The sequence below is a fragment of the Frigoribacterium sp. 9N genome (assembly GCF_902506305.1).
Classification (GTDB): domain Bacteria; phylum Actinomycetota; class Actinomycetes; order Actinomycetales; family Microbacteriaceae; genus Frigoribacterium.
In genome coordinates, this window is sequence record NZ_LR733392.1 from 478,290 (window position 1) to 521,095 (window position 42,806).

Consider the following 42,806-nt stretch of genomic DNA (forward strand, 5'->3'; position numbering starts at 1 on the left):
GGGTGGGGCTGGCCGTCGGCGCGGGGGAGTCCGTCGTGCAGGCCGACAGCACGAGGATCGCGGCCCCCGAGACCGATCCCGTCAAGAACGCTCGCCGACTGATGCCCATGGTGCGTCCATTCTCGCAGTCGGCGCGCACCGGCGCGCGCCGGGATCGTCCCGTGGCGTCCTGCGCACCGGCACCGCGCCTCCGGGTCGCGTCCTGCGTTCGGGCGCCGCGCCTCCCGGTCGCGTCCTGCGTTAGGGGGCCGCGCCTCCGGGTCGACGACCCGTCGGGGCGGGCCTCAGGCGTCGACGGTCTCGAGGAAGGTGCGCAGCAGGTCGGTCACCTGGTCGACGGGGAGCAGCGACGAGGCGTGGTCCTGGCCGACGAGCGAGTAGAAGACGGCTGCCGGCATCCGGCGGGCGGCCTCCTGGGACTCGCGATGGCGGTCGACGTCCCGCGTGCCGGCCAGCAGGAGGGTGGGGACCTCGACCGAGTCGAGCTGGGGGACCGTCAGGCCGCCACCCGTCTCGGCCGCGGTGAAGAAGGCGGCCAGGGCGATCGGATCGTCCTGCATGAAGGCCAGACGGGTCTCGGGATCGATCGGACGGCCGATCGTCTCGCCCCAGCGGTCGACGAAGCGGGCCATGCCACCCGTCGTCAGGGCGTCGTGCCAGTCGGGCGTGAAGGTCGCGCCGATGTTGCCGTTCATCGGGGCCCAGCTGCCACCGATCGTGGTCAGCGTCCGGAGGCGCCGGGGCTCGTGCGCCGCGACGGACAGCCCGATGCGGGCGCCGAACGAGTAACCGACGTAGTGCGCGGGCTCGAGGCCCGTCGCGTCGAGCACGGCGCCGACGTCACCACGGTGCAGGTCCATCGCGTACGACTCGGGGTCGTGGGGCTTGCCACTCTTGCCGTGGCCGCGCATGTCGAGCGCGACCACCGTGAAGTCGCGCTGCAGGTCCCGAAGGTAGCCGAGCCCCCGCCAGGTGCCGCGCGAGAGGCCCGAGCCGTGCACGAGCAAGAGCGGCGGCCCGTCCCCGTCGACCTCGTAGGCGATCTCGGTGCCGTCGACGGGGTTCGGGGTGGTCGCACGCATCCCGACAGTCTGGCAGCGCCGCACAGCTCGTGACGGTTGTGGTCGTAGTGCTCGCTGTGCTCGCTGTGCTCGCTGCGCGCGTCTCGCGCGTCGCGCCCGTTGCGCGTCCCGCTCGCTGCGCGGGTCCCGCTCGCTGCGCGCGTCTCGCGCGTCGTGCCCGCTGCACGTCCCGCTCGTCGTGCCCGCTGCGCCTCCCGCTCGTCGTGCCGTTCTGGTCGCGTGACGGTCGACTCGGGTCGGCTCGCGGTCGGGTCGACCGAGGTGCCGAGTGGCGCGCGATGTCGGCAACTCCTCCCTCGTGCCGCCCGTGCCTCCCGTGGGCGGCGCCCTCGGCCGCCTGCGCGTCACAGGCCCGGAGTTACCGACTCGGCCGGTGCCGCACGAGCAGGTCCTCCTCGGCGCGGTGCGGCACGGCGGGGCCCGGCGCCGTGGCGGACCGGGGTGGGCGGCCCGGTCTTCCGGCGGTCGAGGGGAGGAGGGTGGACGCATGGTCGAGGCTTGGACGGCGGCACAGATCCGTGAGGCGGAGCGCCCACACCTGGAGGCGGGCGAACCCTTGATGAGGCGGGCGGCCGACGGTCTCGCGGACGTCGTGCGCGACGTGTTGCGCGCCTCCTCGTCCTCCCGGGACGGTCGTGCGGGCCGCATCCTGCTGCTCGTCGGAAGCGGCAACAACGGCGGTGACGCGCTCTACGCCGGGGAGTCGCTCGCCCGCGAGCTCGTGCCACAGGGCGGCGCGGTGACGGTCGTGCCCGTGGGGTCACGGGTGCACGAGGCCGCCCTGGCCGCGGCGCTCGCGGCAGGGGCCGTGCTCGACGACGTCGAAGCCTGGTGCGATGCTGCGGTCGTGGCGGGGGTTCTGCCCGCGTACGACGTGCTGCTCGACGGACTGGTCGGGACGGGCTCGAACGGTGCGGGGCTCCGGGGGGATTCGCTGCGCGTGGTGGAGGCGGTGCTGCCGGTGGTCACTGGTGCGACATGGGGTGCGGGTGCAGAGGCGGCTGTGGCATCCGTGACGGGGAGGGGCGCAGGGACGTCCCCGGGCGGAGGTTCGGCTGCGGACGGCGACGTCACGGAGCCCGCACCACGAGTGATCGCGGTCGACGTTCCGAGCGGCATCGGGGTGGACGACGGGGCCCTCCCCGATCCGCCACACGTGCTGCCCGCGGACGTCACCGTCACGTTCGGCGGCCACAAGGTCGGGCTCGTCGTGGGCCCGGGGGCGGAGCGAGCCGGACGCGTCGTGCTCGTCGACATCGGCATCGGTCCGGACCTCGCGCGCATGCCCCCGGCGGTCACGACTCCCTGATCCCCTCCCGGCCCGAGCCCCCGCCTCGCCTCGTGCCGCCCCTGTCCCGTCCGTCTACTGCCCCCTTCCGTCTCGTCCCGTCGTGTCCTGTCCCGTTCCGCTTGCTGTCACCGCAAAGGGTCTGTCCCGGTCGGCAACTCCGGGCTGTCGGCTTCCCGAGCCGGAACCCTCGCGCCTCCGTCGCGACGCCGACGCCCGATGCAGGAGTTGCCGACATCGCACCAGTACGGTCGGCAACTCCTGCCCCAGGGCATCGCCGCCCGGCCGGAACTCTCGCACGACATCAGGTCTGGGCAGGAGACAGGAGTTGCCGACGGCAGGCCGGTCCCGACCGCGGATAAGGTCACACCAGTCCGGCGTCGTCTCGTCCCCAGGGGCCCGCCGCCGCCGTGCGTCCCCGGTGCGAGTCGCGCGGAGGTGACGGCTACCGCGATTCCGACACGCTCGTGGACATGACCACGATCGCCGAACTGGTCTCGTCCGCCGGAGGCCTGCTCCACAAGCGCGACCTCGTCGCCCACGGCGCGACCGACCGTCACCTCACCGTCGCCGTGCGATCCCGCAGCGTCATCCGGCCCCGGCGGGGGTGGTACTCCACGTGGTCGCCCCATGACCCCCGGTACGTCGCGGTGGCGGTCGGTGGCCGGCTCACGGGAGCCTCCGCCCTCCACCTGCTCGGGGCGTGGTCGTGGTCGTCGCGCCGACCGCCCGTCACCGTGTCGGTTCCGGTGACGGCCTCGCGCCTCCGGAGGCGCCGAGGGGTCCGTGTCGTCTGGGACCCCGTCGACCTGAGTGGCCGAGGATCGACCTGGGCGGTCGATCCTCGCGACGCCCTGGCCCGGGCGGTCGTGGAGGCGCGATCCTTCGAGGACGCGGTGATCCTCGTCGACTGGGCGAGGGAGGCCGGCATCGTCCAGGACGATGACGACGCCGCCGAGGTGTTGTCCCGCAAGAGCATGGACGCTGCCGGCCTCGTCGCATGGAGTGAAGGAGGCGCGGAGAGCATCCTCGAGAGCGCCGCCGGAACGAGACTCCGACGCGCGGGACGCCACGTCGTGCGTCAGATCCCCGTCTCGGGGACGAACAAGATCATCGACATGGTGGTCGACGGCATCATCGGCTTCGAGACGGATGGACGAGCACACCATGAACGGCGTTTCGACGAGGACCGGGTCAAGGACGCCGACATCGCCCGTGAGGGGCGGGTGCCGTTTCGGGCGAGCGCCATGATGGTGAAGAACAGGTGGCAGTCGACGGCCGAGGCGATCGATGCGCTGATCTTCACGGCGGGTGGCCCCCGTCGCGCCGAGGATGTCGGCAACTCCTCGTTGCCCCGAGTGCTCGGACCCCGGGGTCGCAGATCGTGGCGGCTGGCGATTCCGCCACGACGCGCCGGTCAGGAGTTCCTGATCGGGGGGACCTAACGGCGTAGCTCGGGGCCCGTCCCGCTGGCCTTCATCGCGCCGCACGGCCGGGCCAAGCCGGTCGCGAGGCACAGCCCGCCGCCCGGCCTGGCCAAGCCGCCGGCCTGGCCAAGCCGCCCGGCGGCTCGGTGCAGCCACCCCGCCCGCGCGGCCAGTGCAACTCAGCTCCGCGGCGACTGCTTCGACGAGGGGACGACCGACAGCGGAGTGGTGATCGTCTCGAGCGACTTGCGAGCCGCGTCGACACCGAAGATGAGCGCGATGACGCCGCCGACCAGCATGACGCCGGCGCCCAGGAAGTACCCGCCCGTGAGGGGACCCCGGTCGCTCCCGTCGCCGATGAGGGCGCCGTAGAGGCTCGGAGCGACGGCGCCGACGATCTGTCCGAGGGCGAAGAAGTAGCCGATGACCTGACTCCGTAGCTCGAGCGGGAAGATCTCGCTCACCGTCAGGTAGGCCGACGACGCGCCTGCCGAGGCGAAGAAGAACGAGACGCTCCAGAACGCGGTCTGAGTCGCGGCGTTCAGCACGTCCGCCTGGAACAGGATCGCCGACACGGCGAGCACCGCCGCCGACACGGCGTACGTCAGGAAGATCATCTGACGTCGACCCCAGCTGTCGAACAGCGGCCCCAGCACCAGCGGCCCGAGCAGGTTTCCCACGGCGAAGATCAGGAAGAAGTACTGCGTGCTGCTGGGGCTCGTGCCGTAGAAGTTCTGCAGCACGAGTGCGTAGGTGAAGAAGATCGCGTTGTAGAGAAAAGACTGCGTGATCATCATCGCGGCGCCGACGAAGGTTCGCTTCGGGTAGTCGTGTACCAGGGTGCGGATGATGGTGCCGAACCCGATCCGCCCCGCCGCGACCACCTCGATGGCCTGGTCGTCCGACACGGCGGTGAGGTGGTCGGTGCCCTTGTCCTTCTCGACGCGGGCCTCGATGTCGTCGACCGTCGCCTCGGCCTCCTTCTCGCGTCCGTGCGTCATCAGCCACCGCGGGCTCTCCGGGATGTGGCGGCGCAGGTAGATGATTGCGAGGCCGAGCACCGGCCCGATGAAGAACCCGATGCGCCAGCCCACGTTCTCGGCGAACAGGTCGGGGTCGAGCAAGAAGATGTTGGCCGTCGCGCCCAGGGCCGCGCCGCCCCAGTACGTCCCGTTGATCGCGATGTCGACGCGTCCGCGGTACTTCGACGGGATGAGTTCGTCGATCGCCGAGTTGATGGCGGCGTACTCTCCGCCGATGCCCGCACCGGCGAAGAACCGGAACACGGCCAGGAAGACGAAGTTCGGCGACAGTCCTGCGATGGCGCTCGCCACGAGGTAGATCGCCAGGGTCAGGATGAACAGCTTCTTGCGGCCGAGGCTGTCGGCCATCCGCCCGAAGATGAGGGCCCCGAAGACCTGGCCGACGAGGTAGATCGTGCCCAGCAGCCCGACCTCGGCGGCGGTGAGCCCGAGGTCCGCCTGGAACCCGGCCGACGCCACGATCTGGATCTCGAGCCCGTCGAGCACCCAGGAGAACCCCAGGCCCACGACGATCGACCAGTGGAACCTCGTCCACGGCAGACGGTCCATCCGGGCCGGGACGAGGCTGCGCGTGCCTCCGACCGGGCCGCCGTTCGACGCGGTGGTGGATGAGCTTGTCATGGGTCGGCCTCCCGGGGATGCATGACGTCGGGTGCGCAGCCTGCAAGTCTGCATCATCTGCACGTGCCCGGACGTTACTCGCGCTCGGAGCCCGTGTCCGCGTCGGCCCGCACGTCGAGGAAGCAGGTACCCGAGGAGGCGCGTGTCGGCAACGCAGGACTGCCGAGGAGGCGCGGGCCCAGGAGGCAGCGACCCGGAGGTGGGGCGCAGCCCGAGACAGGAGTTGCCCGCACCCGCACCCGCACCCGCACCCGCAGCCCCACCCGCACCTGCAGGGAAGACGAGGCGCGTGACGGCAACGCATGACCGCCGAGGAGGCGCGTGTCGGCAACGCAGGACTGCCGAGGAGGCGCGCGCCGAGAAGACAGGGACCCGCAGGGAGGGCGCACCCCGGGACAGGAATTGCCTGCACCTGCACCCGCACCCGCACCCGGAGGGGTGGAGGAGGAGCGTGTCGGCAACGCAGGACTCGCGAGGGGGCGCGGGCGGAGAAGACGGGGACCCGGAGGCAGGGCGCACCCCGAGACAGGAGTTGCCCGCACCCGCACCCGCACCCACACCGAATCCGCAGGGGTTGAGGAGGCGCGGGTGGTGCAGGCCGCACCGCCGGCCATGGGGCAGACGGGGGACGGGATCACGCGGCGCGGGCCGTCGGTTGCGCGATGGTCCACGACCTCACGGACGGCTGACACGACGACGAGCTGCCGACGGCCGGCGCTTCCCCGAGGGGGAGGCCGTGACCATCGGCAGCTCGCCAGCGAGGATGTGCGGAGCGCCGACGCACGTCTCGCCACGCGCCACGCGCCACGCGACGAGCTCACGCCCAACGCGCGCCACGCGACGCGCTCACGCCCAACGCGCGCCACGCGACGCGCGCTGCGCCACGCGCGCCACGCGACGCGCGACGCGCGACGCGCGCAGGCTAGTGCGCGACGACCGGCTCGGCGCCCTCGACGACCGGCGGGCGCCGGACGAAGAACGACCCCACGACGGCGAACACCGAGATGATCGCGCCGACCAGGAACGCGGCGCGCACGCCGGCTCCCGTGGCGGCGGCTCCGGCACCGGATTGGCTGGCCGCCGCGGTGGCGGCCAGGGTCATCACGGTGACGAACACGGCGGTGCCGGCGGCGCCGGCCAGCTGCTGCACCGTGCCGACGATCGCGCTGCCGTGCGAGTACAGGTTCGACGGCAGCGACCCGAGGCCCGAGGTGAACAGCGGCGTGAACATGAAGGCCAGGCCGATGCTGAGGGCGACGTGGGCGGCGAGGACCATCGGGATCGGGGTGGACTCGGACACCGTGGACATGAACCACAGCACCGCGCTGACCAGGGTGGTGCCGGGCACGAGCAGCACGGTCGGACCGTACTTGTCGAACAGGCGTCCCACGACGGGCGACAGCAGGCCCTGGACGAGGCCGCCGGGCAGCAGCAGCAGCCCGGTGGCGAGCGGGTCGAGGCCGTGCACGTTCTGCAGGTAGATCGGCAGGACGATCAGGGTGCCGAAGAGGGCGATCATGCCGACGCCGAGCACCGACGCCGAGATCGTGAAGGTGCGCGACGAGAACGTGCGCAGGTCGAGCAGGGCGCGGTCGTGACGCTGCAGCGAGCGCTGACGCAGCACGAACGCGACGAGCGCGACGACGCCGACGGCCAGCGGCACCCAGGCGGGGACGGCGGCCTCGGCCCCTTCGCCGATCGAGCTGAGCCCGAAGACGATGCCACCGAAGGCGAAGGCAGACAGGATCACCGAGGTGACGTCGAGGGGCACCTTCTTCGGCGTGGTGACGTTCTTGACGCGGGCGGCACCGAGCGCGAGCGCCACGAGGGCGATCGGCAGCACGAGGATGAACATGAAGCGCCACTCGAGCACGCTCAGGATGACGCCCGAGATCGTCGGGCCGATGGCCGGTGCGACCGAGATGACGATCGAGATGTTGCCCATCGTGCGGCCGCGCGTGGCCGGCGGCACGAGGGTGAGCACGGTGGTCATCAGCAGCGGCATCATGATCGCCGTGCCCGAGGCCTGCACGACGCGGCCGAGCAGCAGCACGCCGAAGCCGGGAGCGATCGCCGAGATGGCCGTCCCGAGGCTGAAGAGGCTCATCGCGGTGATGAACACCGGGCGGGTGTTGAAGCGCTGCAGCAGGAAGCCCGTGATCGGGATGACGACGGCCATGGTGAGCATGAAGCCCGTGGTCAGCCACTGGCCCGCCGTGACGGTGATGTCGAGGTCGCGGGTGAGGCTCGGCAGGGCGACGCCCATGATCGTCTCGTTGAGGATCACGACGAAGGCCGACACGAGCAGCAGCCCGATGACGAGCTTGTTGCGCGCCTCGGTGCCGGCCTGGTCGCCGTCGGCGCCCGTCGTCGCGGTGTCGGCGGCTCGGCTCTCGGTGGCTCGGCTGTCGCCGACGGTCGTCGGGGGAGAGGGGTCGATGCTCAAATGGGGCTCCTCGGAGGTGACGGCGGTGTGCCTGTGCGACCGAACGTACGAGACGGTCCGGTTCTTCCCGATCCGTCCGATCGCGTCGCCGTCACCCCGAGGAGGCGCGGTGCCCGTCGGTCAGACGTCGCGTCGCTTCACGAGCGCGAGCGCCAGACCGAAGAGCACGACGACCCAGCCGACGAGCACCAGCAGGGCGCTCCACGGCTCGAGGACGAGGGCCCCGTCGGGGCTCGGCAGGGCCATGGCCGACTGGCCGGAGACGACGTAGTCGTAGAGCCGGGCGGCGGCGTTCGGCGGGATGATCTCGGCCAGTGTGTAGACCCAGGCGGCGTCGACGAACGCCGTGAAGATCTGCACGATGATCGGCAGCACGAAGACCAGGCCGACCGAGGCCGCGATGGCGCCGGCGCCGTTGCGGATGATCGCCCCGAGCGAGAAGGCGATCATGCCGATGAAGGCGATCGAGGCCGCGGCGCCGACCACGCTGCGCCAGAGGGCACCGTCGCCGAAGTCGACCGTGATGTCGTTCGACGGCAGGATCGCGCTGTTGATCAGCAGGGTCAGGACGAGGGCGACCAGCGACACCACGAAGAGCGTCAGCGCGACGACGACGAGCTTGGCCACGACCGCGGGCAGGCGTTTGGGCACCGTGGCGAAGGTCGACCGGATCATGCCCGTGCCGAATTCACCGGTGATGACGAGAGCGCCCAGGATCGACGCGACGAGCTGGCCGAACACCACGCCGACCGAGACGGACTGCGCGACGATCTGCTGTTGTTGCTCGGTGCTGGCCTCGCCGGCCTGGAACAGGCCCGCGCTCAGGGCGAAGAGGGCACCGAAGCCGACGATGATGACGACCATGATCGCCAGGCACCACCAGGTCGAGCGCAGCGTGCGAAGTTTGACGACCTCGCTGCGCAGCACGCCGCCGAAGGTGAGCTTCGAGGTCGGGCGCACGGGTCGGTCGCGGTGACGGGTGGGGGTCGTGGCGGTCATCGGGTCGCTCCCTGGGGGGTCTGCGTGTCGGGGGCGACGCGGCTGCCTCGCGCCGCGCCTCCTGCGTGGTATTCGACGGAGTCCTGCGTGAGGGTCATGTACGCGTCCTCGAGCGAGCGGACCAGCGGGGTGAGCTCGTGCAGCACGACGCCGGACGAGGCGGCGAGGTCGCCGACCCGCTCGGCGGTGATGCCGCGCAGCTCGACCACGCCGGGTTCGACGGCCGTGACGGCGACGTCCGGCCCCTGCAGCAGCGAGACGAGGTGGTCGGCGTGCGGGCTGCGCACGCGCACGGCGTCGCCCGACGCCTGCGAGATGACGTCCGAGATGGGGGAGTCGGCGAGCACCTTGCCGCGCCCGAGCACGATGAGGTGGTCGGCGGTCTGGGCCATCTCGCTCATGAGGTGCGACGAGAGGAACACGGTGCGGCCCTCGCTCGCGAGGAAGCGGGCCAGGGTGCGCACCCAGACGACGCCTTCGGGGTCGAGGCCGTTGACGGGTTCGTCGAGGATGACGGTGGCCGGGTCGCCGAGCAGCGCGGCGGCGATGCCGAGGCGCTGGCCCATGCCGAGCGAGAACCCGCCGACGCGCTTCTTCGCGACCGACTCGAGGCCGGTCAAGGCGATCACCTCGTCGACGCGCTTCTTGCCGATGCCGTGCGTGGCGCCCATGGCGAGCAGGTGGTCGTGGGCGCTGCGACCGGTGTGCACGGCCTTGGCGTCGAGCAGGACGCCGACCTCGTGCAGGGGGGCCGCGTGGTCGGCGAACCGCTTGCCGTTGACCGTGACGCTGCCGCTGGTGGGGCGGTCGAGCCCGACGATCATGCGCATGGTGGTGGACTTGCCGGCGCCGTTCGGGCCGAGGAACCCGGTGACGAGACCGGGTCGGACCGTGAAGGTGGCGTCGTCGAGCGCGCGCTTGTCTCCGTAGATCTTGGTGAGGTTCCGGGCTTCGATCATCGCGTGCGTCCTGTCGTCGGCATGCTGAGGGGTGTCCGCATCGCCTCAGGCTAGGGGCGCGGTGCGCCCGGGGGTATCCCCCGCCCGGCCGAGACCGGTGGATGCGCGAGTGGTCCGCTCGGTGGACGCCGCGTCCCGGGGTGGACCCGTTACAGTCGTCCCTCGTGATCGCCGACACCCTGCTCGCCGCCCTGCCCGCGTCCACCGGCGGGGGGTTCGTCCTCTTCAACCCGGACGAGCTGCTGCCCGCCCTGGGGCCCTGGGCCCTCGCCGGCATCTCGCTGATGGTCTTCATCGAGTCGGGCGTGCTGTTCCCGTTCCTGCCCGGCGACTCCCTGCTCTTCACCGCCGGCGTGCTGCACGAGGCGCTGGGGCTGCAGGTCTGGGTGATCGCCCTCTGCGCCTTCGTCGCCGCGGTCCTCGGCGACCAGGTGGGCTACTTCCTCGGCAACCGCTTCGGCCGCCGCCTGTTCAAGGACGACGCCCGCATCCTGAAGACGGCCTACCTCGAGCGTGCGGAGGCCTTCTTCGCGAAGTACGGCGGCACGAGCCTGATCCTCGGTCGGTTCGTCCCGATCGTCCGCACCTACGTCCCGCTGGCCGCGGGGACCGCGGGCTACCGGTACCGCAGGTTCCTGCTCTTCAACGTGACCGGCGCCTTCCTCTGGGCCGTGGGCATGACGGTGCTCGGCTCGCTGCTCGGCGGCATCCCGTTCATCCGCGACCACATCGACGTGCTGGCGGTCGTGCTCGTCGTGCTGTCGGTCGTGCCCATCGCCCTGCACGCCCTGCTCGCCTGGCGCCGGTCGCGGCGTGAGGCGGCCCTCACCGAGCTGCGGACCGCGGACGTCGGCGACGACGCGGGCACCGGTCCGGGCTCGGCCGGCCGCCCCGAGTGACCGGTACGCCGCTCGGTTCGGTCGAGGACCTCGTCGCCCGAGCCCTGGCGGTCCACGCCCGGACGCAGGAGGCGCGGCGCGGCTCCTCCGCGGGCCTCGCGTCCCCCGGCGGTCCCGCCCCGACGTCCGTCCGCACCCTGATCGGCGTCGCCGGCGAGCCCGGCGGTGGCAAGAGCACGGTCGCCGCGGCCGTCGTCGAGGGGCTCACGCGGGTCGGGGTGAGGGCCGTGGTCGTGCCGATGGACGGGTTCCACCTCGCGGGCGCCACCCTGGCCCGGCTCGGCCGCCTCGACCGCAAGGGCGCGATCGACACCTTCGACGCCGACGGCTACCTCGCCCTGCTCGAGCGGCTGCGGTCCCGGTCGGGGACGGTGTGGGCACCCGAGTACGTCCGGGGCGTCGAGGAGTCGATCGGCGGCGCGGTCGAGGTCGATCCGTCCGTCGAGGTCGTGGTCAGCGAGGGGAACTACCTGCTGGCCGAGCTCACGCCCTGGCCCGCGGTGCGCGCGACGTTCGACGAGGTGTGGTTCGTCGACACCCCGGCCGAGCGGCGACGGCGCTGGCTCGTCGCCCGTCACGTCCGCTTCGGCATGACGCCCGGAGCCGCTGAGGCCTGGGCCGCGGGTCCCGACGAGGCGAACGCCCGGCTCGTGCGGGCCACCCGCGCCCGGGCCGACGTCGTCGTGGACGCCGGTCGCCTCTGGCCCGACGCCTGACGACCGCCGGTGTCGGGGGTCCACCGTAGGGTTGACGATCATGCGCCTGTTGTTGATCCGCCACGGTCAGACCCCCGACAACGTCGAGGGCGTCCTCGGCACCGTCGCGCCCGGCGTCGGGCTCACCGACCTCGGTCGACGGCAGGCCGAGGCTCTGCCCGCCGCCCTCGCCGACGAGACGATCGGTGCCCTCGCCGTCAGCACGCTCGTGCGGACACAGCTCACCGCGGCTCCTCTGGCCGCCGCCCGGGGCCTCGCGCCGACGGTGCTCGACGGGTTGCGCGAGGTGAAGGCGGGCGACCTCGAAGGCCGACACGACACCGAGGCGGTCACGGCCTACGTCGGCTGCGTCTTCTCCTGGGCGTCGGGCGACCTCGACGTCCGGGTGCCCGGTTCCGAGGACGGGCACGAGTTCTACGCGCGGTACGACGCCGCGTTGGCCGACCTGATCGCCGGGGCCGAGGGCGACGGGCACGAGACGGTCGCGGCCGTCAGTCACGGTGCGGCCATCCGGGCCTGGGTCGGCTCGCGGGCGGTCAACGCCGACGACGAGTTCATCCGTCAGCACCTGCTCGAGAACACGGGGGTCGTCACCCTCGAGGGCAGCATCGAGGCCGGCTGGCGCCTGCAGACCTGGCAGGGCCTGCCCGTCGGGGGGGCCGAGCTGCTCGACCTCGAGGCGGCGGACCCCACCGGCGAGTCCTACTGAAGCTCGACCCGAGGCCCGACCTGAAGCCCGACCCGTCGACCACCCGTCCCGGCCAGGCGCGCACGCGCTCCACGCCGTCGCGGCTAGGCGAGCAGGCGCTCCACGGCCGGGCCGCCGAACTTGCCCTCGGGGTCGATCTCGCGCACGAGGTCGGCGAAATCCGCCAGTCTCGGGTAGGCCGCGACGATCGCCGCGTGCGGCAGGGCCGACAGCTTGCCCCAGTGGGGGCGCGGGGTGAACGGGGCCAGCGCCTCCTCGACCCGGGGGATCAAGGCCGCGACCTCGGCGGGGTGCTTCTTCCAGGTGAAGGCGATGCCCAGGCTGTCCTGAGGTGTCGGGCTCAACCAGAGCGGGTCGCCCGCGACGGTGCGGGTCTCGCAGGTGTGCAGGTGCGGGCGCAGCTCGTCGCCGAGGCGTCGTACGGCGCGGAGGGCGGCCGCACCGTCCTCGAGGGCGACGAAGTGTTCGCTCTGCAGTTCGGAACCCACGGACGGGGTGGCGTCGATGCGGAAATGCGGCAACCGGTCGGCCCACGACCCCACGCTGCCGTCCATGGGCGTCGACTTCGTGCCGGTGACCTCCGCGTGCTCGTCGACGGGGGCGGGGCGGGCGCCCCACAGGTCACGGGGCATCGACACGTCGGCGAGGCCGTCGGGCACGCGCGACTTGACCAGCACCTCGCGGATGCGGTGGTCGAACTCGTGGAAGAAGCTGACGCTGTACCCGGCTCCCATGACGTCCATCAGGTGGTCGTCGACGCTCGACCAGGGCAGGTCGACGTAGGTGTCCTGTCGCATGCGGAACCCGGGCTGGACGTCGAGGGTCACCCTGACCACCACGCCGAGGGCGCCCAGGGCCACGACGCTGCCGTCGAAGCCCGGCTGCCCACGACGCACGGTCCGGAGCGACCCGTCGGGCCCGACGATCTCGAGGGCCGACACCGCGCTGGACAGGCTCCCGAGGCCGAGTCCCGAGCCGTGGGTGCCGGTCGCGATCGCGCCACCCACCGAGATGTGCGGCAGCGAGCCCATGTTCAGCAGGGCGAGTCCGTGTCGGTCGAGGTGCTGCGCGACGACGGCGTAGTTCGTGCCGGCCCCGACGGTGACGCCGTGGCCGTCGTCCGAGATCACCGGGTCGGCGGGCAACGCCGTGGTCGAGACCAACAGCCCCGGTCCGTCGGCCACGTCGCTGAAGGAGTGGCGCGTGCCCAGGGCCCGGATGCGCTTGGCCCCGGCGACGAGCTCGCTCAGCTCGTCGATCGTGGTCGGCTGCACGACCCGGGTCGCCCCGTAGCTGAAGCTGTCGGCCCAGTTGCGCTCGTCGCGTCGGGGTGGCCGGAGGGTCTCGTGCGTCGTCGTCACCGGTCGAGTCTCGCACGCGTCCCCGGCGGGCCCGGCGCCCGGTGTCGCACGCGTCACCGCCGCGCCCGGCGTCCCCGGCGTCCCCGACGCCCCGCGGCTCAGGCGGCGATGCCCTCCTCGTCCTCGCGGACGGCCACGCGCTCGTTCGCGAGCCGGGTGCGGCGCACGCTCCAGAGGTGGGTGAGTCCGGCGAGGGCGAGCCCCGCGGCCAGCCAGAGTGCGAGCGTCAGGCCGGCCCGGCCCCAGCCCTGGCCGGGGAAGTACACGATCGACTGCGTGGCGTGCAGCCAGGCCGAGCCGTTCCAGAAGGCACCCAACGCGCCGAAGAAGGGCGGCACGAGCTGCGACGAGAAGACTCCGCCCGAGCTGGTGAAGTTCAGCATGACGAAGAGCATGGTCAGGGCCGGCGTCGTCCAGTGGCGGAGCAGGGGGTGCAGGCCGATGCCGATCACGACGACGGCGGTCACGTACAACCAGCTGACGAGGGCGACGCCCCAGAGGCCGGTCGTGACGATGCCGTAGACGGGGCCGACCACGACGGTGCCGATCGCCGCGATCACGGCCGCCGTGACGACCCCGGCGAGGAGGCGCGAGCCGAGTCCCAGCCGGGCGCTCGCCGCCGAGATGGCTGCGGCACTCGCGTACGCGCCGACGCTCAGGGCGACGAGCAGGAAGAACAGGCCCTGTCCGGTCGGATCGCCCTCGCCGCTCGGGACGACGTCGTCGACCTTCAAGGGCAGCCCGAGTCGGTAGGCGACCGGACCGAACACCTTCTGCAGGACGCTCGCGGTCGTGTCCGACGCCGCGGACGAGACGTACAGCGTCGCGTCGGTGGCGCCCACCTCGAACGCACCCGAGATCTCGCGGTCGGTGATGAGCCTGCGAGCCGCGTCGGCGTCGGCGACGGTGCGCACGTCGAGGGCGTCCGGGTCGGCGTCGTTGAGCTGTTGGGCGAAGACCTCGCTCTGGGCCGAGCTGCCCACGACGGCGACGGGCACGTGGTGGGGGGTCGGGTGGCCGAAGGCGCCGAGGTAGGCGAGGGCCATGCCGGTGGCCAGGAAGAGCGGGATGAGCACGTGCAGGCCGAGGGACCGCCAGGCCGCGGCGTCGGGACGCGGGCGGCGCGCGGTCGCGGGCCCGGCGTGCTGGTGACCCCGGTGGAGGCGCGGGTCGGGTCGGTCGTCCCGGTCCCGGAGCACGTCGGCGCGGAACGGGTCGTGGTCGGGGCGCGCGCCGTCGTCCGGGCGGTGCAGGGTCAGGTCGGTGGTCGTCACGGGGCTCCTCGTGGTCGGGGGCGCCGTTGCCCGTCGGTCTACAGTTGCATTATGCAACACAAACGACCCCCTCGGTGTTCCCGACCACCCGCCGTTAGGCTGACCCCGTGACGGACCAGCGGGGGCAGCGAGGAATCGACACGGTCTACTCGGAGCTCGAGACCGTGTCCCGACGGGCCGTCGCCCGTGCCCGGCACAAGAGTGCCCCGCTGTCGTTCGTCGAGCACTCGCTCGTCACCTTCATCGCCACCCACCCCGGCTGCCGCGCCACCGACATCGCCGCCGACTTCGGGCTGAACCGCTCGACCGTCTCGCGCCAGCTCGGCGGACTCGTCGAGCTGGGCCTGGTCGAGCCCGGCGCAGGGGCCGCGGTCGAGGGTCGCCGCGGCCAGGCGCTCACGCTGACCGCCCGTGGTCGTGACCTGCTCGCCCGATCGGTCGACGCCAACCGGTCCGCACTGGCCGACCGGCTCGAGGGGTGGACGCCCGCCGAGGTCGACGCGCTCGCTGCGGCGCTCCACCGTCTGAACTCGGCCTTCGTCGACTGACCCGCCTGTCGGCTCGGCGCCGGTGCCGGGTGCCCGATTGTCGGCCCGGCCCCGGCCCGGCCCGGCCCGGCCCGGAACGGCGATGCCCGTCGTGGTGGGCGACGGGTGTCGCCGACCCGCGCCTCTTCGTCGATCGGGGTACAGATCGTGTGACGGATGTGATTGGAGTCATGTCGTGCATCCCCCTGTGAACCCCCGACTGGGGACATGCCGATGACGAGAAACCCTGAGGTGCGGGTTTACCCTTCCCGGTTCCGCCCGTAGGCTGAGCGGGTTCCCCACCCCCGACGACCGTCGATCCGGCGCGTCCAGCGGGCTCAGGACCGACCACAGATAGGTGCTCCTCCGTGACTTCGCCCGTGTCCCTGCCCCGCCGTCAGGGCGTCGCCGCCGCCGTGGCGACGGTGCTGCTCAGCCTCACGCTCGTCGCGTCGGGCGCGGTGCTCGGGGGCTCGCCCGCACAGGCCGCCTCGTACCCGACGTGGGACGACGTCCAGGCGGCCCGGTCGAGCGAGTCGGCGAAGGCTTCCGAGGTCAGCCGCATCCAGGGGCTGCTCGACCAGCTCGCGAGCGACGCCACCACCGCCCAGGCCGAGGCCGAGCGTCTCGGTGCCGAGTTCGAGCAGGCCCAGGCCGATGCCGACGCCGGTGCCGCCAAGCTCGCCGAACTGCAGTCGCAGGCCGACGAGAAGGCTGCGGTGGCCGACGCCAGCGAACAGCGCGCCGGTCAGGTCTCGGCCCAGCTCGCCCGCACCGGTGGCGGTGACGTCTCGTCGCAGCTCGTGGGCGACACCGAGCAGGCCGACGACCTGCTGTACCGCCTCGGCGCGATGAGCAAGCTCACCGAGCAGACCGACGGCATCCGTCAGCAGGCCGTGAACGACCGCAACGTGGCCCAGTCGCTGTCCGACCAGGCCAAGGTCGCCTCGGACGCGCTCGTGAAGTTGCAGGGAGCCGCCCAGGTCTCGATGGACGAGGCCCAGGCCGCGTCCGACGCGGCCGCGGCCGCCGTCGCCGCCCAGCAGGAGAACGAGTCGCGCCTCCAGGGCCAGCTCGCCGTGCTGCAAGACCAGAGCCTGCAGACCGAGGCCGACTACGCCACCGGCGTCGAGGTCGCGCGTCAGGCCGAAGAGGCCCGCAAGGCCGCCGCTGCCGCCGAGGCCGCCCGCCAGGCCGAGGCGCTCCGTCAGCAGCGCGCCGCGGCTGCCGCGGCCGCCGCTGCCCGGCCCTCGACGCCCTCCGCACCCGCGCCCGCCCCGTCCGCCGGCGGCGGTTCGTCCGGCGGTGGCGGTGCCTCGAGCGGCTCGGGCTGGGTGCGCCCCAGCGCCGGGTACATGTCGAGCGGCTACGGCATGCGCGTGAACCCCGTGACCGGCGTGTACCGCATGCACGACGGCATCGACCTGGCCCCCGGCTGCAACAGCCCGATCTACGCGGCGACCTCCGGGACGGTCACCTTCGCGGGCCTGACCGGCGGCTACGGCAACTACATCCAGGTCAGTCACGGCGGCGGCGTCTCGACCGCGTACGGCCACATCGTCAACGGGGGCATCAAGGTGTCCCGCGGGCAGAGCGTCGTCGCGGGCCAGTTGATCGCGCTCGTCGGTTCGACCGGCAACTCGACCGGCTGCCACCTCCACTTCGAGACCCGCGTCGGCGGCGCCTCGACCAACCCCGTGCCGTTCATGGCCGCGCGGGGCGTGCGACTCTAGGCACCCCACGAGGGGGCAGAATCGTCTGGTGACGAACACCGCTCCCTCCGCCCTGCCCCCGCTGCATCTCGAACGCGTCGCCTTCGACGATCCCCGTGCCGTCGCCCTGCGCGACGCCATGGACGCCGAGATGACCGTCCGCTACCACCGAGACGTCGTCGAACCCGTCGACGTCGTCGAGGCCCGGAACGCCGCCCTCACGGTGCACCCGTCGAACGTGCTGGCCACCGTGCTGGTGGTCGTCGACGACGGTGCCGACGGCGGCACGCCCGTCGGCCACGCCCTCGTGCAGAGCCGGGACGGCGAATGGGAGGTCAAGCGGGTGATCGTCGCGGACGGTCAGCGTGGCCGCGGCATCGGCCGGCTGCTGATGGCCGAGCTCGAGGCGGTCGCCCGAGACGGCGGTGCCCGCCGACTCATCCTGCAGACCGGGGACCGTCAGCCCGACGCCGTCGCCCTCTACGAGAAGATCGGCTTCACCCGCATCCCGACCTACGAGCCCTACGTCACGACCATCCCGCAGTCGATCTGCTTCGAGAAGCCGATCGTCTGACGTCCGGCGGCCGACGCCCCCCCGAGGAGGCGCGGGTCGACACGACGACGGAGGCGCGCCCCGGTCGCGTGACCGGGGCGCGCCTCCTGCGTTCCGTGGGCGGGCGTGTCCGTACGGTCCTTGCGTCCGAGGCCGCCCGTCGCCGGCGGACCCGCCCGAGGTCGCGGACTAGAGGCCGGCGGTCGAGCGGATCCAGGTCGCGCTCTGCGACAGCACGGCGTAGTTCGAGCCGGCACGGGTGTTCGCGCCCGGGTCGGCCTGGTCGCCGGTGGAGCAGACGGCCACGATCTGGCCGCCCACGATCAGGGGGCCACCCGAGTCGCCGTGGTTCGCCGCGCCGGTGGTGCCGGTCAGGTGCTGTGCGGCCCCGCCGTAGGCGTCGGTGCTGCGGCCGGTCAGGCCCACCGTCGCCTGGTACAGGCCGTCGGACTGCACCGAGTTCGCGCGCAGGCCGTAGCCCATGATCGTGCCGCTGCCCGACGACGTCGCCTGGAACCCGAGGTTCAGCGTCGGGTAGCTGCCGAGCGCCTTCGACTGGCCGAGGTGCACGAGCGCGATGTCGCCCGCGGGGGCGGCGGCGACGCGGTCGACGGCGATCGCGGTGCCCGGGTTCGTCGTGCTGTTCGAGTGGTACACCTGCATCGAGGTGACGCCGTCGATGCAGTGGCGGGCGGTCAGCACCCAGCTGGCGTTGATCTGCTCGCCGGTGCAGGCGTAGCTCGCGGTGCCGCCGGTCCGGAAGACCAGCTGCACGGCCCACGGCGTCGTGGGAGCCTTCTCGCCGCCGACGACGTCCGTCGACCGGATGGTGTCGACGGGCCCGGCGGCGACGGCCGAGGTCGAGACCCCGAGCGATCCGACGACGAGGGCTGCGGCGGTGAGGGCGGCGGCGACGGAGGTCTTCATGTGGTTCCCCTTGGTTCGTGTGGTGCGTGTCGGGTGGTGCCTGCCGGGCGGTCCGGTGATCGACCGACCGGGTGGATCGGACACGTGCCGCCTGGGTCGAGCTTCCGCCTGGCCCTCGTTCGGGGGCAAGTCGGCACTCTGGCCGACTTGACGGCGTGTGTTGCGCGTGGCAACAGCGCCGGTGCTCGCGAGGGGTGGGGGCGGACGGGTAGCGTGTGCGGGTGATCACGCGACGAGACGCCGCCCTGCGACTGGACATCCCGCTCGAGATGGCCAAGCGCCACGGCCTGCCGCCGAAGATGACGGTCGACGAACTCGTCGCGATCGAGCGGACGCCGCCGGCCTGGCTGGTGCAGTCCCGGGCGAACCGCACGGGCAAGCCGGTCTGGGTCGAACTGGAGTGCGTCGTCTGCGGCTACCACGAGGCGGCTCGCCCCAAGAAGTGGTGGCCCGAGTACACCTACCTCAGCTGCGACGACCACGGTGCGGACGAGTTGCCCGAGCCCGAGCCGGGCGTCGTGCGCGCCGAGGTCGACGGCGTCGGCACCCGCTTCGTCGCCATCGTCGACGTCGCCCCCTGACCCGACTGCCTGCCCGGGAGGCGCGCGCCGCGTCGGTCAGACCGTGTACTGCACCGAGACGGGCGGCTCGAGCCCGGCGAGCAGGTGCACGTACGCCTGGCGGGCGTCCTCGACGAGCAGTTGCCGCTGGATGTGTTGGTCGTGCCAGTCGACCAGGTCGTCGGGCGTGACGTCGTCGACGTCGTCGGCGACGAGGTAGGTGAACGCGTAGGCGCTGCCGCCGTCGTCGAGGGTGCGACGGTAACCGAGGGTCTGACGGCTCAGGGCGTCGACGAAGACCTCCCAGCCGGGGTCGCTCGCGTCCGGCAGGGTGACGTCGACGACGGGGTGGGCGGCGCCGACGGCGGGGGAGGCGAGTCTCGTCCCGAGGGTGGCCGTCCGCATCGTCGTGGCGGCGGGCCCGGCCGCCGAGAGGTCGACCGGGTCGGAGTCGTCGGGCACCGGACGGCCCCTGACCGGGCCCGGGTCAGGCGAATCCGCGGCCGCAGGGGCTGCCGCCCGGACCGCAGCGGAGGCGCCGGCCAGCGACGCCTCGGGAGAGCTCGTGTCGACGCCTCGGACCACGTCGTGGTCGACCCGGGCGACGGCACGCGCGAGGGCGCCGTCGAACAGCTGCAACCGTCGCGCCGTCGCCCGCAACCAGGCCTCGAGGGCGTCTCGTTCGTCGGACGAGAAGGGCTCGGGCTCGAAGGAGTGCACGGCGAAGGACGCCGCCTCGACCGACCACTCCCACGCGAGCACGACGCGGAGGAGTGCCGACCGTCGGGGCATCAGGGCGAGCGTCCCCTGGCGCAGCCCGGGTGAGAAGTGCAGTTCGGGTTCGTCGAGCAGGTGCCGGACGCCGCGGGCCGCACCGGTCGAGGTGGTCGGCACCAGGAAGTCCACTCGGACCTCTCGCCAGGGTGTGGCCCGGACCGGCGGGGCGTCCTCGTCACGCAGCACCGTCAGGCTGCGCGGCATCTCGGGCGGCAGGGGTGACGGGGCGTCTGTGGGGTCGACGGGATCTCGGTCGGTCAGTGCCATGGCCCGAGAATGCTGGCACGGCCCGATGCGAGCCGCCTGGACGAGCCGGGGCCGCGTCGCCTGGCGGTCAGAACGACAGCTGGTCGACCGACGTGAGCGGCACCCACCCCGCGCGGATGCCGTCCGGCGGCTCGATCGTGGGCACGGGCCGGAGCGTGTCGGCCTCGGCGAGTTGGGCGAGGTCGAAACCGGTCATCTCGGCGATGTCGCGGACGGGCACCTGGTAGGTGCGGTACGGCCCGAGGGGCGGCGGGTCGCCCTGCTCGTGCGCGCGGGCGAAGGCCGCCTCGAGGTCGACGCCGTCGAGTTCGGGGGACTGGTCGAGCAGGTACGCCGCGCTGCGCAACGAACCGCCGTCGGAGGTCGTCCAGGCCGCGACCTTGAAGAACCGACGGGGCAGGCGGATGCCGCGGTAGGGCGCGTCGTCGTCGAGCAGCACGGGCGCCGTGAAGACCGTCAGCCGCTGCCGATGCGTGGAGGCGTACTGCAGCACCTGGTCCTCGAGGCCGAGCCACAGTTCTTTCGACTGGTTGAACTCGGCGGCCTGGGGTGCGGCGTTGGTGAAGCTGAAGGTGTCGACGTTCGCCGCGGCCGCGACGGCACGCTCGCCCCAGACCGGGTCGCGCCGACGCACGAGGTGCCCCCGGTCGAGGTCGTTGGAGGCGTACACCTCGGGACCCGTCTGCTCGTCGTCGGGCACGCGCTCGTCGAGGTGCCAGTCGTCGCCCCGGCCGAGGTCGACCAGCGACGACCCGTCGATGTTGACGGCCGTCAGGGCGGCCAACCGCCGGACGGGGTCGAGCAGCACCGTGAAGTGGACGTAGGGCAGCTCGCGGACGGTGGCGTGGACGGCCGGCAGGGGCACGTCGACCGTGAGGAATGACGGGTCGTACCCGGCGCGCCCGAGGTCGGCGGTGCTCGCGGTGGTGCGGTCGTCTGCGGTGCTCATGCGCGCCTCCGGCGGGGTCGTCGTGCTCGTGGGCCCATCATGCCCACGACCCCGGACATCGGTCCGGCCGCCACCGGAGGACGGCCCACCGGAGGAGGGCCGGCCGGGGCTCGGTCGGCCGAGCCTCGGCCCGCCGGGGCTCAGTCGGCCAGGATCGTGTAGAGCGCGCGGCGTGCCTCGTCGAGCTTGGCGGTGGCGGCGGCCCGCTGGGCGTCGCTGCCGTCGTGGTGGAACTGCTTGACGACGCCCATGAGCTTCATGAGGCTGGTCTGGAACTCGCGGTCGGTGTCGCTCGCGTCGTCCGCCGTGGCGGCCCAGGCCCTCTCGATCTCGTCGGCGTGTTCGGCCACGTAGGCCCGGCCTGCGTCGGTCAGCGTGAAGACGCTCTTGGTCGCGGCCTCGTCGGACGAGATGAGCTCTTCGTCGACGAGTTGCTGCAGCGTGGGGTAGACCGAGCCGGGGCTGGGCTTCCACGTGCCGTCGGTGCGCTCGGCGATCGCCTTGATCAGGCCGTAGCCGTTCGACGGGGCGTCGGACAGCAGCGAGAGGATCGCGAGGCGCACGTCGCCGCGTCGTGCCCGGCCGCGTCCTCCGCGGCCCGGTCCGAAACCGCCGGGACCGAAGCCCGGGCCGCCGGGGCCGAAACCGGGGCCGAAGCCGCCGAAGCCCGGACCGGGGCGGAACCCGCGGCCGAACGGACGGCCGAAGCGGCCGTGACCCTCGCCGCGGCCGATCGGGTCGTGCCGGGCGTCGGGGGAGTCGTGGTGCCGGCGACGGGGGTCGCCGTGGTTCTCGGTGGTGAAGTCGGTACCCATGGGGTACTCCTCTCGGGTCGGGGGGAAGAGATCGAGGTCGCGACGTCCTGTCGCGATGTGTCAAAGATATGTCGGTGACTATCGTCTGTCAACGGTCCGGCGGACATCCGGGCAGAAAGAAAGGAGGCGCGTCCCGAGTGGGACGCGCCTCCTTCCGTCGAGCCGTCAGTTCGCGGCTTGCACCCCGAACGCCGAGGCGAGCTTCTCGATCTTCTGGGCCCGGCCCAGGCGGGGCAGGTCGCTGCCGTCTCGGATGACCCGGCCGCGTCCCTCGAAGTCGGCGAGGAAGTCCTGGGCCCAGGCGACGTCGGACGGCGTGGGGCTGATGACCTCGTTGATCACGGGCAGCTGCTCGACGTCGAGGCAGAGCTTGCCGGTGAGGCCGAGGGCGACCGCGACCCCGGATTGCTCCCGCAGGACGGGGTGGCTGCTGCCCACCGTCGGGCCGTCGATCGGGCCGGGCAGCCCGCCGATGCGGCTCGCCACGACGAGGCGGGAGCGGGGGTAGGCCATGGCCAGGTCGTCGGCGCTCGTGCCGGTGTCGCGGCGGTAGTCGCCGCTTCCGAACGCGAGGCGGAACGCCCCGCGGGCCTTGGCGATGGCGGGGCTCTCCTCGATGCCGAGGGCCGACTCGACGAGCGCGAGCACCGGCACCGCGCCTCCGAGTCGGTCGAAGGTCTCGGTGACGTGTTCGGGCGCCTCGGTCTTGGCGAGCATGACGCCGTGCAGTCCGGGCAGGCCCATCAGGGCGTCGACGTCGTCGGACCAGAAGTCGGTCGAGCGGTCGTTGATGCGCACCCAGGCCTCGCCGCCGCCCGTGAGCCAGGCGACGACGTCGTCGCGAGCGGCGGGCTTGCGGGCCGGGTCGACCGCGTCCTCGATGTCGAGGACGATCTGGTCGGCGCGGGACGCCTGGGCAGAGTCGAAACGGTCGGGGGCGGTGCCCGGCACGAGCAGCCACGAACGGGCGATGTCGGCCTTCGGTCGCGTGCGGGCGGCCGCCGCGGCCCGGCGGCCCGTCGCCGCGGAGTCGGTCGCGCCGGAGGCCGTCGCGGTCGGGTCGGAGGGGGTCTGGCTGGTGTCGGTCATGACGTCGTCGTCCTTCGTCGCTCGGCGGTCCGGTCCACGCTACCGGCTCGTCCGCGCCCGTGAGTCCCGCGGGCGCGGGCGGGGGCTCCCGGCCCGGGGTGCCGTTCGGGCGTAACGTTCAGGCGGATCACAGATCCAGGGAACGACCCCACCGACAGGAGTGAGCCATGACCGACGCGAACGATCCGCGGCGCGACCGCCCCGACCACGAGGGACGCGATCCCCAGTACGGCGACACGAACGACGCCCCGCGGTCCGACGAGACCGGCGAGACGGTCGAGCCGACCGAGGTGCCGTACGGCTCCGAGGTCCCGACCCAGCAGCCCCCGGCCGTCGACTTCGGCGGCGACGCCCCGACGCAGCAGCAGCCCGCCGTCGACTTCGGGTCCGACGCCCCGACGCAGCAGGCCCCCGTCGCCGACGCCGAGGACCGCCCGGTCGTCGCCGAGGCCCCCGCCACCACCGACGCGTCCGGCCCGGAGGCCCACGAGGCTCCCGCGTCGTCCGACGAGGAGGCGCTGCCCGATTCGGTGCCCGCCGAGTACGTCCCCGGCGACACCGGGTCCGACCAGCGCGCCGACGCCGACGCGTCGACCGACGCCGACCGCCGCGACACCGAGGTCCTCTCGGAGTCCGACCGCGACGCGGCCTCGACCGGCCGTCCCACCGAGGCGGTGCCCATGGTGGCGCCGACCGAGCCCGCCCAGCGGGCCTGGTCCGCCTCCTCGGACGGCACGCGCCGTCCGCTGCACGACGACGAGGCCCTCCGTGCGGCCGAGGCCGCCCGCGCCGGCGAGCCCGCCACCGGTGACCGAGGGGACGACACGGCCACCGCGGCGTCCGCGACCGCGGCGACCGGCGCCTCTTCGTCCTCGCACGACGGGTGGGTCGACGACCGCTCGGACGCCGAACGCGACGCCACCGACCGCGCCGCGGCCGAGCGTCAGCCCTCGTTCGGTCAGGACGCCCCCACCGCCGTCGCGCCCACCGCGGCGGCAGCCGGAGGCGCGGCCGCAGGAGCCGCCGCGGGTCGCGACACCGGCTCCCACGCCTACCCCCTCGTCAAGGACTCGGGCATCGACCACGTGTCGGTGCGCCGTGAGCTGCTCGCCCAGCAGAAAGAGGAGTTCGGCGGCATCCGCTTCGGCGCTGGCCTGCTCGGCTGGTTCGCCGCGACGGGCTTCGGCCTCGTCATGATCACGATCTTCGGCGGCGTCCTCGCGGCCTGGGGCGGGGTCGCATCCGGTTCGACCGCCATGGCCGACCTGCGCAGCTTCACGACCGACAACGCCGACGTGCTCGCGCTGACCTCGGGCATCGTGGTGCTCGCGATCATCTTCTTCGGGTACCTCATCGGTGGTTACACGGCGTCGCGCATCGCCCGCTTCAGCGGCTTCAAGCAGGGGCTCGCGACCTGGCTCTGGGGCCTGGTCATCACGATCGTCCTGGCGATCGTCGTCGGCGTCGTCGGCACCCAGACCGGAGACTCGTCGTCGCCGAACCCGTTCGTGCCCTCGATGGACGACCTGCAGTCGTCGTCCCTCGCCGGTCTCATCGGCCTCGGCCTCGTCGTCGTCCTGAGCTTCGCCGGTGCCGTCCTCGGTGGTCTGCTGGGTCAGCGGTACCACCGCAAGGTCGACCGCTTCTTCTCCGAAGAGGACTGAGCGCCGCGAGGGGGCGGCCCGGCCGGGTCGCCCCCTCGCCCCATCCGACGCGGCCCGGGCGTCGAACACCGATCAATCCCACCGGGCAGCACAGACAAGGACCATTCATGCGCACCCCCTTCCGTTCCTCCCTCGGTCGAGGCGTCCTCGGCGTCGTCGCCACCGGCGCCCTCGTGTTCTCGCTCGCGGCCTGCGCCTCGACCTCGGACTCCGAGAGCAACAACACGGCCCCGACGCACCCCGTCAACCAGACCCGTGAACCCGGCCCCGGCGAGAGCATGCTGCCCGAGGCGTCCATCTCGGATCTGTCGAACGGCGTCGACACGCAGGTCGCCGTGGACGCGTCCTTCGTCGAGGCCCTCACGAGCCTGGGCCTGACCCCCGGCGTCGTGGGCACCGCGACCTTCACCGACGGCACCTTCGCGTTCCCCATCACGGGTGGCAACGTCGACTACTACGGCCCCGACAGCGACGTGCGACCTTACGTCCAGGGCGAGATCGACCACGACGGCTCCGGCCTGTCGCTGACCTCGGCCGACGGCACCGTCGTCGAACTCACCGACTTCCGCATCGACCCGGGCGAGAGCAAGCTCTACGGCACCGTCACCGCCAACGGCACCGTCGCCGCCGAAGACGCCTACCTCTTCAGCCTCTACGGTGGCACGCTCAAGCCCATCCAGATGGAAGGTTCGAACGCCGTCCTCGAGGGCACCACGGTCCACGTCAGCCCCGACGCCGCCGCCCTGCTGAACCAGACCTTCAAGACCGACGCCGTCCAGGACGAGATGCTCGTCGGCGTCGCGAAGATCACCGTCGCCACCGAATAAGCGACACCCCCGCTCGACCGATCGGGCACGTAGCCGATCACCGAGAAGAACCCCGTTCGCGAAGAAGAACCCCGATCAATCGTGGTTCGTCTTCGTGAACGGGGTTCTCGGCGTTCGGGCGCGGCGTTCGGTGTGCGGGCGCGGCGTGCGGCTTGCGGGCGGGTTACGGAGGTCTCACACCAAGGTTTCGGCGTACCGAAACCTTGCTAGGGTCGAGGCATGAGCTCGTCCGACACCCGCCGTGCCGACGCCGACCACCCCCGTGACGGCCGTGCCCCGCAGGTCGTGCACGCCCGACCGCGCGGCACCCTGCTCGGCCCGGCGTTCGTCGCCGCGATCGCGTACGTCGACCCCGGCAACGTCGCCGCCAACCTCACGGCCGGGGCGGCGTACCAGTACACGCTCCTCTGGGTGCTCGTCCTCGCGAACGCCATCGCGGTGCTCGTCCAGTACCTGTCGGCGAAGCTCGGCATCGTCACGGGTCGGTCGCTGCCCGAGGTGATGGGCACGCGCCTCCGTCGTCGGCCCCTCCGGCTGGCGTACTGGGGTCAGGCCGAGCTGGTGGCGGCCGCGACCGACGTCGCCGAGATCATCGGGGGAGCCCTCGCGCTCCAGCTGCTCTTCGGGGTGCCGCTGGTCGTCGGGGGTCTGATCACCGGCCTCGTCTCGCTCGGCCTGCTGCTGCTCACGAGGTACCGCAGCGGGCGGGTGTTCCAGACCGTCGTCATCGCCCTGCTCGCCGTCCTCACGCTCGGCTTCTGCGCGGGGCTGCTCTTCGCCCCGCCGTCGGCCGGAGGCATGCTCGCCGGTCTCGTGCCCCGCTTCGAGGACAGCACGGCGGTGCTGCTCGCCGCGTCGATGCTCGGCGCGACGGTCATGCCGCACGCGGTCTACCTGCACTCCGCGCTCACCCGCGACCACCACGGCGTCGTGGCCGAGGGGGCGGATCGTGCCCGCGTGCTGAAGGCCACCCGGTGGGACGTCGTGCTGGCGTTGCTCGTCGCCGGCGGCGTCAACATCGCCATGCTCGTGCTCGCGGCCTCGACCCTGTCGGGTCAGGACGGCACCGACACGATCCCCGGGGCCCAGCGGGCCATCGCGGCGGCGCTCGGGCCGGTGATCGGCGTCCTGTTCGCCGTCGGCCTCCTCGCGTCGGGTCTCGCGTCCACGTCGATCGGGGCGATGGCGGGCGCCGAGATCATGAAGGGCCTGCTGCACGTGCAGGTGCCGCTCATGGTGCGCCGGGTCGTCACGTTGATCCCGGCCCTCGTGCTGCTCGCGACGGGCATCAGCCCGACGTGGTTGCTCGTGCTCAGCCAGGTCGTGCTGAGCTTCGGCATCGCCTTCGCCCTCGTGCCCCTCGTCGTGGCGACGAGCGACCGCTCGCTCATGGGCACGGGCGTCAACGCCGTCGGCACGCGGATCGCCGGTTGGGTGGCCGTGGTCGTCGTCGTGGCCCTCAACCTCGTGCTGATCGGGCTGACCGTCTCGGGGGCGTGAGGGTCGGCGGCGAGGCGACCCGCGCCTCCTGCGATCCCGACCCGGCCCGACCCGACCCGACCCGACCCGCCCCGACTCGGCCCGGCCGAGACGAGCCGCGCCGTCAGCGGTCGGCGCCGCCGGTCGTGGGTTCGATGTGCGGGCCGTCGTCGGGGTCGGCGCCGGCCGCGGCCTTCTCGGCCTGGCGACGGTCGAACGCCGCTTGCATCGACTCGGCGTGGTCCGTCTTGGCCTTCGCGAGGGCCTCGTCGTCGCCGCGCATGGTCGCCGCGGTCGACCGCAGGCGCGCCCCCACGGCCTTCACGAAGTCGGCCGGGCTGGGGCTGAAGTCGTCGCTCTCGTCGCCGTCCCCCGCGTCGACGTAATGGTGCAGCTCGACGCCCTCGTCGTGTCGGATCGGCTGCTGGGCGTGCTCGACGCAGAGCTTGGCGACCTCTTCGGCGTGGGCGTGCATGACGGAGTGGGCGGCCCCGGGCATCTCCCACACGCGGGACGAGGGCAGCAGTTCGCCGACGCGGCGCACCCACTCGCGTGGGGCGACGGCGTCGTGCTCGCCCCGGATGACCAGGGTGTCGGCGGCGATCTGCGGCAGGTGCCGCTCGATCGGGTACGTCATCATCTTCGGCAGGATGCGCGAGAACCAACGCACCCCGCAGAGCACGTAGGCGCTCAGGGCCAGGAACTTCACCCGGCCGGGCTCGTGCCAGGCGGCCCGGGCGAACCGCACCGCCTGCTCGAGCACGTGACGATGGGCCGGATCGATCACCGGCCCGATCAGCACGACGGTCGACAGGTCGGGTCGGCGCGCGGCGAGGTCGACGACGATCTGCGTGCCCATCGAGTGCCCGACGACGACCGGGTCGTGGAGTCCCAGTTCGTCGATGGCGGTGCCGACGAGGTCGGCGTACTCGCGGATGCTCAGGGCGTGACCCGGGTGCGGCACCCCGGCGAAGCCCGGCAGGTCGAGAGCGTGCACGGGGCCGAACTCGTTGAGGTTCGGCGCGAGGCGCTCGAAGTAGTCGGACGAGACGCCGATGCCCGGCACGAGGACGAACGGACGCTCGCCCGTGTCGCCGATCGTGTTGACCCGCACGTAGAGGTCGCCCCGCTCGACGCGACGCACGGTGACGGTCGTGTCGACGTCCCCCGCTCGCGAGGCGTCGCGGGCGGCCGCACGCCGTGGCGAACCGGCGTGGCGACGTCGAGGGGTCATCGGATCAGTGTGGCACGGTGGGCTCGGAGCCCGGGACGGTGGCGCGGGCGGGGTCCCCGGTGGCAGGCTGACCCCGCCGGGTCCCGCCCGCGGCCCACCGCCTCCGACCCACCCGCCTCGACGAGAGAAGAGTCATCGTGCCCGCTGCCGACATCGTCCGGACCGTCACCCTCGCCGCGCCTCCCGCCGTGGTCTTCGACGCCGTCACCACGGGCACCGGCGGGTGGCTCTGGCCCGGTGAGGTCGAACCCCGGGTGGGAGGCGCGGCCGGGCCGGGCGCGGTGGTCACGGCCTGGCGACCGGGTCGTCACTACGCCAACCGCATGGAGGGCGAGGGCGGCTGGTTCAACGAGCTCGACTTCGCCCTCGAGGCAGGCGACGACACCGAGGAGGCGACCCGGCTGACCTACCGGCACTCGAGCGTCTTCGACGAGGGGCAGGTGCCCGGCGTCGAGGAGCACACCGACTTCTACCTGCACACCCTCGCCGAGTACGTCGCATGGTTCACGGGGCGGGAGGCCACGTTCACGAGCGTCGACGCCCCGGAGTCGTCGCGGGCGGCGGGATCGGCCGCCCGGGTGCTGCAGGCCCTCGACCTGGCCGACGACGTCGAGGTCGGTGACGCCGTCGTGGTCGACCTGCCCGGCGTCGGTCCGGTCGCCGCGGGACTCTCGTACCGCACGGCGTCGTTCGTGGGGCTCCGGACCGCGAGCGCGCTCGTCCGCGTCTTCGGGCGGGAGGCCTGGGGGGCCGGGGTGAGCGTCAGCGTCCACGACTTCGCCGACGGGGCCGACGCCGCCGCGACCGGGTCGGCCTGGCATAGGTGGCTCGACGACCTGTTCTCGTGAGCCGCGCCTCCTCGTCCCCACGGAGGGGTGACCGGGCCGTCCGGTGAGGGCGCGGTGCCGTCAGGCGGAGGCCACGACGACGTCGAGGGCACGGAGGTTGCGCCGCAGGATCAGCGAGAGGGCGAGTGCGGACGCCGGCCCGGCGGCCCGCATCCACCACGCGGCGGGGAGCCAGACGACGCGGATGTCGAGGGTGACGCGGTCGTCGTCGTGGTGGTGCACGCGGTAGCTCTCCCAGCCGCGCTGGGGGTGGCCGACCAGGGCGGCGTGTCCGAAGCCGATCTCGGTGGCGGACCGGACGACGGCGAACACCCGGCAGGCGACCGGTGGGTGCACGGGGCCGAGGGTCACGCCCCAGACGCTCGTCGCACCGACGGCCACGCGGTCGGGCACCTCGAGGGGCACGAAGCCCGAGCCGCGGTGCACCTGCCAGTGCAGCACGGCGTCCCCTGCGGCCTCGAAGGCGGCCCGGCCGTGGCCGATCACCCGACTACGCGTCGTCACGTGGAATCCGGTCGGCGGCGGACCGTCGAGGGTGGGCTCGCCCTCGAAGGCGTAGCCGTCGCCGAACCGGGCGCGGTACGGGTGTGACGTCATGGGTCGACCCTGCCACGTGAGGACGCCGGGCCGGGCATGATCGGACGGTGACCGACGCGACCGCCCCGACGCCGACCCCGCTCCCGACCCCGCCCACGGCCTTCCTGATCCTTCACGGCTGGCAGAACCATCGTCCCGAGGGGCACTGGCAGCGCTGGCTCGCCGGCGAGCTCGAGGCCCGCGGACACGTGGTGCGCTACCCGCAGCTGCCCGACGCCGACGAGCCCACGCCCGCCGCCTGGGACGCCGCGGTGCGACACGAACGGGCCGCCCTGCCCGCGGGCCGTCCGGTGACGGTGCTGTGCCACAGCCTCTCGTGCCTGCTCTGGTTGAGGCTGCAGGCCGGCGTCGCGCCTCCGTCCGCCGACCGGGTGGCGCTGGTCGCGCCTCCGTCGCCCGAGCTGATCGCCGGCCAGCCGATCCACGCGTTCGTGGCCGGGGAGCTGTTCGACGGGCGGCGGCTCGCGCTCGGGGGCGACGACGAGTCGGTCGTCGTCGCCGGGAACGACGACGAGTGGCTGCCGCTCGGCCCGGTCGACACCTGGGAGGCGCGGGTCGACGCCCCGGTCGTCGTCGTGCCCCGAGGCGGTCACCTCACCCCGGACTCGGGCTACGGCGAGTGGCCGGCGGTCCTGGCCTGGGCGCTCGGGGCACCCGCGGCGGAGGCCTTCGGCTGATCCGCCGCCGGCCACGACCGTCGGCCGATCGAACTGCCCATCAGCAGTGCGACGAGGGCGAGTCCGGAACAGCACAGGGTGATCGGGTTCACGGTCACGGCCGCCCACGTGCCGAGGTCGGCCTGGGCGGCCGACAACAGAGGTGAGGCCGAGACCGCTACCACGGCGACGGCGCCAAGGGCCCCGAGAGCCCAGAGCAGGACGGCCTCGAAGGAGGCGATGGCCCGAAGGGTCGCCGGGGCGGCTCCCGCGGCGAGCAGTGCTCGCCCGGTGTCTCGACGGATCGGGGCCGACAGGCTGAAGACGAGTGCACCCGTGACCGCTGCGAGGAGGGCGGGCGCCGTGGCGAGACCGGTCACGGCCGCCCAGTTGATCGTCGTCTCCGACGTGACCAGCGAACCGAACGCACGGAGGGCCTCGTCGCCCGCCAGGAAGACGGCGGCGAGTCCGCCGGGGACGGCGACGCCGACCATCGGCACCGAGATGCCCGCGCCATCGCGGCGGACGCCGTCCGCGACGGCCTGGAAGGCGAGTCGGGGAATGGTCCATCGGGTACCCCGCGCAACCAGACCGAGCCCGGCGGCGGCCAGACGGCAGACCGCAGGGCCTGTCGTCGACGCGGCGACGGATCCGAGGACGACGAGGAGGAGCGACCAGGGCACCAGCCCGGCCACGTCGTCGTCCCTCATCGAAGTCGACGGCATCAGGGCCAGGAGCACCACGACGGCCGCGACGGGGATCGCGCAACCGAGCACGCGGCCGAGCCTGGCCCGTCGCGGACGCGGCGGGAAGCGGCTCGTCGCACCTACCAGCGCCGGGGTCAGTGAGAAGGCGACGACGACCGATGTGCCGACGGTGACCAGTGGACCCGTGGTGAGGACGAGGGAACCCCAGGGAGTTGCCAGGGGGTTGAGGGCCGTGGCCGTCACGATCACGATGACGACACCCCCCGTGGCGGCCGCGACCGTCACGACGGCCGTCTCGAGGGCGATGAGCGCGCGCCCCTGCCACGGCAGGACGCCCAAGGGCACCCAGGCGAGACGGGTCGGGTCGAACTGTGACTGGGTCAGCCGTGACACGGCGGCGAGGCACGTCGTGCCGGCGACGACGGCCATGAACGCCGCGGGAGTCGTCCACGAGCGGACGATGCCTCCGAGGGGGGCGGGCGCACCGCCTGCCGAGTCGACACCCGTCAGGGCGAGGCCGGCGACGACGGTGGTGACCAGGACGACGGCGCCGTAGGCGAACCAGGTGGCCCGATCGGTCGCGAGCATGCGCAGGGAGGCCCCGGCGAGACGAGCGAGGCCGATCATCTTTCGCTCTGTGTGTCGTGTACGGCTCGCATCCGCCGGCGGATGTCCGACGCCGTCGTCGGGGTCAGATGCGTGACGACCTGCCCCTCGGTGATCGCCGCGACGGCATCGACGCTGGCGGCGAGCTCGAGATCGTGCGTGACCAGCACCGTGCCGCACCCCGCGGCCGCGAGCGCACGGATGCCGTCGACGACGTCGGCGCGGCTCTCGGCGTCGAGGCTCGAGGTCGGTTCGTCCAACGTCGCGAAAGGTGCCCGTTGGGCCAGCACCCGGGCGAAGGCGACCCTCTGCCGCTCGCCGCCGGACAGCTCGTCGGGTCGCCGGTCGGCCAGTCTGGTCAGGCCGAGGTCGGCGACGGTCGATCGGGCAGTGGATCGCGACTTCGGGATGCGGCGGAGGTCGAGAGCGATCTGCACGTTGTCCAAGGCCGACAAGGACGGTACGAGGCCGCCGTCTTGAAGGACGATGCTGAACAGCTCTCGCCGTCGCCGAGCGAGCCGGGAGGGGGACAAGGACGTCAGATCGAGGTCGTCGACGAAGACCTGACCCGAGGAAGGGCGTTGGAGGCCCGTCAGGCAGCGAAGCAGAGAGCTCTTGCCGCTGCCGGATGCTCCCACGAGCGCTGTCGTGGACGATCGGGCGATCTCGAGTGCGGGAGCGGCCACCACCGGTCGGCGCCCGTACCGGATCTCGACGTCCGCCAGTCGTAGTCGATTCGCCTCGTGCATCGCACCAAACTACCGTGACATGTCAGACCGTCATGTCACGGCGAACCGCCTCGAGCAGGGCAGGGCAGGGCAGGGCAGGGCAGAGCAGAGCAGAGCAGGGCAGGGCCGCGGCCGTCCGCGCCGGGCCTACGCGTCTGGCGCGAGGAAGGCGGCGGCGGCGCGTGACAGGTAGGCCGGGTCGTCGGCTCCGCACAACTCGCGGGCCGAGTGCATGCCGAGCAACGGGATGCCGACGTCGATCGTCCGGATGCCGAGCCGCGTCGCGGTGATCGGTCCGATGGTCGAGCCGCAGGGCACCGAGTTGTTCGAGACGAACTCCTGGAACGGCACACCCGCCTGCTCGCACGCCCGTGACCACTCGGCCGCCCCGAGCCCGTCGGTGGCGTAGCGCTGGTTCGCGTTGATCTTGAGCAGTGGCCCGCGGTTGACGACCGGCTGGTTGACCGGGTCGTGCCGCTCGGGGTAGTTCGGGTGCACCGCGTGCCCGGCGTCCGCGCTCAGGCACCACGACCCGGCGAGTGCCCGGCGGTGATCGGTCGTCGTCGCCCCGAGACCGGCCGAGACCCGGGCCAGGACGTCCTCGAGCAGCGGCCCGGCTGCACCCGACGGGGTGGCCGAACCGACCTCTTCGTGGTCGAACGCCGCGAACACGGCGACGTGGTCGAGTTCGACGCCCGAGGTCGCCGTCTCGACCAGTGCGACGAGACCGGCGTGGGTCGACGACAGGTTGTCCATGCGCCCGGCGGCGAAGAGCTCGCCCGACATCCCCAGGACCGCAGGAGGCGCGGTGTCGGCCACGACCACGTCGTACCCGGTCACGTCGGCTCCGGTCAGCCCGGCCAACCCGGCGAGGTGGCCGAGGACGTCGGCCTCGTCGAGCGGCCCCGCCCCGACCACGGGGTTCAGGTGGCGCTGGGGGTCGAGCTTCAGGCCCTCGGCGTTGACGCCCCGGTCGAGGTGGACGGCGAGCTGCGGGAAGCGCAGCAGCGGCCCGGTGCGCACCAGGTGCGTCTCGCCGCTGCGGGTGACCAGTCGGCCGGCGAACTCGAGGTCGCGGTCGAGCCACGAGTTGAACAGCGGACCGCCGTAGACCTCGACGCCGGCCTGCAGCCAGCCGCGGGTGCCGGTCGTCGGCTTGGGCTTCAGCTTGAAGCCGGGGGAGTCGGTGTGCGCTCCGACGACGCGGAACGGCGTCGTGGCCGTCGCGGTGGCCGGCTCGATCCAGGCGATGACCGCGCCGTCGCGCACGACGTAGCGACGGCCCGGGCCCGAGGGCCACTCGGCGGTCTCGTCGAGGGCGGTGAACCCGGCGTCGTCGAGCCGGCGGGCGGCCTCGGCCGCGGCGTGGAAGGACGAGGGCGAGGCCTGGATGAAGCGGGCGAAGTCGTCGAGGTGGGGGCGCGTGTCAGTCATCCCCACCAGCATGCACCACCCGGTCGCCGCCGAGACCTCACGAAGGGGCCGAGGCCCCTGCTCGCGCACGTGGGTCTCGGCGCGCTCCCGGGGTCTCACACGGGTCAGCGGCCGCCGCTGCCGCCGCGGTTCGCGCCGATGTCGCCGCGGTGGGCGTTCGCCTCGGGGTCGGCCGAGTGCGGGTCCTCGTCGTCGACGGTCAAGGCGGCGTCCTGCTCGCCCGAGACGCCCCCGGGGCTCACGGCGACGTAGCCGTCCTCGCCCGAGTGGCTGCCGCCGAGCGGCTGCGTGACGTCGCCGTCCGGCGTCGCGTCGCCCGATGCGGCGGGTTCGCCCTGCGTGTCGGTCGGGCCCGTGCCGTGGGCGGCCCGGTGCGTCTCGATCGCGGCGGCCTCGACCGCAGCCTGGTCGTCGGGTCGGTCGTCGTCGGTGTTCATGCTGGCCGCTCTCGTCGTGGAGGAAATGTCGGGGAGTGGAACGGTAGACGCCCCCGATCCACGGTGTTCGGCGCCCGTCACTCGGGCACGGGAAGGGAGGTCGCGTGGAGGGCGAACCAGACGCCGGCGACGAGCAGGCCCACGGCGACGAGCGGGAGTCCGACGGTGCGGTTGCGGACGCCGTAGGCGATCCAGCCGACGATCGCCGCCGTGCTCACGAGGGCGAGGGCGGCAGCGACGACGGCCAGTGCCGGGGACGGAGAATCGCGCTGCCACTCGGACAGTCCTGCCGCGACGGCCGGGACAGGCGTGCTGATCCACATGGGCAGGAGCGCCGCGTCCCCCAACCCCTTGAGTGTCGGGCGTGTGTCGTCATCCCAGCGTGCTCGGTAGAACCCGTCGACATGCGTGCCGCCGAGGTGCGGCGGCAACATGGCCACGAGATCGCGGGGCAGGTCGGCACCCGGTTCGAGTCGCAGATAGGTGCGGAGACGGTTGAGGGTCGTGATGCCGGTCATCACGCGCCAGAACACCCGGCGTTCGTGGGCGGTCGTGTAGCCGTCGATCACGATGCCCCACCGGGCCGCCTGGTCGACATGGCCTTCCGCCCGGGCGAAGTCCGTCAGGGCCATCCGGACCATCAGATCCCGGGGCGCCTGCTCGGCCAGCGCTCGCAACAGGACCCGCGCCTCCTCGATCTCGTCCGCGGCGCGATGCGCGCTGACGATGTCGAGGGTGCCGTCGATGTCCACCGGACGAGTATCGAGCATTCCGGCGGCCGGGCGCCTCACGGCGCGGTCGGCAGCACCGCGGCCCAGAGGTGGAACAGGGCGTAGGCGCGCCAGGGCGACCACGGTGCCCCGGCGACCTCGGCCTCCTTCGTCGTCAGGCCGCCCATCACGCGCCGCAGCACGAGGTCGCCCGCCGGCCAGGCGTCGCGGTCGCCGAGGGCGCGCACGGCCAGGTACTCGACGGTCCACGGGCCGATGCCGGGCACGGCGAGCAGGCGTCGGCGGGCGTCGGCGTGGTCGACGTCGGGGGCGATGACGAGTCCGTCGGCGACGACCTCGGCCAGGGCGTGGATCGTCCGCGCGCGACTGTTCGTCACCCCGACCGCGGCCCGCAGCTCGTCGACGTCGGCGGCCGCCAGGCGGTCGGCGCGGGGGAACCGCGTCAGGCCCGTCCCCGCGACGGGTTCGCCATGGGCCGCGACGAGCCGCCCGGTGAAGGTGCGCGCCGCGGCGAGCGAGACCTGCTGCCCGAGCACCGTCATCACGGCCGTCTCGAACCCGTCGGGGTTGCCCGTCACGCGGATGCCCGGACGCGCCGCGACGAGCGGCCCGAGCACGGGGTCGTCGGCGAAGCCCCGCTCGACGTCGTCGAGGTCGGTGTCGAGGTCGAGCCACGTCCGCACGACGCGTCGTGCCTCGTCGACCGTCGCCTCCGTCGGCAGCACGCCGTCGGGCCCGGTCACCGTCACGTCGACCCCGGTGGCCGCGAACGACAGGTCGAGACGGTGGGAGGCGCGCTCGGCTCCCGTGCCCAGCTCGACCAGTCGCGCGTGCGTGGCCGCGGCGACGTCGGTGGCTTCGGCTCCCGGCACGCTGTGCGCCGCCAGCAATCCCACGGCGTGCGCGTGGTCCCAGGCGCCGACGGGTTCGACGACGAAGCGCGCGGGCGCCCCGTGCGGTACCGCCCCATGCGGTACCGCCCCGACCGGTGCCGCCCCGTGCGGTACCGCCCCGTCGGGCGAGTCCGCGGTCACGACCCGGCCGCCCGGGGGCCGCCGTCCGGCACCGGCCGGCCGTCGTCGGCCCACACCCCGGACGACCCGCGGCGGTGGCTGTCGACGAGGTGCGTGTCGACGATGCCCGCGGCCTCCATCAGCGCGTGCATGGTGGTCGGCCCCACGAAGGTGAACCCCTTCGCCTTGAGTGCCCGCGAGAGGGCGAGCGACTCCGGCGACGTCGTCGGCACCTCGGCCATCGTGCGGGGCCGGGGAGTCTCGGCCGGCCGGAACGACCAGACGAAGTCGACCAGGCCGCCGTCGGCCCTCAGGTCGAGCGTCGCCCGCGCGTTGCGGATCGTCGCGTCGACCTTGAGCCGGTTGCGGACGATCCCCGCGTCGGCCATCAGCCGTGCCCGGTCCTCGTCGCCGAAGCGGGCGACGACCTCGGGGTCGAAGTCGGAGAACGCGCTCCGGAACGCGGGCCGCTTGCGCAGGATCGTCGCCCACGACAGCCCGGACTGGAACGCCTCGAGGCTCAGCCGTTCGAACAAGCCGTGCTCGTCGCGGACGGGCAGGCCCCACTCGGTGTCGTAGTAGTCGCGCAGCAGCGGGTCGGTCGACGCCCAGACCGGCCGGGCCAGCCCGTCGTCACCGACCACGACGCCCGCGCCCGCCACGTCCGACGGCACCGCTCCCGGGTCGGACGCCGTCACGCCGGAGGTCACCGCGTCGCTCACGCCCCCGCCTCGAGGTCGATCAGGATCTGCTTGGCCGCCATGCCCCCACGGTAGTTGCCCGAGGACCCGTCGCTCCGCACCACCCGGTGGCAGGGGACGACGAGCGGCAGGGGGTTGGTGGCGCAGGCCGTGCCGACGGCCCGCACCGCGCGAGGACTGCCCGAGGCCAGCGCCACCGCGGCGTAGCTCGCCGTCGACCCGTAGCCGATGTCGGGCAGGTGCTCGAGCACCGTCCGCTGGAACCCCGTCGACAGGCGCCGGTCGAGCGGCAGGTCGAACGCGCGGCGCTCGCCGCGGAAGTACTCGTCGAGCTCGCGTGCCACGGTGTCGAGCCGTGACGGCGCCTCGACGATGCGCGGGCTGACCGTCGAGGCGAGGCGGTCGAGCACCGTGTCGTGCCCCTCGATCTCGAAGGCCACCCGCAGCACGCCCACGTCGGTGGCGCAGAGCAGCAGGAGGCCGACGGGGGAGTCGAGGGTGCGGTAGGCCACGTCGACCGCCCCGACGCCGAGGGCGGTCTCGGCGAAGCGGGCGTGCAGCGCGGCGAGTCGCTCGTCGGTCGGGTCGAGGCCGGTCAGCAGGTCGCCGGGGTCGGTCGACGCGTCGATGGGGGAGGCGGTCATCGGGTGCCCTTCGGCTCGGGGGAGGCGGACGGGACGGAGGCGCGGCCGGCGGCCCGGTCGGAGGCGTCGGCCGGTCGGGGCGTCGCCGGCTCCGCGAGCAGCCGCCGCAGCGCCGCGATGCCGTCGGCGGACGCGCGCCGGGCCGCGTCCGCGCTGATGCCGGTCAGCTCGGCGACCTCGCGGTGCGAGAGCCCGACGAGGTGGTGGTAGACCACGGCACGCCGCTGGCCCGGCGGCAGGGTGCGCAACGCACCGTCGAGCTCGTCCGCGCGCGCGACGGTCTCGTCGTGAGGAGGCGCGGGCGGCGGTTCGGGCACCGTCTCGACCGGCCGGGGGCGACGCTCGCGTGCCCGCAGCACGTCGATCGCCTTGCGGTGCGCGATGGTCACCAGCCACGCCTCGAGGTTCGTCGACGCCGGGAGCGACGGGTACGCGACGAGGGCCGCCACGAACGTCTCGCTCCAGGCGTCGTCGGTGTCGTGCTCGTCGAGCACGGCCCGGCAGACGCGCCAGACCGTGCGACCGTGCCGGGCGACCACGCGCTCGAAGGGTTCCACGTCAGAACAGCCGACCGGAGTCGGGGCCCGACGGCTGGTCGGCCTCCAGCCAGAGCAGGAACCGTTTGCGGTCGAGCCCGCCGGCGTAGCCGACCAGGGCCCCGCCCGAGCCGACCACGCGGTGGCACGGCACGACGATGCTCAACGGGTTGAGCCCGTTGGCGGCGCCGACCGCCCGGGCCAGGCCGACGCCGCCGAGCGCGGTCGCGAGCTGCCCGTAGCTGCGGGTCTCGCCGAAGGGGATGTCGCGGAGGAGCGTCCACACCCGCACCTGGAAGTCGTTGCCGCGCGGTGCCAGCGGGAGGTCGAAGGAGCGCCGCTCGCCGCCGAAGTACTCGCCGAGCTGGCGCCCGACCTCGGCGAAGTCGCTCAGGCCGACGCCGTCCCGCGAGACCGGGCCGAAGCCGGTCGGATCGGGCAGGTGGCGGTGCTCGTCGAAGTAGAGGCCGACGAGGCCCGTCTCGCCCCCGACGACGGTCAACGGGCCGACGGGGGTGTCGACGCTGGTGTGGACGCTCACGGTGCCTCCTGGCTCTCGGCGATGGTATCCACCCCGTAGACGCGGCAGCGGCACCGGATGTGAGGTCACCGGTCGACGAGATCGGACGCCCCGGGCCGACCGGGCCGGACGGTCCGACCGAACCGGTCCGGGTGATCGGGCCGGGCCGTCGAGCAGGTACCCTTGAACGCCCGGTCCGGGCACTCCACACTGTCGGGTGTGTGCGAGCGTCCGGGCCGGGTCTCTCGTCTCCGGCCGCTGGGCCCCGTACTGATCGTCGCTCGGGCTAGTGGCGCGTGCTGAACTCGCTCTCGCCCACGGGGGTGATCTCGCTCACCTCGACCCGGTCGACCCGGGCCCCACGAGGTCCCTCGTCCAGCCATTCGAGCAGCAGCGCCACCCGGTCGGGCCGTCCCTCGACCTCGACCTCGACGGTCCCGTCGGGCAGGTTGCGGACGAAGCCGCCGACGTCCAGTCGGTCCGCCTCGCCCTCGGTCGAGAAACGGAAACCCACGCCCTGCACCGAACCGTGCACGAGGGCCCGGCGTCTGATCACGTCGTCCATCGCTCGACCGTACCCGCGCCTCCTCGGGCTCGCCCTCGTTCCGCGCCCGGACGTCTCACCCCGCCACGAAGTGGACATCCCGCCACGGAAAGGGATGGCGGGATGTTCATTTCGTGGCGGGGTGCCGGGGTGGCGGAGCGACGGCTCACGCAGGCCGACGGCCGAGCCGACGCCGGCCGCCTCGCTACTTGTCGACCGTCGACATGTCGGCGTAGCGGGCGCCCTTCGGCGCGGCCACGTCGTCGAGCTGGTGCACCTGCTCGGCGTCGAGCACCACGTCGTCGGCCGCGACGTTCTCGTCGAGGTAGGCGCGGCGCTTCGTGCCCGGGATCGGCACGATGCCGTCACCCTTGGCGAGCAGCCAGGCGAGCGCGACCTGACCCGGTGTGGCGCCGACGGCCCGGGCGACCTCGTCGACCTGCTGCACGATGCGGACGTTGGCCTGCAGGTTGTCGCCCGAGAAGCGGGGAGCGAACCGGCGGAAGTCGTCCTCGGCGAGCTCGTCCACCGAGCGGATGGTGCCCGTGAGGAACCCCCGACCGAGCGGCGAGTAGGGCACGAAGCCGATGCCGAGCTCGCGGACGGTCGGCAGGATCTCGGCCTCGGGCTCACGGCTCCACAGCGACCACTCGGTCTGCAGGGCGGTGATCGGGTGCGTCGCGTGGGCACGGCGGATCGTCTCGGGCGCCGCCTCGGACAGCCCGAGGAACCTCACCTTGCCGGCCGTGACGAGCTCGCCCATGGCGCCCACGGTCTCCTCGATGGGCACGAGCGGGTCGACGCGGTGCTGGTAGTAGAGGTCGATGTGGTCGATGCCGAGGCGCTTCAGCGAGCCGTCGACCGACCGGCGGACGTACTCGGGGCGACCGTCGACCGTGCGTTCGGCGCGGGCCTCGGGGTCGGTCACGTTGCCGAACTTCGTCGCGACGACGGCCTGGTCGCGGCGGCCCTTGAGGGCGCGGCCGAGCAGTTGCTCGTTCGTGTGCGGGCCGTACATGTCGGCGGTGTCGAGCAGGGTGACGCCCACGTCGAGCGCGCGGTGGATGACGCGCACCGACTCGTCGTCGTCGGTGCTGTTGCCGGTGTAGAAGGCGGACATGCCCATGAGGCCGAGGCCGAGGCGGCCGACGTCGAGTCCGCCGTCGACCTGGCCGAGTGTGGTGTTCTTCATGGTCCCGAGCCAACTCCCTCGCACCCGGTGCGGGCACATGCCCGGCCCACGGGCCCACGGGCCCACGGGCCGACGGACAGCAGGAGGCGCGGTGCCCGTCGACCGGACACCGCGCCTCCTCTGCCTCGTGGGGTCAGGCCCCGGGGGCCGCCGCGGTCAGCGGCGCCCCGCCCGGCGACGGGTGACGGCCGAGCCCGTGACGAGCGCGAGGCCGAGGGCCAGGGCGGCCGCCGCGACGCCGAGCGGCAGGCCCGGCTCGCTGCCGGTGTAGGCGAGCGGTCGGCCCGAGCCGCCGGTGCCCGTGCCGCCCGTGCCCTGGCCTCCGGCTGCCGGCACGACGGGAGCCGGCGTGACGGTCGGGTCGGGGGTCGGCTCGGGGTCGGGCACCGGGGTCACCACGGGAGGCGCGGCGAGGGTGATGGTCGGGACGGTCCCGTCGGCGGTCGGCGCCGTGAACGACCCGAGGGTCTCGCCGTCGGCCACGACGTCGTAGGTCGTGCCGGGGACGAGGTCGTCGGCCCGGTAGACGCCCGCGGCGTCGGTGGTCGGGGTGGCGACGGGCTCGGGGTCGGTGGCGTCCGCCTCGATCAGCGACAGCTCGAGGTCGGCGGCGGGCGTGCCGTCGGAGTTCACGACGGTGCCCTCGACCGACACGGTCGCGGGGGCCGCGATCTGCACGGGCGGGATCGTCCCGCTCGTCGCGGGTGCGGTGATCGTGACGGCCGAGTCGACGTCCTCGTCGAGGACCACCTCGTACTGTTCGCCAGGGGTGAGGCCGTCGGCCGTGAACGAGCCGCCCGCGCCGGTCTCGACGCTCGCCACCGGCGCGGTCTCGCCGACCGGCACGATGTCGACCGTCGACCCGGTCGCGGGTGCCGATCCGTCGGGGTTCACGATGCTCGTCGTGATCTCGACGGTCGGGTCGAGCGTGATCGACGCGCCGGAGGCCGTGGTGACCGGACCGCGGGCGATGCCCGTGACCTCGTCCACCAGGTCGTACTCGGCCGCGGGGTCGAGCCCCTCGAAGGTGACCGAGCCGTCGGCTCCGGTCGTCCCCGACGCCACCGGGTCGATCTGGCCGGGCACGACGATGCTCACCGGACGGTCGGCCACGGGCGTCCCGTCGGCCTCCACGACCGTCACCGTGAGGGGCGCGGTGGCCACCGGGGGCACGGCGCCGGCGAAGGCGAAGTCGAGTCCGGGGGAGTCGTTGCCCGCGATGGTGAAGGGCACGGCAGGCAGATCCGCGGCGTCCTCCGGTGTGGTGACGTCGACCTCGTAGGGCGTGCCCGAGACGAGGCCGGGGACCGACCAGGTGCCGTCGGGGCCGACCGTCGTGGTGGTGCCGACGACCTCACCGGTCGCCGGGTCGACGACCGTCACGATCGCTCCGGGGTAGGCCGCGCCGTCGTTCGTCACCACCCCGCTCGCGGTGAAGGTCTTGGTCACGAACCACGTCTGGTAGACGGGGAACCCGGAACGCTGCTGGTACGTGAAGGTCAGCGTCGACAGCGGCACGGTCGGGCTGAACCAGGCGGCGGCGCCCTCGGTGTCGGACGCGGTGGCGTTGCCGTTCAGCACGCCCGTGGCGGCGTTCCAGGTCGGCACGTCGCGCAGTCCCGCGGCGTCGCACGACGGCGACGGACCGCCGGCCGCGGTGCGGCAGTAGTTGTACGTGCTCCCGAAGCCGAGGGCGTCGGCGGGCACGGCCACACCGTCGGCGCCGGTGGCCGACACGGTGACCTGGTCGGCGTCGACGTCGCCCAGCACGAACGACCAGTCGCTCGCGGGGGTGGCCCGGTCGAAGGTGTACGTCGTGACCGACGCGGCGGCCGCGGTCGGCGAATCCTGGGCGGGACGGAGGTTGAGGTAGGGGCGACCGCGGCTCGAGTCGTACTCGGCGCCGACCGGCGTGCCCGTGCCCTGCCACGTGCTCGATCCGCTGGGGATCGTCGCCTGGCGCGAGGTCGACGTGAACGTCGCCTGCGGGAAGTCCCCGGGGAGCGTCATCGTGCCCGTGAAGGCACGAGCCGTCCCGTCGACGGTGAAGTCGGCCCAGCCGACCGCTCCCGGTCCGGCGGCGGAGGCGCTGGTCGCGCCCCCGATGGCCAGCGCGCCGGCCACGACGACCGTCACCCCCGTCGCCGCCCATGCCCTGATGCGCCTGTCGATCATGTCGACGTCCCTCCGGCCCCACCCCTGATCGCGGGCCACGAGGTCGAGGTTATGTCAGGTGTGGTCGTCGTGTCACACCCGGACCGACCCGAGGCGTCGTCGCGGGCGTCGCCGCGTGCCGGGAACGACGAAGGGGCGCCGCCTCGCGACCGGTCACCCGGTGCGGAGGTCGGCGCCCCTTCGGGGACGTCGTGCGTCAGCGCTTCTTGGCGTTGGAGACGATGTCCTCCGAGTGGCCACCCGTCGCGCCCTTGGCCTTCTTGTCGGCGCGCTTCTCCTTCAAGGAGCGCACGGCAACCTTCGCGGTGCCTTTTTTCGCTGATTTCTCTGCCATGGTGGTGCCTCCGTCGCGGACCGAGATGATCCGGTCCGCCCGAGGCTACGGCGCCGCGGCCCCGGTGTCTGTAGCCGCGGCCATCTTCACGGCTCCTACACTGCCCAGTGGCCCGGTCCGCCTCACGCGAGGAGTCCGTGTCCGACCACCCGCCCGACCCGACGACACCCCGAGACGACAGGCCCCGATGACCCCCGTC

The 42,806-nt window shown here is 73.1% G+C and carries 42 protein-coding genes; 14 read left to right on the top strand and 28 right to left on the bottom strand.

What is annotated here, in order from left to right:
• Positions 1-284: 284 nt before the first annotated feature.
• Entirely contained in the window at positions 285-1,082 is a 798-nt protein-coding gene (locus ARTHRO9V_RS05335; RefSeq protein WP_056046697.1) for an alpha/beta fold hydrolase, read from the bottom strand.
• A gap of 487 nt (positions 1,083-1,569) precedes the next feature.
• On the opposite strand from ARTHRO9V_RS05335, the gene ARTHRO9V_RS05340 reads away from it, so the two are divergent.
• Together ARTHRO9V_RS05340 and ARTHRO9V_RS05345 are read left to right on the top strand one after the other, a co-directional pair.
• Positions 1,570-2,391: an NAD(P)H-hydrate epimerase gene (locus ARTHRO9V_RS05340; protein ID WP_056046695.1), complete on the top strand. Its 822-nt coding sequence runs from the start codon at positions 1,570-1,572 to the stop codon at positions 2,389-2,391.
• A gap of 452 nt (positions 2,392-2,843) precedes the next feature.
• Complete coding sequence (locus tag ARTHRO9V_RS05345; protein WP_159825982.1) at positions 2,844-3,815, top strand: glycyl-tRNA synthetase; 972 nt, start codon at positions 2,844-2,846, stop codon at positions 3,813-3,815.
• Between the two features lie 161 nt (positions 3,816-3,976).
• On the opposite strand, the gene ARTHRO9V_RS05350 is transcribed toward ARTHRO9V_RS05345, so the two are convergent.
• The 4 genes from ARTHRO9V_RS05350 to ARTHRO9V_RS05365 all read right to left on the bottom strand — a co-directional run bounded on the left by ARTHRO9V_RS05350 (position 3,977) and on the right by ARTHRO9V_RS05365 (position 9,865).
• Positions 3,977-5,461 carry an MFS transporter gene (locus tag ARTHRO9V_RS05350; RefSeq protein WP_370516182.1) on the bottom strand — a complete coding sequence of 495 codons (1,485 nt, stop codon included), beginning with the start codon at positions 5,459-5,461 and terminating at the stop codon, positions 3,977-3,979.
• Positions 5,462-6,383: 922 nt separating this feature from the next.
• Positions 6,384-7,901, bottom strand: a complete 1,518-nt coding sequence (locus ARTHRO9V_RS05355; RefSeq protein WP_159828479.1) for a DHA2 family efflux MFS transporter permease subunit — start codon at positions 7,899-7,901, stop codon at positions 6,384-6,386.
• 126 nt (positions 7,902-8,027) lie between these two features.
• A complete protein-coding gene (locus ARTHRO9V_RS05360; protein ID WP_159825984.1) occupies positions 8,028-8,906 on the bottom strand; it encodes an ABC transporter permease subunit in 879 nt (292 codons plus the stop codon).
• On the bottom strand, positions 8,903-9,865 hold the full coding sequence (locus tag ARTHRO9V_RS05365) for an ABC transporter ATP-binding protein (RefSeq protein WP_159825986.1): 963 nt from the start codon (positions 9,863-9,865) through the stop codon (positions 8,903-8,905). The genes ARTHRO9V_RS05360 and ARTHRO9V_RS05365 overlap by 4 nt, the downstream gene beginning before the upstream one ends.
• Before the next feature lie 164 nt (positions 9,866-10,029).
• Here ARTHRO9V_RS05365 and ARTHRO9V_RS05370 point away from each other — a divergent pair, with 164 nt between their 5' ends.
• From ARTHRO9V_RS05370 to ARTHRO9V_RS05380, 3 genes are read left to right on the top strand one after another with little or no spacing between them, the layout of a single operon-like run.
• Entirely contained in the window at positions 10,030-10,764 is a 735-nt protein-coding gene (locus ARTHRO9V_RS05370; RefSeq protein WP_236556936.1) for a DedA family protein, read from the top strand.
• Positions 10,761-11,480: a nucleoside/nucleotide kinase family protein gene (locus ARTHRO9V_RS05375; protein WP_233568369.1), complete on the top strand. Its 720-nt coding sequence runs from the start codon at positions 10,761-10,763 to the stop codon at positions 11,478-11,480. The genes ARTHRO9V_RS05370 and ARTHRO9V_RS05375 overlap by 4 nt, the downstream gene beginning before the upstream one ends.
• A 40-nt stretch (positions 11,481-11,520) precedes the next feature.
• Positions 11,521-12,189 (top strand): histidine phosphatase family protein, encoded by a 669-nt coding sequence (locus tag ARTHRO9V_RS05380; RefSeq protein ID WP_159825990.1) that lies wholly within the window; start codon positions 11,521-11,523, stop codon positions 12,187-12,189.
• 83 nt (positions 12,190-12,272) lie between these two features.
• On the opposite strand, the gene ARTHRO9V_RS05385 is transcribed toward ARTHRO9V_RS05380, so the two are convergent.
• On the bottom strand, positions 12,273-13,550 hold the full coding sequence (locus tag ARTHRO9V_RS05385) for an FAD-binding protein (RefSeq protein ID WP_159825992.1): 1,278 nt from the start codon (positions 13,548-13,550) through the stop codon (positions 12,273-12,275).
• 98 nt (positions 13,551-13,648) lie between these two features.
• Positions 13,649-14,824, bottom strand: coding sequence for a hypothetical protein (locus tag ARTHRO9V_RS05390; RefSeq protein WP_159825994.1), 1,176 nt, complete (start codon positions 14,822-14,824; stop codon positions 13,649-13,651).
• Positions 14,825-14,931: 107 nt separating this feature from the next.
• Here ARTHRO9V_RS05390 and ARTHRO9V_RS05395 point away from each other — a divergent pair, with 107 nt between their 5' ends.
• The 3 genes from ARTHRO9V_RS05395 to ARTHRO9V_RS05405 all read left to right on the top strand — a co-directional run bounded on the left by ARTHRO9V_RS05395 (position 14,932) and on the right by ARTHRO9V_RS05405 (position 17,637).
• Entirely contained in the window at positions 14,932-15,372 is a 441-nt protein-coding gene (locus ARTHRO9V_RS05395; RefSeq protein ID WP_056046684.1) for a MarR family winged helix-turn-helix transcriptional regulator, read from the top strand.
• A gap of 347 nt (positions 15,373-15,719) precedes the next feature.
• Positions 15,720-17,084 carry a peptidoglycan DD-metalloendopeptidase family protein gene (locus ARTHRO9V_RS05400; RefSeq protein WP_148053639.1) on the top strand — a complete coding sequence of 455 codons (1,365 nt, stop codon included), beginning with the start codon at positions 15,720-15,722 and terminating at the stop codon, positions 17,082-17,084.
• A gap of 28 nt (positions 17,085-17,112) precedes the next feature.
• On the top strand, positions 17,113-17,637 hold the full coding sequence (locus ARTHRO9V_RS05405) for a GNAT family N-acetyltransferase (protein WP_236556937.1): 525 nt from the start codon (positions 17,113-17,115) through the stop codon (positions 17,635-17,637).
• A gap of 168 nt (positions 17,638-17,805) precedes the next feature.
• Here the strand turns inward: ARTHRO9V_RS05405 and ARTHRO9V_RS05410 are convergent, their stop codons facing one another.
• A complete protein-coding gene (locus ARTHRO9V_RS05410) occupies positions 17,806-18,543 on the bottom strand; it encodes a trypsin-like serine protease (protein ID WP_159825996.1) in 738 nt (245 codons plus the stop codon).
• Between the two features lie 221 nt (positions 18,544-18,764).
• Here ARTHRO9V_RS05410 and ARTHRO9V_RS05415 point away from each other — a divergent pair, with 221 nt between their 5' ends.
• Positions 18,765-19,124: a hypothetical protein gene (locus ARTHRO9V_RS05415; RefSeq protein WP_056046678.1), complete on the top strand. Its 360-nt coding sequence runs from the start codon at positions 18,765-18,767 to the stop codon at positions 19,122-19,124.
• Between the two features lie 36 nt (positions 19,125-19,160).
• Here ARTHRO9V_RS05415 and ARTHRO9V_RS05420 read toward each other — a convergent pair whose 3' ends face one another.
• The 4 genes from ARTHRO9V_RS05420 to ARTHRO9V_RS05435 all read right to left on the bottom strand — a co-directional run bounded on the left by ARTHRO9V_RS05420 (position 19,161) and on the right by ARTHRO9V_RS05435 (position 23,000).
• On the bottom strand, positions 19,161-20,147 hold the full coding sequence (locus ARTHRO9V_RS05420; RefSeq protein WP_159825998.1) for a hypothetical protein: 987 nt from the start codon (positions 20,145-20,147) through the stop codon (positions 19,161-19,163).
• A 67-nt stretch (positions 20,148-20,214) separates the two neighbouring features.
• Entirely contained in the window at positions 20,215-21,096 is an 882-nt protein-coding gene (locus ARTHRO9V_RS05425; RefSeq protein ID WP_056046674.1) for a DNA/RNA non-specific endonuclease, read from the bottom strand.
• Between the two features lie 140 nt (positions 21,097-21,236).
• Entirely contained in the window at positions 21,237-21,911 is a 675-nt protein-coding gene (locus ARTHRO9V_RS05430; protein ID WP_082460323.1) for a PadR family transcriptional regulator, read from the bottom strand.
• A 165-nt stretch (positions 21,912-22,076) separates the two neighbouring features.
• On the bottom strand, positions 22,077-23,000 hold the full coding sequence (locus tag ARTHRO9V_RS05435) for a CoA ester lyase (RefSeq protein WP_082460322.1): 924 nt from the start codon (positions 22,998-23,000) through the stop codon (positions 22,077-22,079).
• 167 nt (positions 23,001-23,167) lie between these two features.
• Between ARTHRO9V_RS05435 and ARTHRO9V_RS05440 the strand changes: the two genes are divergently transcribed.
• The 3 genes from ARTHRO9V_RS05440 to ARTHRO9V_RS05450 all read left to right on the top strand — a co-directional run bounded on the left by ARTHRO9V_RS05440 (position 23,168) and on the right by ARTHRO9V_RS05450 (position 26,991).
• Positions 23,168-24,664, top strand: a complete 1,497-nt coding sequence (locus tag ARTHRO9V_RS05440) for a CvpA family protein (protein WP_159826000.1) — start codon at positions 23,168-23,170, stop codon at positions 24,662-24,664.
• A gap of 107 nt (positions 24,665-24,771) precedes the next feature.
• Complete coding sequence (locus tag ARTHRO9V_RS05445; protein ID WP_159826002.1) at positions 24,772-25,491, top strand: hypothetical protein; 720 nt, start codon at positions 24,772-24,774, stop codon at positions 25,489-25,491.
• Positions 25,492-25,710: 219 nt separating this feature from the next.
• Positions 25,711-26,991 (top strand): Nramp family divalent metal transporter, encoded by a 1,281-nt coding sequence (locus ARTHRO9V_RS05450; RefSeq protein WP_123570566.1) that lies wholly within the window; start codon positions 25,711-25,713, stop codon positions 26,989-26,991.
• 103 nt (positions 26,992-27,094) lie between these two features.
• On the opposite strand, the gene ARTHRO9V_RS05455 is transcribed toward ARTHRO9V_RS05450, so the two are convergent.
• Positions 27,095-28,204, bottom strand: a complete 1,110-nt coding sequence (locus ARTHRO9V_RS05455) for an alpha/beta fold hydrolase (RefSeq protein ID WP_159826004.1) — start codon at positions 28,202-28,204, stop codon at positions 27,095-27,097.
• Between the two features lie 137 nt (positions 28,205-28,341).
• Here ARTHRO9V_RS05455 and ARTHRO9V_RS05460 point away from each other — a divergent pair, with 137 nt between their 5' ends.
• On the top strand, positions 28,342-29,052 hold the full coding sequence (locus ARTHRO9V_RS05460) for an SRPBCC domain-containing protein (RefSeq protein WP_159826006.1): 711 nt from the start codon (positions 28,342-28,344) through the stop codon (positions 29,050-29,052).
• Between the two features lie 60 nt (positions 29,053-29,112).
• Here ARTHRO9V_RS05460 and ARTHRO9V_RS05465 read toward each other — a convergent pair whose 3' ends face one another.
• Positions 29,113-29,649 carry a DUF1990 family protein gene (locus ARTHRO9V_RS05465; protein ID WP_159826008.1) on the bottom strand — a complete coding sequence of 179 codons (537 nt, stop codon included), beginning with the start codon at positions 29,647-29,649 and terminating at the stop codon, positions 29,113-29,115.
• Positions 29,650-29,696: 47 nt separating this feature from the next.
• On the opposite strand from ARTHRO9V_RS05465, the gene ARTHRO9V_RS05470 reads away from it, so the two are divergent.
• Positions 29,697-30,326, top strand: a complete 630-nt coding sequence (locus ARTHRO9V_RS05470) for an alpha/beta hydrolase (protein ID WP_159826010.1) — start codon at positions 29,697-29,699, stop codon at positions 30,324-30,326.
• Here the strand turns inward: ARTHRO9V_RS05470 and ARTHRO9V_RS05475 are convergent.
• The 14 genes from ARTHRO9V_RS05475 to ARTHRO9V_RS15760 form a co-directional block, all read right to left on the bottom strand.
• Positions 30,260-31,639: a hypothetical protein gene (locus ARTHRO9V_RS05475; RefSeq protein ID WP_159826012.1), complete on the bottom strand. Its 1,380-nt coding sequence runs from the start codon at positions 31,637-31,639 to the stop codon at positions 30,260-30,262. The genes ARTHRO9V_RS05470 and ARTHRO9V_RS05475 overlap by 67 nt on opposite strands.
• Positions 31,636-32,367: an ABC transporter ATP-binding protein gene (locus tag ARTHRO9V_RS05480; protein ID WP_159826014.1), complete on the bottom strand. Its 732-nt coding sequence runs from the start codon at positions 32,365-32,367 to the stop codon at positions 31,636-31,638. Before ARTHRO9V_RS05480 ends, ARTHRO9V_RS05475 begins: the two co-directional genes overlap by 4 nt.
• 126 nt (positions 32,368-32,493) lie before the next feature.
• Positions 32,494-33,780 carry a M18 family aminopeptidase gene (locus ARTHRO9V_RS05485; protein WP_056047805.1) on the bottom strand — a complete coding sequence of 429 codons (1,287 nt, stop codon included), beginning with the start codon at positions 33,778-33,780 and terminating at the stop codon, positions 32,494-32,496.
• Positions 33,781-33,884: 104 nt separating this feature from the next.
• Positions 33,885-34,217: a hypothetical protein gene (locus ARTHRO9V_RS05490; protein ID WP_123570562.1), complete on the bottom strand. Its 333-nt coding sequence runs from the start codon at positions 34,215-34,217 to the stop codon at positions 33,885-33,887.
• Between the two features lie 77 nt (positions 34,218-34,294).
• Entirely contained in the window at positions 34,295-34,969 is a 675-nt protein-coding gene (locus tag ARTHRO9V_RS05495) for a hypothetical protein (RefSeq protein ID WP_123570561.1), read from the bottom strand.
• 35 nt (positions 34,970-35,004) lie between these two features.
• Positions 35,005-36,036: a DNA-3-methyladenine glycosylase gene (locus ARTHRO9V_RS05500; protein ID WP_370516183.1), complete on the bottom strand. Its 1,032-nt coding sequence runs from the start codon at positions 36,034-36,036 to the stop codon at positions 35,005-35,007.
• Positions 35,979-36,635 (bottom strand): DNA-3-methyladenine glycosylase I, encoded by a 657-nt coding sequence (locus ARTHRO9V_RS05505; RefSeq protein ID WP_159828485.1) that lies wholly within the window; start codon positions 36,633-36,635, stop codon positions 35,979-35,981. Before ARTHRO9V_RS05505 ends, ARTHRO9V_RS05500 begins: the two co-directional genes overlap by 58 nt.
• Positions 36,636-36,679: 44 nt before the next feature.
• Entirely contained in the window at positions 36,680-37,306 is a 627-nt protein-coding gene (locus tag ARTHRO9V_RS05510) for a methylated-DNA--[protein]-cysteine S-methyltransferase (protein WP_159826018.1), read from the bottom strand.
• Entirely contained in the window at positions 37,303-37,863 is a 561-nt protein-coding gene (locus tag ARTHRO9V_RS05515; RefSeq protein WP_082460320.1) for an RNA polymerase sigma factor, read from the bottom strand. The genes ARTHRO9V_RS05510 and ARTHRO9V_RS05515 overlap by 4 nt, the downstream gene beginning before the upstream one ends.
• A 1-nt stretch (position 37,864) precedes the next feature.
• Positions 37,865-38,383, bottom strand: coding sequence for a methylated-DNA--[protein]-cysteine S-methyltransferase (locus ARTHRO9V_RS05520; RefSeq protein ID WP_159826020.1), 519 nt, complete (start codon positions 38,381-38,383; stop codon positions 37,865-37,867).
• Between the two features lie 265 nt (positions 38,384-38,648).
• Positions 38,649-38,927, bottom strand: coding sequence for an acylphosphatase (locus ARTHRO9V_RS05525; protein WP_056046650.1), 279 nt, complete (start codon positions 38,925-38,927; stop codon positions 38,649-38,651).
• Positions 38,928-39,111: 184 nt separating this feature from the next.
• Positions 39,112-40,098, bottom strand: a complete 987-nt coding sequence (locus ARTHRO9V_RS05530; RefSeq protein WP_159826022.1) for an aldo/keto reductase — start codon at positions 40,096-40,098, stop codon at positions 39,112-39,114.
• Between the two features lie 156 nt (positions 40,099-40,254).
• A complete protein-coding gene (locus tag ARTHRO9V_RS05535; protein WP_159826024.1) occupies positions 40,255-42,273 on the bottom strand; it encodes a hypothetical protein in 2,019 nt (672 codons plus the stop codon).
• 196 nt (positions 42,274-42,469) lie between these two features.
• Positions 42,470-42,607, bottom strand: coding sequence for a hypothetical protein (locus ARTHRO9V_RS15760; RefSeq protein WP_173151413.1), 138 nt, complete (start codon positions 42,605-42,607; stop codon positions 42,470-42,472).
• Between the last annotated feature and the right edge of the window lie 199 nt (positions 42,608-42,806).

Coding starts and splice junctions, on each gene's coding strand:
- ARTHRO9V_RS05340 (WP_056046695.1), top strand. CDS start 1,570: ATGGTCGAGGCTTGGACGGCGGCACAGATCCGTGAGGCGGAGCGCCCA.
- ARTHRO9V_RS05430 (WP_082460323.1), bottom strand. CDS start 21,911: ATGGGTACCGACTTCACCACCGAGAACCACGGCGACCCCCGTCGCCGG.
- ARTHRO9V_RS05480 (WP_159826014.1), bottom strand. CDS start 32,367: ATGCACGAGGCGAATCGACTACGACTGGCGGACGTCGAGATCCGGTAC.
- ARTHRO9V_RS05465 (WP_159826008.1), bottom strand. CDS start 29,649: ATGACGTCACACCCGTACCGCGCCCGGTTCGGCGACGGCTACGCCTTC.
- ARTHRO9V_RS05425 (WP_056046674.1), bottom strand. CDS start 21,096: ATGAGCACCGCAGACGACCGCACCACCGCGAGCACCGCCGACCTCGGG.
- ARTHRO9V_RS05490 (WP_123570562.1), bottom strand. CDS start 34,217: ATGAACACCGACGACGACCGACCCGACGACCAGGCTGCGGTCGAGGCC.
- ARTHRO9V_RS05535 (WP_159826024.1), bottom strand. CDS start 42,273: ATGATCGACAGGCGCATCAGGGCATGGGCGGCGACGGGGGTGACGGTC.
- ARTHRO9V_RS05435 (WP_082460322.1), bottom strand. CDS start 23,000: ATGACCGACACCAGCCAGACCCCCTCCGACCCGACCGCGACGGCCTCC.
- ARTHRO9V_RS05350 (WP_370516182.1), bottom strand. CDS start 5,461: ATGACAAGCTCATCCACCACCGCGTCGAACGGCGGCCCGGTCGGAGGC.
- ARTHRO9V_RS05450 (WP_123570566.1), top strand. CDS start 25,711: ATGAGCTCGTCCGACACCCGCCGTGCCGACGCCGACCACCCCCGTGAC.
- ARTHRO9V_RS05455 (WP_159826004.1), bottom strand. CDS start 28,204: ATGACCCCTCGACGTCGCCACGCCGGTTCGCCACGGCGTGCGGCCGCC.
- ARTHRO9V_RS05530 (WP_159826022.1), bottom strand. CDS start 40,098: ATGAAGAACACCACACTCGGCCAGGTCGACGGCGGACTCGACGTCGGC.
- ARTHRO9V_RS05525 (WP_056046650.1), bottom strand. CDS start 38,927: ATGGACGACGTGATCAGACGCCGGGCCCTCGTGCACGGTTCGGTGCAG.
- ARTHRO9V_RS05445 (WP_159826002.1), top strand. CDS start 24,772: ATGCGCACCCCCTTCCGTTCCTCCCTCGGTCGAGGCGTCCTCGGCGTC.
- ARTHRO9V_RS05475 (WP_159826012.1), bottom strand. CDS start 31,639: ATGATCGGCCTCGCTCGTCTCGCCGGGGCCTCCCTGCGCATGCTCGCG.
- ARTHRO9V_RS05485 (WP_056047805.1), bottom strand. CDS start 33,780: ATGACTGACACGCGCCCCCACCTCGACGACTTCGCCCGCTTCATCCAG.
- ARTHRO9V_RS05335 (WP_056046697.1), bottom strand. CDS start 1,082: ATGCGTGCGACCACCCCGAACCCCGTCGACGGCACCGAGATCGCCTAC.
- ARTHRO9V_RS05420 (WP_159825998.1), bottom strand. CDS start 20,147: ATGGCACTGACCGACCGAGATCCCGTCGACCCCACAGACGCCCCGTCA.
- ARTHRO9V_RS05410 (WP_159825996.1), bottom strand. CDS start 18,543: ATGAAGACCTCCGTCGCCGCCGCCCTCACCGCCGCAGCCCTCGTCGTC.
- ARTHRO9V_RS05345 (WP_159825982.1), top strand. CDS start 2,844: ATGACCACGATCGCCGAACTGGTCTCGTCCGCCGGAGGCCTGCTCCAC.
- ARTHRO9V_RS15760 (WP_173151413.1), bottom strand. CDS start 42,607: ATGGCAGAGAAATCAGCGAAAAAAGGCACCGCGAAGGTTGCCGTGCGC.
- ARTHRO9V_RS05440 (WP_159826000.1), top strand. CDS start 23,168: ATGACCGACGCGAACGATCCGCGGCGCGACCGCCCCGACCACGAGGGA.
- ARTHRO9V_RS05510 (WP_159826018.1), bottom strand. CDS start 37,306: ATGACCGCCTCCCCCATCGACGCGTCGACCGACCCCGGCGACCTGCTG.
- ARTHRO9V_RS05380 (WP_159825990.1), top strand. CDS start 11,521: ATGCGCCTGTTGTTGATCCGCCACGGTCAGACCCCCGACAACGTCGAG.
- ARTHRO9V_RS05360 (WP_159825984.1), bottom strand. CDS start 8,906: ATGACCGCCACGACCCCCACCCGTCACCGCGACCGACCCGTGCGCCCG.
- ARTHRO9V_RS05365 (WP_159825986.1), bottom strand. CDS start 9,865: ATGATCGAAGCCCGGAACCTCACCAAGATCTACGGAGACAAGCGCGCG.